Source organism: Streptomyces sp. NPDC053432, assembly GCF_055585365.1.
Map to the genome: position 1 here is coordinate 1 of NZ_JBVJKF010000019.1, position 56,708 is coordinate 56,708.

Below are 56,708 nucleotides of genomic sequence, written 5' to 3' on the forward strand. Positions count from 1 at the left end.
GGGCGTCCTTCCTACCCGCGTCGTGATGACGAGCGCGGTGGCTTCCGTGGCGGTCGTGACGACCGCGGCGGCGACCGTCCCAGCTACCCGCGCCGCGACGACCGGGGCGGCTACCCGCGTCGTGACGACCGCGGCGGCGACCGCGGTGGGTACCGCGGTGGCCGTGACGACCGTGGCGGCTACCGTGGTCGCGATGACCGTGGCGGCGACCGCGACTACCGTGGCGACCGCGACCGGGACCCGGTCAAGCGGCTTCCGATCGACGAGGACGTCACCGGCCTCGAGATCGACGCCGACGTGCGTCAGGAGCTGCTGAGCCTGCCCAAGGGCCTGGCCGAGGAAGTCTCCAAGAACCTGGTCATGGTCGCGCGCCTCATCGACGAGGACCCCGAGCAGGCGTACGCCTACTCGCGCATCGCCCTGCGGCTCGCCTCCCGTGTCGCCGCCGTCCGCGAGGCCGCCGGCTTCGCCGCGTACGCGACGCAGAAGTACAGCGAGGCCCTCGCGGAGTTCCGTGCCGCCAAGCGCATGACCGGCTCCGTCGAGCTGTGGCCCGTCATGGCCGACTGCGAGCGCGGCCTCGGCCGCCCCGAGCGCGCGCTGGCCATGGCCGGCGAGCCCGAGGTGCAGAAGCTGGACAAGGCCGGCCAGGTCGAGATGCGTCTCGTCGCTGCCGGTGCCCGGCGGGACCAGGGGCAGCTCGACGCCGCCATCGTGACCCTGCAGAGCCCGGAGCTGGCGTCCAACTCCGTCCAGCCCTGGACCGCGCGCCTGCGCTACGCCTACGCCGACGCCCTGCTGGCGGCCGGTCGTGAGGAAGAGGCGCGCGAGTGGTTCGCGAAGACCCTCGAGGCCGACAAGGACGGGGCGACGGACGCCTCCGACCGTCTCGCCGAGCTCGACGGTGTCGAGTTCGTCGACGCCGCGGTCGAGCCGGCCGACGACATCGACCTGGACGAGGACGACGAGGACGAGGTCGACGACGAGGACGAGGACGCGGCGGAGATCGCCGCGGCCGAGCGCGCCGCCGACGTCACCGAGTACTACGACGAGGACGACGAGGAGTACGAGCCGCTGGAGCAGTCCGCGGCCGACGCCGACGCCGACAAGGGCTGACGCGGGCTGATGTGACGCACGGAAGGGCGGTGCCCCGGTCGGGGTACCGCCCTTCCGCATGTCCTGGAGTCGGTCAGCCCAGGCCGCGCAGCACCAGGCCCGTCGCCGGCTTCGGGCCGAAGGAAGTGGACTTGCGGGGCATCGTGACGCCCTGGCGGGCCAGGTCCCGTACGACTTCCTCCCGTACGGGGTGCAGCAGGACCGCGGTGCCGCCGTGGCGTTCCGCCTGCTCCACGGTGGCCGCGGCGTCGTGGATGTACGTGATCTGGTCCGGGGTGTCCGGGACGTGCCACAGGGCGTCCAGGAGGGTCGCGTGCAGCACCGTGGCGTCCAGTCGGCGCCAGGCCTCGGGACGGTCGTGCCGGACCGTGCGGTCCAGGAGGTCCAGGTCGGGGTCGGTGACCAGGTGGAAGGTGCCGTCGCCGGTGAGGAGGAAGGCGTTGCCCCGCTCCGCGGCGTCCGCGAGGGCCTCCAGGGCCAGCGGGAGCGGCCCGTCGACCGGGCGGACCCGGAACCGGCCGGCGAGCGCGGCCAGGGCGTCCGCGACGGGCAGGCGGCGCAGCATCCGGTGGATGGCGCGCACCTGGAGGGGGTAGCGCGCGGTGTCCACGAGGAGGACCAGACCGAAGTCCCACGCGGTGGGGGAACCGTGCTCCTCCTGCAGGCGCAGGTAGGTGGCCCAGCGGTGGTGGCCGTCCGCGATGAGCGCCTGGCGGTGGCTGAGGTCGGACGTCATGCCGGCCAGCTCGGCCGGGTCCGTGACGGCCCAGAGGCGGTGCTGGACGCCGTCCTCCGTGGTGGTCGACAGGAGGGGGGTGCGCTGGGCGGCCCGTTCGACGGCCGCCGCCGCGCCCGCCCCCGGGTCGTCGCCCCGGTAGGTGAGGAGGAGGGGTTCGAGGTTGGCGGCGGTGGCCCGCATCAGACCGGCGCGGTCGGTGACCACGTCCGGCATGACGTCCTCGTGGGGGAGGACGATGCCCTCCTGGGCGGCGGACAGCGCGAGGGCGCCGATGATGCCGCGCTGGAGCAGACCTGCCTTGCGCTGCTCGTACACGTACAGGGCGGGCTCGGGGTCGGCGCTGAGGATGCCTTGGGCGATCCAGTCGTGCAGGGTGCGCGCCGCCTGTTCGTTGCGCGCGGCCGGGGTGCCGGCCTGGGGGAGGATCAGGCGGACGATGTTGTGCGGGTCCGCGGATTCCAGGTGGTCGACCCCGTCCGGGCGCACGACCACGTCGTACGGCGGCGAGGTGACGGCGGCGAGGCTGCCGACACGCTCCGGGACGTAGCGCAGGCCGTTGAAGGGGATCAGCCGAAGGCCCTGGCCCGCGGTACCAGAAGAGGTCATTGGTGCATGGTAAGTCGCGTCTCGCCATGCGGGATGATCGGGGGTGCAGGGAATCGGACAAGATCGATCGTGTGGGGAGCGGACAGGATGAGCCGGCAGAGCAGGACCAGTCCCGCGGCGAGTGAGCGGAGTCTGCACCAGGCGTACGACACGGCTCTGCTGGACCTCGACGGTGTGGTGTACGCGGGCGGGGAGGCCATCGCGCACGCCGTGGACTCCCTCGCGGTCGCCCGCGCGGAGGGCATGCACCTCGCCTACGTGACGAACAACGCCCTTCGCACTCCGGACGCGGTCGCGGAGCACCTGGGCGAGCTGGGCATCCCGACGGAGGCGGCCGAGGTGATCACCTCGGCGCAGGCGGTGGCCCGGCTGATCGCGGAGCAGGTGGAGCCGGGCTCGAAGGTGCTGGTGATCGGCGGGGAGGGGCTGCGGGTCGCGCTGCGCGAGCGGGGCCTGGTGCCGGTGGAGTCGGCCGAGGAGGAGGGGCTCGCGGCGGTCGTCCAGGGGTACGGCGGGCCCGACCTGGCGTGGGGCCGGTTCGCGGAGGCCTCGTACGCGATCAACCGCGGCGTGCCGTGGTACGCGTCGAACACCGACCTGACGATCCCGGGGGCGCGCGGGATCGCGCCGGGCAACGGGGCCGCGGTGGAGGTCGTACGCATCGCCACGGGCGCCGAGCCGCAGGTGGCGGGCAAGCCACTGCCCCCGATGCACCGGGAGACGGTGCTGCGCACCGGGGCGCGGCGGCCGTTGGTGGTCGGGGACCGGCTGGACACCGACATCGAGGGCGCCTTCAACGGGGAGGTGGACTCCCTGCTGGTGCTGACCGGGGTGACGGACGCGGCGCAGCTGGTGCGGGCGGAGCCGCGGCACCGTCCGACGTACGTGGACCGGGACCTGCGGGGGCTGCTGACCGGCCAGCCGGAGGTGGAGCCGGCCGGTGAGGGCTTCCGCTGCGGGGGCTGGACCGCGGTCGCGGTGGACGGCCGGGCGCTGGAATTGCGCGGGGAGGAGGGGGATCCCGTCGACGGGCTGCGGGCCCTGTGCGCGGCGGCCTGGACGGAGGCCGGGGACGGGGTCTGCACCTTGGACGCGGCGAAGGCGCTGGCCCGGTTGGGGCTGTAGGCGGACCCGGCGCCCGGGCTGGGGCGGCAACCCTGGCCGGGTCCGGGCTGCGGGCGGACGTACCCGGGGCGGGGCGGCAGGGCGCGTCCGGGGCGGCGGGGGCTGGCCGGGCGCAGCCGGGGAAGGCGGCGGGGTCCGGGCGGGTGTAGCCGGGGGAGGCGGCAGGGTCGGGCCGGGCTCCGGGTGGGCCGACCCGGGGCGTGCGGCCGGGGCGCTCCCCGGTGAGCTCCGGGCGTTCGAGTGAGAGGCCGGTTCAGGGTAGGCTAACCTAACTCGCGTGTTGGTTGAGAGTCCCCCCGAACCCGGACCGGGCACGGCGCAGTCGTCCGCCGTCGTCGCCCGGCCGCGCCGTGCCCCGCGCTTCGCCGGTCTGCTCGCCGCCCTCGTGGTGCTGGCCCTGATCGCCGTCCTGAGCATCGCCGTGGGCGCCAAGCAGATGCCCCTCGACGAGGTCTGGCACGGCCTGTTCGACTACTCGGGGACCACCTCCGACGTGGTGGTGCGGGACCTGCGGGTCCCGCGCACCCTGCTCGGGCTGATGGTCGGGCTCGCGCTCGGCCTGTCCGGGGCGGTGATGCAGGCCCTGACCCGCAACCCGCTCGCCGAACCGGGCATCCTCGGCGTCAACGCGGGCGCGGCCGCCGCCGTGGTCTCGGCGATCAGCTTCTTCGGGGCGAGCTCGCTGAGCGAGTTCGTGTGGTGGGCCTTCCTCGGTGCCGGCGTCGTCTCCGTCGTCGTCTACGTGCTCGGTGGCAGCCGCAGCGCGACGCCCGTGCGCCTCGCCCTCGCCGGTACGGCGGCCAGCGCGGCCCTCGTCGGCTACATCAACGCCGTACAGCTGATGGACAGCAAGGCGCTGGACAAGCTGCGCTTCTGGACGGTGGGTTCGCTGTCCTCGGCCACCATGGACACCGTCCGCCAGGTCGCGCCCTTCCTGCTGGCCGGCGCCGTGCTGGCGCTGGCACTGGGCCGGCCGCTCAACGCGATGGCCCTGGGCGACGACACCGCGCGGGCGCTCGGCGCCCACCTGACGCGGACCCGGATCGGTGCCATGGCCGCCATCACCCTGCTGTGCGGCGCGGCGACGGCCGCATGCGGCCCCATCGTCTTCATCGGGCTGATGATCCCGCACCTGGTACGGGTCTTCACCGGCCCCGACATGCGGTGGGTGCTCGCCTACTCGGCGGTGCTCTCGCCCGTCCTGCTGCTCGGTACCGACGTCATCGGCCGGGTCGTCACCCGTCCCGCCGAACTCCAGGTCGGCATCGTGACCGCGCTGATCGGCGGTCCCGTCTTCATCCACCTCGTCCGGCGCAAGAGGATGGCCCAGCTGTGACCGTGACCGCCAAGGCCCGCCGGCTGAACCTCCCCGGCGGGATCTCCCTGCGCGTCGAACGGCGTGCGCTGGGCGTCGGAGTGCTGCTCACCGTCGCGGCGTTCGCGCTGGCCGTGCTGCTCATCGGCACCGGCGACTTCCGGATCGCGCCGTGGGACGTCGTACGGACCCTGCTGGGCAACGGCACGCCCGCCGACGACTTCATCGTCAACGACCTGCGGCTGCCCCGGGTCCTGGTCGGGCTGCTCGTCGGCGCGGCCCTCGGGATGGCCGGGGCCGTCTTCCAGTCCGTCTCCCGCAACCCGCTCGGCTCACCGGACCTGCTCGGCTTCGGGTACGGGTCGGTGGTCGGCGCGCTCGCCGTCATCATCCTGTTCAAGGGCGACGCCACCGAGGTGGCCGTCGGAGCGCTGGTCGGCGGGGTGCTGGCGGGGATCGCCGTGTACCTGCTGGCGTACAGGCGGGGGATCCACGGCTACCGGCTCGTGCTCGTCGGCATCGGCGCCTCCGCCATGCTCATCGCGGTGATCCAGTACCTGATCACCAAGGCCCGGATGGTCGAGGCCACCCGGGCCATGGTCTGGCTGACCGGCTCGCTGGCCGGCCGGGACTGGGCGCAGGTGTGGCCGCTGCTCGGGGTGTGCGCGGTGCTCTTCCCGCTGATCCTCTCGCAGGGCCGGGCCCTGCGGATGATGGAGATGGGCGACGACGCCGCCCACGCCCTCGGCGTACGGGTGGAACGCACGCGGCTGCTGCTGATGCTCGGGGCGATCCTGCTCACGACGGCGGCGAGCGCGGCGGCCGGGCCGATCAGCTTCGTGGCGCTGGCCGCACCGCAGCTGGTACGGCGGCTGACCCGGTCGCCCGGGGCGAACCTGCTGTCCGCGGCGCTGATGGGCTCGGTGCTGCTGCTGGTGTCCGACTGGGCCTCGCAGCGGGCCTTCGGTGCCGACCAGCTCCCGGTGGGCGTGGTGACCGGACTCGTCGGCGGCGTGTATCTGCTCTGGCTGCTCGTCACCGAGCGCAAGGCGGGACGTATATGAACCTCAGGAGTGCTCAAGTGCAGCGGCTGACCGCGCAGGACGTGACCCTCGGATACGACGAGAGGGTCATCGCCGAGAACCTCTCGGTGGAGATACCCGACCACTCGTTCACGGTGATCGTCGGCCCCAACGCGTGCGGCAAGTCCACGCTGCTGCGGGCCCTTTCGCGGATGCTGAAGCCGACGCAGGGACGGGTGCTGCTCGACGGGCAGGCGATCGGGTCGATGCCGGCGAAGAAGGTCGCCAGGACGCTGGGCCTGCTGCCGCAGTCCTCCATCGCGCCGGACGGGATCACGGTCGCGGACCTCGTGTCGCGGGGACGCTACCCGCACCAGGGGCTGCTGCGGCAGTGGTCGCCCGAGGACGAGCGGATCGTGCGCGAGTCGATGGCCTCGACCGGGGTCGCCGAGCTGGCCGACCGGGCCGTGGACGAGCTGTCGGGCGGACAGCGGCAGCGGGTCTGGATCGCGATGGCGCTGGCGCAGCAGACGCCGCTGCTGCTGCTGGACGAGCCGACCACCTACCTGGACATCCAGCACCAGATCGACGTGCTGGACCTGTGCGCGGAGCTGCACGAGGAGCAGGGGCGGACGCTGGTGGCCGTGTTGCACGACCTCAATCACGCGGCCCGGTACGCGACGCACCTGATCGCGATGCGCGGCGGGTCGGTGGTGGCGGAGGGAGCGCCGGGAGAGGTGGTCACCGCGGAGCTGGTGGAGGAGGTGTTCGGGCTGCGGTGTCAGGTGATCTCCGACCCGGAGACGGGGACGCCGCTGGTCGTGCCGGCGGCGAGGGCTGCGCGGGCGCGGGCGGTCTAGCCGCGGGGTGTGGCGCCGCCGCCTGGGGCTCCGCCCCCCGGGCCCCCGCGCCTCAAACGCCGGCGGGGCTGGTTTGGTGCGGGCTCGTCCGCCGGTGCGGGTCAGGGATTCGGGGCTCCGCCCCGGGCCCCGCGCCTCAAACGCCGGCGGGGCTGGTTTGGTGCGGGTCAGGGATTCGGGGCTCCGCCCCGGGCACCGTGCCTCAGAGCAGGCTTTTCAGGCGCAGCAGGTCGCGGAAGCCGGCTTCCAGTTTTACTCGGCCCGAGGTCCAGGCCTTGGCGAACTTGAGGTCGCCCGCCACCAGGGCGACCAGGTCGTCGCCGGTCATGGCCAGGCGGATCTCGGCCTTCGTCGCCGGTGGGCCGGGGGTGACCGCGTCCACGCGGATCCGGCCGCCGTCGAGGCGGCCCGTGAAGGTCCGGTCGAGGTCCGTGATGTGGCAGCTCAGGGAGCGGTCCAGCGCGGCAGCGCCGCGGACGCCGCCGTCCGCCGCGCCGGCGAGGTTCTCGGAGAGTTGGTCGAGTGCGGCTCGGCACTCATCGATCGTAGCCATCGTGATCACGACGGTACCGCAGAGCCGTGCGTGGTCGTGGGGCGCTTCGGGGTAGCGTCTGGGCATGGACGACGAAGAGGCCGCCCCCGCCGCCCCCGCCGCGCCCGCCCCCGCCGGGGCCGCGCCGCTGGGGCTCGTACGGACGCCCACCGGGCACGACGGCGTGGACGCGCGGCTCGCGCGGCTGGCGGACGTGGACGACCTCGCGGCGGACGGGCACGTCGCGGTGTACGAGGATGTGCACAGGGGACTGCGCCACGCGCTCGACGCGCTGGACGCACCACCCGTCCCCGTACCTCACGAAAACAGGAGCTGAACCGAACGTGGCAGGAGTGGCGCGCCGCCGCCTGGACGCCGAACTGGTACGCCGCAGCATGGCCCGCTCCCGGGAGCACGCCGCGCAGCTGATCGCCGCGGGCCGGGTGACCGTCGGCGGCACCACCGCGACCAAGGCGGCCACCCAGGTCGAGACCAGTGCGGCACTGGTGGTGCGACAGGACGACAGCGATCCGGACTACGTCTCGCGCGGCGGCCACAAGCTCGCGGGCGCGCTCGCGGCCTTCCAGCCGCAGGGGCTGCGGGTGGAGGGGCGCCGGGCGCTGGACGCGGGGGCGTCGACCGGAGGCTTCACCGACGTGCTGCTGCGGGCGGGCGTGGCCCATGTCATGGCCGTCGACGTCGGTTACGGGCAGCTGGCCTGGTCGCTGCAGAGCGACGACCGGGTCACGGTCAAGGACCGGACGAACGTCCGTGAACTCACGGTGGAGATCCTCGACGGGATTCCGGTGGATCTCGTCGTCGGGGACCTGTCCTTCATCTCGATCGGGCTCGTGCTGCCCGCGCTCGTGCGGTGCTGTGCGCCGGACGCGGACCTGGTGCTGATGGTGAAGCCGCAGTTCGAGGTCGGCAAGGAGCGCCTGGGCAGCGGCGGTGTGGTGCGCAGCCCGGAGCTGCGGGCCGAGGCCGTGCGGGACGTGGCGGCGCAGGCGTGGAAGCTGGGGCTCGGAGTGCTCGGCGTGACCGCGAGTCCGCTGCCCGGTCCGTCGGGCAACGTCGAGTACTTTCTGTGGCTGCGGGCCGGGGCACCTGCACTCGACCCGTCGGATGTCGACCGTGCAGTGGCGGAGGGGCCGCAGTGACTGATTCATCGGGGGAACGGACCGTATTCCTGCTCGCGCACACCGGGCGGCCGGCGGCCATCCGCAGCGCGGAGCTGGTCGTGAAGGGCCTGCTGCGGTGCGGGCTCGGTGTACGGGTCTTCGCGCACGAGGCGGCCGACCTGCCGCTGCCGCCCGAGGTGGAGCCGGTGGCGGAGTCCGCGCCGGGCGTGCTCGACGGCTGTGAGCTCCTGATCGTGCTGGGCGGGGACGGGACCCTGCTGCGCGGCGCCGAGTTCGCCCGGGCCTCCGGGGTGCCGATGCTCGGCGTCAACCTGGGGCGCGTCGGGTTCCTGGCCGAGGCCGAGCGCGACGACCTGGACAAGGTCGTGGAGCGGGTGGTGAGCCGGGACTACGAGGTCGAGGAGCGGATGACCCTCGACGTGGTCGTCCGGACCAACGGCGACGTCGTCCACCGGGACTGGGCGCTGAACGAGGCCGCGGTCCAGAAGGTGTCGCCGGAGCGGATGCTGGAGGTGGTCCTGGAGATCGACGGGCGCCCGGTGACCGGCTTCGGCTGCGACGGGATCGTCTGCGCGACCCCGACGGGCTCGACGGCGTACGCCTTCTCCGCGGGCGGACCGGTGGTCTGGCCGGAGGTGGAGGCGCTGCTGATGGTGCCGATCAGCGCGCACGCGCTGTTCGCGAAGCCACTGGTGACCTCGCCGACCTCGGTGCTCGCGGTCGAGGTGCAGACCGGCACCCCGCACGGCGTGCTGTGGTGCGACGGCCGGCGCATGCTGGAGCTGCCGGCCGGGGCCCGTGTGGAGGTCCGGCGGGGGGAAGTGCCGGTGCGGCTCGCCCGGCTGCACCACGCGTCCTTCACGGACCGGCTGGTCGCGAAGTTCGCGCTGCCGGTGTCGGGTTGGCGTGGGGCGCCCCACTGACCGGCTCCGCACCGTGTAGCTAATAGCACATTCGTTCGGAGAACTTGGGGCGGGTGACGTCACATGGCATCCGTGAAACCTCGGTATGGTCGTCCCGTGCTTGAGGAGATGCGGATACGGTCGCTCGGGGTCATCGACGACGCGGTGGTCGAGCTGTCGCCCGGTTTCACCGCGGTGACCGGCGAGACCGGCGCGGGCAAGACGATGGTCGTCACCAGCCTCGGGCTGCTGCTCGGCGGTCGCGCCGACCCGGCCCTCGTACGGATCGGGGCCAAGGCCGCGGTGGTCGAGGGCCGTATCGTCATGCGCCCGGACGCCCCCGCCGCCGTACGCGCCGAGGAAGCCGGGGCCGAGCTCGACGAGGGTGCCCTGCTGATCAGCCGGACCGTGTCCGCCGAGGGCCGCTCGCGCGCCCACGTGGGCGGCCGCTCGGTCCCCGTCGGGCTGCTCGGAGAGCTCGCCGACGACCTCGTCGCCGTACACGGCCAGACCGACCAGCAGGGACTGCTGCGGCCCGCCCGGCAGCGGCAGGCCCTCGACCGGTACGCCGGTGACGCCGTCGCCGTCCCGCTGGAGAAGTACGCAGCCGCCTACCGGCGGCTGCGCGCGGTCGCCGTCGAGCTGGAGGAGATCACCACCCGGGCCCGGGAACGGGCCCAGGAGGCGGACCTCCTGCGCTTCGGGCTGGACGAGATCGCGGCCGTGGAGCCGGTGGCCGGCGAGGACGCCGAGCTCGCGGCGGAGGCGGAGCGGCTCGGCCACGCCGAATCGCTGGCCTCGGCGGCGCAGCTCGCGCACGGCGCCCTCGCGGGCAACCCGGAGGACCCGGAGGGCATCGACGCGAACACGCTCGTCGCGGGCGCCCACCGCGCACTGGAATCCGTACGCTCCCACGACCCGGCGCTCGGCGCGCTCGCCGAACGGATCGGGGAGCTGGGCATCCTGCTCGCCGACGTGGCCGGGGAGCTGGCGGGCTACGCCGACGACCTGGACGCCGATCCGCTGCGGCTGGCCGCGGTGGAGGAGCGGCGGGCGGCGCTCACCCAGCTCACCCGCAAGTACGGCACCACGGGGGACGTGGACGGCGTACTGGACTGGGCCGAGAAGGGCGCGGCGCGGCTCCTGGAACTCGACGGCGACGACGAGCGGATCGCCGAGCTGACCGCCGAGCGCGACGGACTGCGCTCCGAACTGTCCCTGCTGGCACAGGCGTTGACGGACGCCCGGGTGGAGGCCGCCACCCGGTTCGCCTCCGCGGTGACGGCGGAGCTGGCGTCGCTGGCGATGCCGCACGCACGGGTGACCATCGACATCCGGCAGGTGGAGGACCCCGAAGGAGTGGACGTCGACGGCCGCCCCGTCGCGTACGGGCCTTCCGGCACGGACGAGGTCGAGCTGCTGCTGGCCCCGCACCCCGGGGCCCAGCCGCGGCCGATCGCCAAGGGCGCCTCCGGCGGTGAGCTGTCGCGCGTGATGCTGGCCGTGGAGGTCGTCTTCGCGGGCTCCGACCCGGTGCCGACGTACCTCTTCGACGAGGTCGACGCGGGTGTCGGCGGCAAGGCGGCGGTCGAGGTCGGCCGGCGGCTCGCGAAGCTCGCCAAGTCGGCGCAGGTCGTGGTCGTCACCCATCTGCCGCAGGTCGCGGCCTTCGCGGACCGGCAGCTGCTGGTGGAGAAGACCAACGACGGGTCCGTGACGAGGAGCGGTGTCACGGTGCTGGAGGGCGAGGACCGGATCCGGGAGCTGTCGCGGATGCTGGCCGGTCACGAGGACTCGGTCTCGGCGCGGGCGCACGCGGAGGAACTCCTGGCGGCGGCGCGCGCGGACGCGTGACGTAGGGCGTACGGCCGAGGGGCCCGGGGCGTGCGTACGCGCCCCGGGCCCTTCGCCGTGTCCGGGCGGGCGCGGGGGTGAGGCGGGCTAGCCCGTGTGGGTGAGGCTCGGGGGTGTCCGGCGGTATCTCCTACGGGATCCGTACCCGTATGGTCCCGGAACGCGCGTGCGGACTGGCATTCTTGGCGAGTCTCTGACTCCTCCCCTCATCCTGGAGCCCCGGCCCGTGAGCAGCTCCCCGGTCTCCGCGTCCGTCCCGGCCCAGCCCTACGGGCGGCCGCCGCTGCGTACCGTCCAGGTCCTCGGCGCCGCCGCCGGGGCGGGCAGCAGCGCCCACGTGCGGTCCCTCGCGAGAGGGCTCGCCGAGCGCGGGGTCGGGGTCACGGTGTGCGCGCCCGTGCGGGCGGAGGGGGAGTACGACTTCACGGGCGCGGGTGCGGACTTCGCACCCGACGCAGTGAGCGTGCTGCGGGCGGCGTGCGCGGGGGCGGACGTGGTGCACGCCCACGGCGTGCGGGCCGGCGCGCGCGCCCTGCTGGCCCTGCGGGGGCGCCGGGTGCCGCTGGTGGTGAGCTGGCACGGGGACGGCCCGGTGGCCGACGGGGCGCTCGGGCGGCTGAGCCGGATGCTGGAACGGCACGTGGCCAGGGCGGCGGCGGTGGTGCTGGGGCCGTCCTCCGACCAGGTGGACCTCGCGCGGCTGCGGGGGGCGCGGGACGCGAGGCTGTCACCGGTCGCGGTGCCGGCCGGCTCGGCGGTGCCCGAGCCGGACAAGGTGCGGGCGGAACTGGGCGCCGTGGAGCGGCCGTTGCTCATCGCGGTCGGGAGCCTGGTGCCGCACCGGGGGTACTCCGTACTGCTCGACGCGGCGCGGGAATGGCGGGCGCTGGACCCGGCGCCGCTGCTGGTGATCGCGGGGGAGGGGCCGCTGCGGGCCGAACTCGCCCGCCGGATCGAGGCGGAGGCGCTGCCGGTGCGGCTGCTGGGGCGCCGCCGGGACGCGGCGCGGCTGCTGGCGGCGGCGGACGTGGCGGTGCTGCCGAGCCGGTGGGAGGCGCGGGCGCCGCTGGCGCAGGAGGCGCTGCGGGCCGGGGTGGCCCTGGTGGCCACGTCGGTCGGGGGCGTGCCGGAGCTGGTGGGGCAGGGGGCGGTGCTGGTCCCGCCGGGGGACGCGGGCGCGCTCGCCTCCGCCGTGACGGGTCTGCTGGCGGATCCGGAGCGCCGGGCCGTGCTGGCCGCCGCCGGGCTGGCGCAGGCCGCCACGTGGCCGTCGGAGGACGACACGGTCGCGCAGGTCCTGTCGGTGTACGACGAGCTGATGGAACGCTCCCGCCACTAGGGGGTGTTGCGGAAGTCCTGTGCGGTGCCCGCGGTGTCCGGTGCGTGCTCTCGGCGTGCCGGGCGAAGGTCCTCGTACTGGGCGTACTCGGGGCTTCGGCCGGTGCGGCGAGAGTGCGTGCCGGGCGCCGTGGGCGCCGTGCGGGACTTTCGCAACACCCCCCAGCCGCCGGCCGGCCTCCGCCCCGGGGCTCCGCCCGCACCCCGTACCCGGCGCCTCAATCGCCGGCGGGGCTGGAGTTCGGCGGCGTGGGCTGCCCGGCGCGGGCCAAGGCCCTGGGGCTCCGCCCCGCACCCCGCGCCTCAAACGCCGGCGGGGCTGGATGTGGCCGGCTGCGCTGCCACGCGCGGCACCGCTGCGGGGACTCCGCCCCCGAACCCCCGCGCCTCAAACGCCGGCGGGGCTGGATGTGCCGGCGGGGCTTTCGTCTGCGGCGCGGTTTCCCGGGGCTCCGCCCCGGACCCCGGTCCTCAAACGCCGGACGGGCTGAAATTGCCCGCTGCGGCGGATATCCAGCCTCGCCGGCGTTTGAGGCGCGGGGCCCGGGGCGGAGCCACGGGGAACGGTGGAAGGGCGGGTAGGGGACAGCTCCGCGCAGCGGCAACCGCCCGCGGCCGAGGCGCGCGGGCGGCGCGTCAAGAAGGAGAAGGGGTATGGCGGCGGGCGCGGAGGGCCAGGCTCAGGGAGAGGACCGTTTCCGGGTCGTCCAGGTCCGTGCCCAGGAGTTCCGAGATGCGGGCCAGCCGGTTGTACAGGGTCTGCCGGTTCAGGTGCAGCTCGCGCGCCGTCTCCGCCTTGCGGCCCGCGTGGGCCAGGTACGTCTCCAGGGTGGGCAGGAGAGGGGGGCGGGAGGTCGTGTCGTGGGTGCGCAGGGGGCCGATCGCGCGGTCCACGAAGGCCGCCAGGTCGGGGTGTTCGCGCAGCCGCCACAGCAGCAGGTCGATGTCCAGGCGGCGCGCGTCGTACCAGGGCCGGGCCGGCAGGCCATGGGCCGCGGTGGCGGTCTCCGCCGCGTGCCGCAGCCCCGCCGAGGCCGCCGCCCAGCCGCCCGCCACGCCCACGACCACGGCCGGCGGCGCGACGGCCCGCTCCAGCCCGGCCCGCTCCACCCCGGCCCGCAGCGCCGCCGCGACCCGGTCCGCCACCGCCGTGCGCTCCGATTCGGAACGCAGGGAGACGAGCAGCGGCACCCGCCCCTCCACCGGGCGGACGCCCAGCAGCACCGGCACGCCGACCGACGCCAGCTCCTCCAGGACCGCGCGCGCCAGCACCGCCCAGTTCCCGGACGGCCCGAGGTCCGATCCCAGCCGCATGACGACCGGGAGCAGCGGGCCCGGGCCCGGCTTGAAGCCGAGGACGCGGGCCTGAGACGGGGCGTCCTCGGCGCTGATGCGGCCCTCCGCGAGGTCCGTCAGGAAGTCGCCCCGGCCGCGCGCCGCCAGCTCCTCCTCCTGCCGCGCCTGCATCAGGACCACGGCCAGCACCCCGGCCGTGCGTTCCGCCGCCATCCGGTGCACCGGCAGCAGCGGGGCCGTGACCCCGACCAGGACCACCCGGGCCCGCACCGAGCCCGTGCCGTGGCCCCCGCCCGGTACGTCGACGACCACCGTGTTCCCGGCCGGCTCGGCCTCGCGCTGGCCCCGGAGCCCCTCCCACACCTGGAGCGGGTCCGCGCCGGTGTCCGCCGCCCCGTTGCCGGCCGCGTACAGCAGTGCGCCGTCGGGGGTCTCCAGGAAGACCGGGTTTCCGGTGAAGCCGGCCAGGATCCGCAGCACCTGCGGGATGCCCCCGCCGCCCAACAGGGCCTCGGTACAGCGCCGGTGGACCTCCTCGGCGCGCTGGAGGAGCGCGTAGTGGTGGTTGACGATCTCGGTGTGGATCTCCTCCGTCACCGCCACGAACGGGACTTCCCGGTGGAGCTGGACGAGCGGCAGGCCGGCCGTGCGGGCCGTTTCCACGATGGTCGCCGGGAGGCGGGTGAAGCGCGGGCCGAGCTCGACCACCAGCGCGGCGATGCCCCGGTCCGCGAGACGGCGTACGAAGGCGCGCTGCTCGGCCGGCCGGGTCCCGAGGCCGAGCCCCGTGGTGAGCAGCAGCTCGCCGCCCTTGAGCAGGGAGGCGATGTTCGGCACCTCGCCCGCGTGCACCCAGCGGACGGTGCGCCCCAGACGGTCGGCGCAGGCGACCACCTCCGGCAGCCCGCTGCGCAGCCCCGGCAGCTCAAGTGCCCGCTGAACTGTGATTCCGCCCTGGTCGTCCATGTGGCGGACGCTACCGGGCCGCGTGTTCCGGAGACATCACCTAGCGGTTACAAAGCCCGATCTGCCCCTCTTCCGGACCGACAACTCGTCTTCTTCACAAGGAGATTATCGGACCGCGTGCCGATTGTGGTCTGCGTCACCCGGGTGGAGAGTGGCGGCCTCCCGACACAGGAAGAGGAGCCCATGAGCACAGGCACGACCAGCGGGTCATCCCAGACGCCCGCGGCCCCACAGGTGCAGCGACTCAAGGCCAACTCGGTCGGCCTCGTCGGCGTCGTCTTCATGGCCGTCGCGACGGCCGCCCCCATCACGGCCATGACGGGCAACCTCCCCATCGCCGTCGGCTTCGGCAACGGCACCGGCGCCCCGGCCGGATACCTCTTCGCCACCCTCGTCCTGACCGTCTTCGCGGTCGGCTACGTGGCCATGGCCAAGCGGATCACCGCCGCGGGGGCCTTCTACGGATACATCTCCCACGGCCTCGGCCGGATCGCCGGCATGGCCTCCGGCATGCTCGCCGTCCTCGCCTACATCGTCTTCGAGGCCTCGATCGTCGGAGTCTTCTCCTACTTCGCGAAGACCACCGTCCACGACCAGCTGGGCGTCGACCTCCCCTGGATCGTCTACGCGGCCGCCATGCTGGCCGTCACCGCCGCCCTCGCGCACTTCGACATCAACCTCACCGCCAAGGCCCTCGGCGTGATGCTCGTCGCGGAGATCGCCGTGCTCTTCGCCGTGGCCACCGCCGTGCTGATCGCGGGCGGCGGACCGGAGGGGATCCCGCTCGAGCCCGTCAACCCGAAGAACGCCTTCACCGGCACCTCCGCCGGCCTCGGCCTCTTCTTCGCCTTCTGGTCCTGGGTCGGCTTCGAGTCCACCGCCATGTACGGCGAGGAGTCCCGCGACCCCAAGCGGGTCATCCCCAAGGCCACCCTCATCTCCGTCGTCGGCGTCGGCCTCTTCTACATCTACGTCTCCTGGATGACCATCGCGGGCAACGGCCTGGCCAAGTCCGTCGAGCTGTCCGCCTCCGCCAGCCCCCTCGACCTCTTCTTCGCCCCCACCCAGAGCTTCATCGGCGCCTGGGCCGTCGACGCCTTCCAGTGGCTGCTGCTCACCGGCTCCTTCGCCTGCGGCATGGCCTTCCACCAGTGCGCCGCCCGCTACCTCTACGCCATCGGCCGCGAGGGCTTCCTGTCGCCGAAGCTCGGCCACACCCACCCCGAGCACGGCTCTCCGTACATCGCCTCGGTCGTGCAGACCGCCATCGCCACCGCGCTCGTCGCCGGCTTCTGGCTCACCGGCCAGGACCCGTACCTGCACCTCTACACGCTGCTCGCGATCCTCGGCACGATGGCGATCCTGATCGTCCAGACGCTGTGCTCCTTCGCCGTCATCGGCTACTTCCGCAAGAACCACCCGGAGGACCGGCACTGGTTCAAGACCTTCACCGCTCCGCTGCTCGGCGGCATCGGGATGACCGCCGTCGTGGTCCTGCTCGTCCTCAACATGGAGACCGCGGCCGGCAGCGCCGCCGGATCGGTCTTCTTCAAGCTGATCCCGTGGATCGTCGGCGCCGTCTTCCTCGGCGGCCTCGGCCTCGGCCTCTGGCTCAAGGCGAAGGCCCCCGCGCGCTACGAGATCATCGGCCGGATCGTCCTGGAGGACGCCGCCGAGCGGCCCGCCGACACCGAGGGCCAGCCGGCCCCGACCGTCCTTCCCGGGCAGGGCGCCGCCCCGTCCGGCTCCACCGCCGCGAACCTCTGAGGAGCCGCCGCCATGGCCCGTACACCCCTCATGCACGCCCTGCGCCGGCTCGCCGCCGAGCACGCCGCGGCCACCCGCCTCGGCATGCCCGCCGCCGAGGTCCGCGGGTCCACCCGCCGCGAACTCCTCGGCCGGGCGGCCGCCCTCGGCCTCGGCACCGCCCTCGCCGGCTCCGTGGCCGGTGCCGCGCACGCCGCCGAGACCGTCCCCGCCAAGAAGCCCGTAGGCCCGGCCCGCGTCGCCGTCGTCGGCGCCGGCATCTCCGGTCTGACCGCCGCCCTCACCCTCAAGGACGCGGGCGTCGACTGCACCCTGTACGAGGCCAACCCGAGCCGCGTCGGGGGCCGGATGTGGACCCAGCGCGGCCACTGGGCCTACGGGCAGACCTCCGAGATCGGCGGCGAGCTGATCGACACCAGCCACAAGAAGATCCTCGAGCTCTGTCGCCGCTTCAACCTGGCCACCGAGGACTTCCTGGGCGGCGGCCCGAACGGGGCCGAGGAGGTCCTCTGGTTCAACGGCGAGTACTACTCCCGCACCCAGGCCGACGAGGACTTCAAGGCCGTCTACCAGGCCCTGCACCGGGACCTCTCGGAAGCCGGCGAGGTCTCCTGGAACACCACCACCGCCGCCGGCACCGCCCTCGACAACATGACCCTGTACGAGTGGATCGAGACCCGTGTCCCCGGCGGCCACGGCTCGCAGCTCGGCCGCTTCATCGACGTGGCCTACAACGTCGAGTACGGCGCCGACACCACCGCCCAGTCCGCCCTCGCCCTCGTCCTGCTGATGGGCTACCAGCCCAACCCGGGCAACTTCAACGTCTGGGGCCTGTCCAACGAGCGGTACCACATCACCGGCGGCAACGACCGGCTGCCGAACGCCATCGCCGCCGCCCTGCCCGCCGGGTCGATCGTGATGGGCCGCGAACTGGTCGCCGTACGGGCCAACGCCGACGGCACCCAGACGCTGACCTTCAACGACTCCGGGGCCGTGCGCACCGCCGTCGCCGACCACACCATCCTGTGCGTGCCGCTGCCGATCCTCCAGCGCATCGACACCTCGCAGGCCGGCTTCGACCCGCTCATGCGCAACCTGCTGCGCGACGCGCGCATGGGCTACTGCACCAAGCTCAACATGCAGTTCACCGCCCGCCCCTGGCGCGGCACCGGCCCCTGGCCCGGAGTCTCCGCGGGCGACTGCTTCACCGACTCCGAGGTCCAGCAGACCTGGGACACCACCAAGGTGCAGCCCGGCACCGGAGGCATCCTGCTCCAGTACGGCGGCGGCAGCCTCGCCGGGTCGCTCACCCCCGCGAGCCCCTTCGCCACCGAGGCCGACCCCTACGTGAAGGCGCTCGCCGGGCGCATGCTGACCGGCATCGACGCCTTCTACCCGGGCACCAAGGCCGTCTGGACCGGCAAGGCGCAGCTCTCAGCCTGGCACCGCAACCCGTACTCGCTCGGCGCGTACTCCTACTGGCCCACCGGCTACCTGCACCGCTACGCCAAGTACGAGGGCACCGCGCAGGGCAACATCCACATCGGCGGCGAGCACTGCAGCTACGACTTCCAGGGCTTCATGGAAGGCGGCGCCACCGAGGGCGAGCGGGCGGCGCGGGAGGTGATCGCCGCCCTGAGCTGACCCCGGGCGCGGGCCTCAGGCCGGCCGGATGTTGTGGTTGAAGCGGAAGACGTTGTCCGGGTCGTAGCGCCGCTTCAACTCCGCCAGCCGCGCCAGGTTCTTCTCGCCGAGGCCCGCGACCACCCGGTCCGAGCCCTCGTCGCCCGTGAAGTTGAGGTAGACCGCGCCGGTGCTCCACGGCTGGGCATCGGCGCGGACGTCCTTCACCCACTGCCGGCACCGCTCGTCGTCGGCCTCGTCCTCCCAGACACCGAACGGGTGCACCGCCCAGGGCGCGCTCCGGAAGGGCAGCGGGTAGTCGTCCGGCGCCTCCGCGATCGCACCGCCCTGCGGCCAGACCACGTGCTGGGTGCCCGTCGGCACCGGCATCGAGTCGGCGCGCGCGCAGAACACGTCCACGAACACGTCGGGCAGGCCCGTGAGGTACTCGGCCGACCAGTAGTTCCGCATCCCCGGCGGGTCGTCCAGCATGCACTGCAGCTCGGCGTAGGGGATGTCCATGACCATCTCCACCTCGTGCGGGATCCCCAGCAGCGGCGCGGCCAGCTCGCGCAGCTCCTCCTCGGGACCCGTGTACGTCACCAGCGCGCCGCACAGCAGCAGCCCCACCAGGTGCGGCGGCACGAACTCCTCGGGCGGGCCGGTCAGGTAGATCACCCCCCCGCCCGCGTCGGGCGGTCCGGCCTCGATGACGTCCCGGAACGTACGGACCACCTCGGGCCCGCGTTCCGGCAGGAACAGCAGGAACGCGATCGACATGCGGGGCAGCTCGTGCAGCCGCAGGGTCAGCGAGGTCGCGATGCCGAAGTTCCCGCCGCCGCCGTGCAGCCCCCAGAACAGCTCCGGGTGCTCCTGCGCGGTCGCGTGGACGAGCTCGCCGTCGGCGGTGACCAGCTCCGCGCCCAGCAGGTTGTCAGCCGCCAGCCCGAACTTCCGGTCCAGCCAGCCGGTGCCGCCGCCCAGGACGAAGCCGCCGACCCCCGTGGTGGAGACCCGGCCGCCGGTGGTCGCCAGCGCGAACGGCTCGCAGGCCCGGTCCAGGTGGCTCATCGTGGCCCCGCCGCCGATGTGCGCCGCCCGCGCCGCCGGATGGACCGTCACCCCGTGCATCCGGCGCAGGTCCACGACCAGCCCGCCGTCGTTCAGGGCCGTCCCGGCCACGCTGTGACCGCCACCGCGCACCGCGATCTTCAGGTCCAGGTCCCTGGCGAACCGCACGGCCGTCACGACGTCCGCCGTGCTCTCGCACTGGGCGATCACGGCGGGCCTGCGGTCGATCATCGCGTTGAAGACCGTACGGACCTCGTCGTACCCCGGATCGTCCTGGGTGAACACGTCGCCGGACAGGTCCTCGCGGAGCGCGGCCAGGGCCGCCCCCGCCTTCGAGAGGGGAGCCATGGCTGCCCCCTTCCTTCCCCGGAGGGCGGGCATGGGACCCCTCCAGCGTAGGCGGGGACGATCACCCCGGCACGGCGGGAAACCGGCCGGCCCGGTCACGGCACTAGCCCCCGTACGCCCCGCTCGCCGTCAGGCGCAGCGCGGTGTCGATCAGCGGGACGTGGCTGAAGGCCTGCGGGAAGTTGCCGACCTGCCGCTGGAGCCGCGGGTCCCACTCCTCCGCCAGCAGGCCCAGGTCGTTGCGGAGCGACAGCAGCTTCTCGAAGAGCCGGCGCGCCTCGTCCACCCGCCCGATCATCGCCAGGTCGTCGGCCATCCAGAACGAGCACGCCAGGAAGGCCCCTTCGTCGCCCTCCAGGCCGTCCACGCCGGCCTCCTCGCCCGCCGTCGGGTAGCGCAGGATGAAACCGTCGGGCGTGGACAGCTCGCGCTGGATCGCCTCGATGGTCCCGATGACCCGCTTGTCGTCCGGCGGGAGGAAGCCCATCTGCGGGATCAGCAGCAGCGAGGCGTCCAGCTCCTGCGAGCCGTACGACTGGGTGAAGGTGTTGCGCTCCTTGTCGTAGCCCTTCTCGCACACGTCCTGGTGGATCTCGTCGCGCAGCTCGCGCCAGCGCTCCAGCGGACCGTCCGCGTCCCCGCTCTCGATCAGCTTGATCGTCCGGTCGACGGCCACCCAGGCCATCACCTTCGAGTGCACGAAGTGCCGGCGCGGGCCGCGCACCTCCCAGATGCCCTCGTCCGGCTGGTCCCAGTGGGTCTCCAGGTAGCGGATCAGCTTCAGCTGGAGCAGCGAGGCGTAGTCGCTGCGCGCCAGCCCGGTCATGTGGCCCAGGTGCAGGGCCTCGGTGACCTCGCCGTACACGTCGAGCTGGAGCTGCCCGGCGGCGCCGTTGCCGACGCGGACCGGGCGCGAGCCCTCGTAACCGGGAAGCCAGTCCAGCTCGGTCTCGCCGAGCTCCCGCTCGCCCGCGATCCCGTACATGATCTGCAGGTTCTCCGGGTCCCCGGCGACCGCGCGCAGCAGCCACTCGCGCCAGGCGCGGGCCTCCTCGCGGTAGCCGGTGCGCAGCAGCGAGGAGAGGGTGATGGCCGCGTCGCGCAGCCAGGTGTAGCGGTAGTCCCAGTTGCGGACGCCGCCGATCTCCTCCGGCAGCGAGGTGGTCGGCGCGGCCACGATGCCGCCCGTGGGGCCGTAGGTGAGGGCCTTGAGGGTGATCAGGGAACGGACCACCGCTTCCCGGTAGGGCCCGTGGTACGTGCACTGGTCGACCCAGTCGCGCCAGAACTCGATGGTCGACTCCAGCGCCGCCCCGGGGTCCGGGAGCTCGGGCGCGCCCTTGTGCGAGGGCTGCCAGCTGATGCTGAACGCCACCCGCTCGCCGGGCCGCACCGTGAAGTCGGAGTAGGTCGTCAGGTCCTTGCCGTAGGTCTGCGTGTCGGTGTCCAGCCAGACCGAGTCGGGGCCGGCCACGGCCACGGTGCGCCCGTCGACCTTGTGCACCCAGGGCACGACCCGCCCGTAGCTGAAACGCATGCGCAGCGCGGAGCGCATCGGGACGCGCCCGGTGACCCCCTCGACGATGCGGATCAGCTGGGGCGCGTGGTCCTCGCGGGGCGGCATGAAGTCGGTCACCCGGACCGTGCCGCGCGGCGTGTCCCACTCCGACTCCAGGACGAGCGACTCACCGCGGTAGCGGCGGCGGGTGGCCCGCGGGGCCTCGGCGCCGGGCGGGACGGCCGGGCCGATGCGCCAGAAGCCGTGATCCTCGGTGCCGAGAATGCTCGCGAACACGGCGTGGGAGTCGAACCGGGGCAGGCACAGCCAATCCACTGCCCCGTCCCGGCAGACCAGCGCCGCGGTCTGCATGTCCCCGATCAGTGCGTAATCCTCGATGCGCCCGGACACGTTGCATCTCCAGTCGAACGGCCACGTCCGCCCCGAAGGGCGCTTGCATTGCGCGGTTGCGCGGTCTCCTGTGTGCAGGGATCCCCGCATTGAGCCCATGATTCCGCATAGCGGCTCGGTTAGGCCGTCTGACGGACTGCTCGGCGGCGATGTTGTGCGATATCCGAGCAGGATATGACGGCACCCTAGTGATCCCCTTAAGCGGCCGAAGAATGGCGCTCGGCCAAACGGGTGAGCTGCGGATATGTCCCCCGGCCGGTTCCAGGGGAGCGGTCGGACCGTGTGGCCGGAGGCGGACCGCCCACGGCGCTGATAGGCTGGTACCCCGTGGACCGGTGGTCTGCCTGTGCGAATCAGGAGCCCCGAAACCGCAGCTTCGGCGCCCCCTGAGACCCTCCGGATCGACGGTGGCCGGCGCCGGACGCACCTCACTTCGCGACCACGGGAGCCCCCTCTTGGCGATGCCGCCCAAATCTCTGACGACCAAGCACATCTTCGTCACCGGGGGTGTCGCTTCCTCCCTCGGCAAGGGCCTCACGGCCTCCAGCCTGGGTGCGCTGCTCAAGGCGCGGGGTCTTCGGGTCACGATGCAGAAGCTCGACCCGTACCTGAACGTCGACCCGGGCACGATGAACCCGTTCCAGCACGGCGAGGTGTTCGTCACCAACGACGGCGCCGAGACCGACCTGGACATCGGCCACTACGAGCGCTTCCTCGACGTCGACCTCGACGGCTCGGCCAACGTCACCACCGGCCAGGTCTACAACACGGTCATCGCCAAGGAGCGCCGCGGCGAGTACCTCGGTGACACCGTGCAGGTCATCCCGCACATCACCAACGAGATCAAGCACCGCATCCGCCGCATGGCGACCGAGGACGTCGACGTCGTCATCACCGAGGTCGGCGGCACCGTCGGCGACATCGAGTCGCTGCCGTTCCTGGAGACCGTCCGCCAGGTCCGCCACGAGGTCGGCCGCGACAACGTCTTCGTCGTGCACATCTCGCTGCTGCCCTACATCGGCCCCTCCGGCGAGCTGAAGACCAAGCCGACCCAGCACTCGGTCGCGGCCCTGCGCAACATCGGCATCCAGCCCGACGCGATCGTGCTGCGCGCCGACCGCGACGTCCCCACCTCCATCAAGCGCAAGATCTCGCTGATGTGCGACGTGGACGAGGCGGCCGTCGTCGCGGCCATCGACGCCAAGTCGATCTACGACATCCCGAAGGTCCTGCACACCGAGGGCCTCGACGCCTACGTCGTGCGCAAGCTCGACCTGCCCTTCCGCGACGTCGACTGGACGGTGTGGGAGGACCTGCTGGACCGCGTCCACAACCCTGACCACGAGGTCAAGGTCGCGCTCGTCGGCAAGTACATCGACCTGCCCGACGCCTACCTGTCGGTGACCGAGGCGCTGCGCGCCGGCGGCTTCGCCAACAAGGCCCGCGTCCAGATCAAGTGGGTCACCTCCGACGACTGCAAGACCCCGGCGGGCGCCGCCGAGGTCCTCGCCGACGTGGACGCCATCTGCGTGCCCGGCGGCTTCGGCGACCGCGGTGTCAACGGCAAGGTCGGCGCGATCACCTACGCCCGCGAGAACAAGGTCCCGCTGCTCGGCCTGTGCCTGGGCCTGCAGTGCGTGGTCATCGAGGCGGCGCGGAACCTGGCGGGCATCGAGGACGCGAACTCCACCGAGTTCGACCCCTCCACCGCCAACCCGGTCATCTCCACGATGGAGGAGCAGCTGGCCTTCGTCGAGGGCGCGGGCGACCTGGGCGGCACCATGCGTCTGGGCATGTACCCGGCGAAGCTCGCCGAGGGCTCCATCGTGCGCGAGGTCTACGGCGACCAGGCGTACGTGGACGAGCGCCACCGCCACCGCTACGAGGTGAACAACGCCTACCGCGGCGAGCTGGAGAAGAAGGCGGGCATCGTCTTCTCCGGCACCTCCCCGGACAACAAGCTCGTCGAGTACGTCGAGTACCCGCGCGAGGTGCACCCCTACCTGGTGGCCACCCAGGCCCACCCGGAGCTGCGCTCGCGCCCGACCCGCCCCCACCCGCTGTTCGCGGGCCTGGTCAAGGCGGCCGTGGAGCGCCAGCAGGCCGCGAAGTAGGTCCGGCGACCGCATAACGTAGACAGCCGGGGTACGGATCTTCCGTACCCCGGCTGTCGCGTGTTGTGGAGGGCTTCGGGGAATGAACATCAAGGACACGTCGGAATCCTGGGAGACGGTGTCGAGCACGCGGCCCTTCCAGGGCGCCAAGACGGCCGTCGACTCCGACGAGGTGCGGATGCCGGACGGGTCGGTCGCCCGCCGCGACTACCAGGTGCACCCCGGATCGGTGTGCGTGCTGGCCCTGGACGAGGACGGGCGGGTCCTCGTCCTGAGCCAGTACCGGCACCCGGTGCGGCGGCGGCTGTGGGAGCTGCCGGCCGGGCTGCTCGACGTACAGGGGGAGAACCCGCTGCACGGGGCGCAGCGCGAGCTCCGCGAGGAGGCCCACGTCAAGGCGGGGGACTGGCGGGTGCTCGCCGACTTCTACGCCTCCCCGGGCGGCTCCGACGAGGCCGTCCGGGTCTTCCTGGCGCGGGACGTCTCCGAGGCGGAGGGGGAGCGGTACGCGGAGGCGGGGTCGGAGGAGGCCGACATGGTGGTGACCTGGGTCCCCCTGACCGACCTGGTCCGGGGCGTCCTGGCGGGCGAGCTGGGCAACCCCGGGCTGGTCACGGGAGTCCTGGCCCTCTCCGCCGCGCTCGCCGCGGGGAGCGGCCTGGACGCCCTCCGCCCGGCCGACGCCCCCTGGCCGGCCCGCCCGTACGAGGCGTAGCCCGCCGGGCGCGGCGCCGTTGCCGGGGGCACTGCCCCCGGACCCCCGGTCCTCAAACGCCGGACGGGCTGGTTTGCCTCCGCCGTCGTTCGAGGCGCGGGCGCGGCAGCGCACGTACGGGGTCCGGGGCGGAGCCCCGGGGAACGGTGGAAGGGCGGGTAGGGGACGGCTCCGCGCAGCGGCACCCGCCCGGCGGCGCGCACCCGGCCCGCCATGAGGCAGCCGGCACCGGCATGCGGCCCCAGGCGCGGGCTCGTGGCGCGGCCGCGCGAAGGCCCGGGCCGCGAAAAGAAGAACATCGGCTGATCCGATCAGGCGATATGACCGCCGCGCTCCACACGAGTCGTCGCTCTGCGTGAACTACGCTCGGGATCCCCGAAGGCAGGGGCAGGGAGAGGAGCGGATCCGTGGCGGATTTCGTCGGGCGGCGGCGCGAGCTCAAGGAGCTGCGCGAGGACATCGCACGGACCGGGCTCGACACACTGTCCGGCCGCAAGGCGAAGGCCCCCCGCGCCCGGGTGCTGCTCGTCGCCGGGCGCCCCGGATCCGGGCGGACCGCGCTCGCCGAGGCGTTCGTGCGCGAGGTGGCCGAGGAGTACCCCGACGGGGTCCTGCGCACCCGGCTCACCGCACCCGGAGGCGAGACCGTGGCCACCGAGCGCGCCGTACGGGGCCTCCTGGAGGCGCTGGGCCACCGCACTCCCCCCGGCGCCGGGGAGGACGAACTCAGCTCCGCCCTGCGCACCGCGCTCGACGGCCGCCGCGTGATCATCCTGGTCGACGACGCCGCGGACCCGCACCAGGTCGACGCCCTGCTCCCGGACACCCCCGAGTGCCTCGTCGTCGTCACCGCGGAGGGCCCGCTCACCGGGATCCCCGATGTGCGGCCCTGCACCCTCGGCGGGCTCGACACGCCCTCCGCCGTGCGGATGCTCGTCCACCGCATCGGCGACACCCGGGTCACCGCCGACCCCCGCGCCGCCGAATCCCTCGCCGAGGAGTGCGGGGGCCAGCCCGCCGCGCTCGTCCTCGTCGGCGGCTGGCTCGCCGCGCGCCCCAAGGCCTCCGTCGCCGACGTGGCCAAGCAGCTCCACGACATGCCGGCCAGCACGGGCGGGCCGCTCGCCCGGTGCTTCCGCCTCGTCTACGAGAGCCTGCCGCAGCCCGCGCAGCGGACCCTGCGGCTGCTGCCGCTGGCCCCCGCCGGGATCATCGACTCGCACACCGCCTCCGCCCTCGCCGGATGCTCCGTGGCCGCCGCCCAGTCGACGCTCGACGACTTCGCCGCGCTGGGTCTCGTACGCCCGGCCGCCGACGGGCTGTTCCTCCTGCCCGGCTGCCTCGCGCCGCTGCTCCAGGCCCTGCTTGAGGCCAAGGAGCGCCCGGCGGAGGTGCAGCTGGCCCGGGCGCGGATGCTGGAGCGGACCGTACGGCTGCTGCACTCCTGCCGGGCCATGGCGGGAGGGGAGGAGGAGGACGGGCTGCGGGAGGCGCTGGAAGGGCTGCCGCGCGCGCTGCGGTTCCCCGACCGGCGGGCCGCCGCCACCTGGCTGGACACCCGGCTGCCCGCGCTGTCCGCCGCCGCGTCCCTGGCGGTGGCCGACGGGGAGCTGGACACCCTGGCGCGGCGGCTGGTCGCGGGCCTCGTACGGGCGCTCGCGGAGCACCGGGGGACCGCCGAGGCCGCCCCCGAGCTGTACGGGCTGCACCGCCTGGTCCTGGACGTGGCGGAGCGCCGCGGTCTGCACCGGGAGCAGGCCGCCGCCCTGCTGAACCTGGCCGATCTGGACGCCGGCACCGGCCGGACCCGGGAGGCCCTGGAGCGCTACCGGGCCGCCCTGGACGCGGGAAAGGCGGCGAACGACCCCTACGCGACCGGCCGCGCGATGGAATCCGTAGGCGGCGCCCATCAGGAGCTGGCGGACTGGCACCGGGCCGCCGACTGGTTCGGCCGGGCCCTGTCCCACGCCCTCGCGCGGGGGGAGCGGGCGGACGAGGCGCGGCTGTACGGGCGGCTCGGGAACGTGCACACCTACGCGGGCCGCTACGGGGAGGCACTGCGCAGCTGGCGGGCGGCCGCCGCCGGGTACCGGAAGCTGGCCGATGTGCCGGGCCAGGCAAAGGCGTTGAGCGAGATGGCGCGGGTCCAGGAGTACGCCGGCCGGCCCGAGGAATCGCTGCACACCTGCCGCGAGGCGGTGGAGCTCGCGCGCCGTGCCGGGGACCAGCGGCTTCAGGCCGCGCTGCAGGTCAGACTGGCCGACACGCTGGACAGGCTGGGCGACCCGGCAGCTGCCAGGCTGCACCGGGCCGCGGCCGACAGATTGCTGGGCGACGACCCCGCAGCCTGCGAAATCCGCAGTGGATCCGACTGAGATTATTTGTTTGCAAGGCTAGACACGCGACAATCCTTCAATAAACTGGGTTCACCACGTCATCCGTGGTGCATCCCGTTGCGCGTTCTTGTGGGCGGGTATGTATGGAAGTGCCCCGTTCAATCCCCCTGAGTCAAGGACCGTGATCGACGATGAAGGTCGGCATCCCCCGCGAGGTCAAGAACAACGAGTTCCGCGTGGCCATCACCCCCGCCGGTGTCCACGAGCTCGTCCGTAACGGCCACCAGGTCTTCGTCGAGCAGAACGCCGGTGTGGGCTCCTCGATCACGGACGCCGAGTACGTCGCCGCCGGCGCCGAGATCCTCGGCACCGCCGACGAGGTCTGGGCCACGGCCGACCTGCTGCTGAAGGTCAAGGAGCCCATTGCGGAGGAGTACCACCGCCTCCGCAAGGACCAGACCCTCTTCACCTACCTGCACCTGGCGGCCTCCCGCGAGTGCACGGACGCCCTGCTGCAGTCCGGCACCACCGCCATCGCGTACGAGACGGTCGAGCTCGCCAACCGCGCGCTGCCGCTGCTCGCCCCGATGTCCGAGGTCGCGGGCCGCCTGGCCCCGCAGGTCGGCGCCTACCACCTGATGCGCTCGGCCGGCGGCCGCGGCGTGCTCCCCGGCGGCGTCCCCGGCACCCACGCCGGCGAGTGCGTGGTCATCGGCGGCGGCGTCTCCGGCTGGAACGCCGCGCAGATCGCCATCGGCATGGGCTTCCACGTGACCCTGCTCGACAAGGACATCAACAAGCTCCGCGAGGCCGACAAGATCTTCGGCACGAAGATCAAGACGATCGTCTCCAACGCCTACGAGCTGGAGAAGGCCGTCGTCGAGGCCGACCTCGTCATCGGCGCGGTGCTGATCCCGGGTGCGAAGGCCCCGAAGCTGGTCACCAACGAGCTCGTCGCCAAGATGAAGCCCGGAAGTGTCCTTGTCGACATTGCGATCGACCAGGGCGGCTGCTTCGAGGACTCCCGTCCGACCACCCACGCCGAGCCGACCTTCCAGGTCCACAACTCGGTCTTCTACTGTGTCGCGAACATGCCGGGTGCGGTCCCGAACACCTCCACCTACGCGCTGACGAACGCCACGCTGCCCTACATCGTGCAGCTCGCGAACCTCGGCTGGGCCGAGGCGCTGCGCCGTGACCCCGCGCTCGCGCTGGGCCTCAACACCCATGACGGCCAGGTCGTTTACGGCCCCGTCGCCGAGGCCCACGGTCTCGAGACCCTTGAGCTGAGCACGCTGCTCGGCTGAGCCGTCAACGACTGACGTCAATCTCACGTATCCGGCCGGACCTTGCCCGCAAGGTCCGGCCGGACGCGTTTGCGAGGAACCCGCGCGCCCGGCTCAACTCGCCTCGAACGTAACCCTTTAACCCTTTCGCACACCCGCGAAACTTCGCGGCGACAGTCCGTGCGCCCTTGACAGAGTGGTGTTCGGTTGCCGACACATCGTGCCGGGTCCGACGGATTGTGTTGCCGCTGAGCGGTGACACGCCATAGAGTCGCCAACCGTCGGCATGGTGCCACGCTGACCTATCGATAAGTGTCCTGGTCACGTCCGAGGAGGTAAGACGACTTGTGAATGAGTCGACATTTGCTCCTGGGGGTGGTCGAGCGGGTATGCCCGCGCGGGGCGAAGGCCCTGCCGGTCTCGAGGCTGTCGGCTCCGTCGCAGTACGCACCTTCGCAAACCACCAGCACCTGACGACGCCCCAAAAGAGCATGGACGGCCTAGACGTGAACTCCACGGCCGGCGACCACGGTGGCGATACGCCCATTGGTTTCGCCGACTACGACCAGGTGCCCGAGGGGCACTTCTACGACCCCGACGCGGAGTACGAACCGGACCCCGAGTACGCGGCCACCCTCGCCCCCGACGCTGCCCGTCAGCGCCGTGAGCGGATCGGCCCGACCGGACGCCCCCTGCCGTACTTCCCGATCCCGGGTCCGCTGACCGACCACGGTCCGGCGAAGATCATCGCGATGTGCAACCAGAAGGGCGGCGTGGGCAAGACCACGTCGACCATCAACCTGGGTGCGGCGCTCGCCGAGTACGGGCGCCGTGTGCTGCTGGTCGACTTCGACCCGCAGGGCGCGCTGTCGGTGGGCCTCGGCGTGAACCCGATGGAACTCGACCTGACGGTCTACAACCTGCTCATGGAGCGGGGCATGTCGGCCGACGAGGTGCTGCTCAAGACGGCGGTCCCCAACATGGACCTGCTGCCGAGCAACATCGACCTGTCCGCTGCGGAAGTGCAGTTGGTCAGCGAGGTCGCGCGCGAGTCGACCCTCCAGCGGGCCCTGAAGCCCCTGATGGCCGACTACGACTACATCGTGATCGACTGTCAGCCCTCGCTCGGCCTGCTGACCGTGAACGCCCTGACGGCGGCTCACAAGGTCATCGTCCCGCTGGAATGCGAGTTCTTCGCGCTGCGAGGTGTCGCGCTCCTCACGGAGACCATCGAGAAGGTGCAGGAGCGGCTCAACCCGGAGCTGGAGCTCGACGGCATCCTCGCCACGATGTACGACTCCCGTACGGTGCACAGCCGCGAGGTGCTCGCGCGCGTGGTCGAGGCCTTCGACGACCACGTCTACCACACGGTCATCGGCCGGACGGTGCGCTTCCCGGAGACCACGGTCGCCGGTGAGCCGATCACCACCTACGCCTCCAACTCCGTCGGCGCCGCCGCCTACCGCCAGCTGGCCAGGGAGGTGCTCGCCCGGTGTCACGCCGAGTGAGTCTGCCCGGAGCCGACGAACTGTTCCGCACGACGGGAGGGATGGCCCTCCAGTCGTCCTCGCCGAGGCGGGGGGCCGACGAGGCGTCGGGCGCGGCGGGCGAACACTCGGCCGCCTCGGTGGAGGGCGGCTCGTCGGGGGAGGGCCGCAGCCGGGAGGCTGAGGCCGGTACGGAACCGGTGGTGGGCGCGCCGCGGCGGTCGCAGGAAGGTTCTGTCACCAGGACCGGCCCCGCGGGGGCGACGACCGCCGGCCGCGGCAAGGGCCAGGGCCGGGGTGCGAACCGGCGGCCCAGCGGGCGGGAGCGGCACGACGAGAAGATCACGGTCTACGTCTCCGCCGAGGAACTCATGGACCTGGAGCACGCCCGTCTGGTGCTCCGCGGGGAGCACGGCCTGGCGGTCGACCGCGGCCGCATCGTCCGCGAGGCGGTGGCGGTGGTCCTGGCGGACCTCGAATCCCGCGGCGACGCGAGCATCCTGGTCCGCCGCCTCCGAGGCCGCTGACCCGCCTGCGGCGCGCCCATCCGCCGTCGTGATGCACCGGGAGGCCCGGCACCCCTGTGGGTGCCGGGCCTCCCGGCTTCCCGGGGCCGGACGGTGGCGCCGGCCGGGGCCGGAGGGGGCCGCCCGGCGGACTGGAACGTGGCGCGGCGTCCGGGATCCGGTGGGCGACTAGGCTGCTCGTGGCCGCGGGGGCGCCCCCCGGCCGTACGCCGTTCCTCCGCGCCACCCCTGGACCCCGATGCCCCTCCCCGCCGAACCCGGCCGCCCGACCCGCCGTGCGCTGGGCCGGGGGCCCGGTGTGCCGGGAGAGGCCCAGGAGGGCCCTGAAGGGGGCACTGAGCGGCCGGCGGCGTCCGACGGGGCGGCGGAGCAGCAGCCCGTCCCCGAGGCCCCTGCGGGGCGTGGGGCGGGTCTGCCGCCGGCGGACGGCGTCCCGGACGCCGAACGCGTAGCGGCCCCCGACGGCGGGGCTTCCGCGGGGCACGGGGCCGGCCGGTCCGTACCGCCGCGAGGGGGCGAGACCGGGGAGGAGGGCCGGTCCGGTGTTCCGTCGCCCGACGGCGAGGCCGCCGCGGGGCCGGAGGCCGGGGGGCCGGCTCGGGACGCCGACCGGCCCGCGGCGCCGCCCGACGGCGAGGCGTCCGGGGTGTCCGCCACGGGCGACGGCCGGTTCACCCTGCGGCTCGACAACTTCGAGGGGCCGTTCGATCTGCTGCTGCAGTTGATCTCCCGGCACAAGCTCGACGTCACCGAGGTCGCCCTCTCCCAGGTCACCGACGAGTTCATGGCCCACATCCGGGCCATGGGGCCCGACTGGGACCTCGACCAGACCACCGAGTTCCTCGTCGTCGCCGCCACCCTCCTCGACCTCAAGGCCGCCCGGCTGCTGCCCGTCGCCGAAGTGGAGGACGAGGCCGACCTCGCCCTCCTGGAGGCGCGGGACCTGCTCTTCGCGCGGCTGCTCCAGTACCGGGCGTACAAGAAGATCGCCGAGATCTTCGAGGGCCGCGCCGAGGCCGAGGGCAAGCGCTACCCGCGGACCGTCGGGCTGGAGGCCCACCACGCCGACCTCCTCCCCGAGGTCGTCATCTCCATCGGCGCGGACGGGCTCGCCCGGCTCGCCGTCAAGGCCATGCAGCCGAGGGCCAGGCCCCAGGTCTACGTGGACCACATCCACGCCCCGCTCGTCAGCGTGCGCGAGCAGGCCGGGCTCGTGGTGCGGATGCTGAAGGCGCGGGGCGAGGCCACCTTCCAGGAGCTCACCGAGGACACCGACGACACCCTCACCGTCGTCGCCCGCTTCCTGGCCCTCCTGGAGCTCTACCGGGAGAAGGCGGTGGTCCTCGACCAGGAGGAGGCCCTGGACACCCTCACCGTGCGCTGGAGCGGCGGGGACGGCGCGGGCGTGCCGGCCGTGACCGACGAGTTCGACCGGATCATCGAGGAGGCGAAGGATTGAGCAGCGAGACGAGTGCCGTGGCCGGGCTGGAGATCAAGCCCGCGCTGGAGGCCGTCCTCATGGTCGTGGACGAGCCCGCGACCGAGGCGCACCTCGCCAAAGTGCTGGAGCGCACCCCCCGCGAGGTGGCGGACGCGCTGCGTGAGCTCGCCGACGAGTACACCGTGCAACGGCGCGGCTTCGAGCTGAGGCTGGTGGCCGGCGGGTGGCGGTTCTACAGCCGGGCGGAGTACGCGCCGGCCGTCGAGGGCTTCGTACTGGAGGGCCAGACGGCCCGGCTCACCCAGGCGGCACTGGAGACCCTGGCGGTCGTCGCGTACCGCCAGCCGGTGAGCCGCTCGCGGGTCTCGGCGGTCCGCGGAGTCAACTGCGACGGCGTCATGCGGACCCTCCTCCAGCGCGGTCTGGTGGAGGAGGCGGGCACGGAACCCGAAACAGGTGCGATCCTGTACAGGACGACGAACTACTTTCTGGAGCGGATGGGCCTGCGCGGCCTGGACGAGCTCCCGGAGCTCGCGCCCTTCCTCCCCGAGGCGGACGCGATCGAAGCCGAGACGCAAGAAGGTGTGCCGTCGTTCGATCCGGACGCACCGGACACCGATGAAGACGACAAGACGACGGAACTTTGATGCGAAGCAGCGGCAACGGCAACGGTGGCGGCAACAGGAACAGCGGCGGCGGCGCCGGAGGCGGGCGCGGTAACTCCCGCGGCGGCTCCTCCAGCGGCGGCGGTGGCTTCCGCGGGAGCGGCTCCGGCGGTGGCGGCCGGGGCGGCAGCTCCGGCGGATCCCGCGGCGGATCCTCCGGCGGTGGCTACCGCGGTGGCAGCTCGGGCGGCTCCCGCGGTGGCAGCTCGGGCGGCTCGCGCGGTGGCTACCAGGGCGGTGGCTACCAGGGCGGCGGCTCCGACTCCCGTGACCGCGACCAGCCGGCCCCCCGCATCCGCAACCCGCGCCCCGAGGAGCGCCGCTACGACGTGGGCCCCGAGGGCGAGCGCAGCGGCCGCAGCGGCCCGAAGGCCGGTGGCGGCGGCGCCCGTGGTGCGGCCGCGCGCGGTGGCGCCAAGGGCGGTCCCCGCACCGGTTCCAGGACCCCCGGCATCGGCGGGGCGGGCGGCCCGCGCAGCGGTCCCGGCAGCCGCAGCGGCCAGTCCCGCCCGCGCGAGCTGGACGCGCGGATCGAGGAGCGCGTGCGCGACCGGTACGCCGACAAGCCCGTGATCAGGACCCCGAAGACCTTCCCGGGTGCCGAGCAGGAGGGTGAGCGTCTCCAGAAGGTCCTCGCGCGCGCCGGCATGGGTTCGCGCCGCGCCTGCGAGGAGCTCATCGAGCAGGCCCGCGTCGAGGTCAACGGCGAGATCGTCACCGAGCAGGGCAAGCGCGTCCAGCCGAAGGACGAGATCAAGGTGGACGGCCTGACCGTCGCCACCCAGTCGTACCTGTTCTTCGCGCTGAACAAGCCCGCCGGCGTCGTCTCCACGATGGAGGACCCGGACGGCCGCCAGTGCCTCGGCGACTACGTCACCAACCGTGAGACGCGTCTCTTCCACGTCGGCCGGCTCGACACCGAGACCGAGGGCATCATCCTGCTCACCAACCACGGCGAGCTGGCCCACCGCCTGACGCACCCGAAGTACGGCGTGCAGAAGACGTACGTGGCCGCGATCACCGGCAACCTGCCGCGTGACATCGGCAAGCGCCTCAAGGACGGCATCGAGCTGGAGGACGGGTACGCCCGCGCCGACAACTTCCGCGTCGTCGACCAGGTCGGCAAGAACTACCTGGTCGAGGTGACCCTCCACGAGGGCCGCAAGCACATCGTGCGCCGCATGCTGTCCGAGGCGGGCTTCCCCGTCGACAAGCTCGTCCGGACCGCCTTCGGGCCGATCGAGCTCGGCGACCAGAAGTCCGGCTGGCTGCGCCGCCTGACCAACACCGAGGTCGGCATGCTGATGCGCGAGGTCGGTCTGTAGTCCCGCTCCTCCCGGCAGATCCTGAAAAGCCCGCGGTGCCCTTCGGCGCCGCGGGCTTTTCCCTTGTCCCGGACCGCCCTCCCTGTTTATAGTCAACCTGACTATTAAAGGGAGTGAGGGATCGTCATGAGCTGGACCGAGGTACTCGGGTTCGCCACTGGTGCCCTGTGCGTCTGGCTCGTGGCCCGCCAGCACGTCGCCAACTGGCCCATCGGCATCGCCAACAACGTCTTCTTCATCGTCCTGTTCGCCCAGGCCGGCCTCTACGCCGACGCCGGGCTGCAGGTCGTCTTCATCGCCCTCGCCGCGTACGGCTGGTGGTCCTGGACCCACGGGGGTGGACCAGGAACCGCCGAGGCCCTGCCGGTGCGCCGCACCACGCGCACCGAATGGGTCTGGCTGGCCGCGGCGGGGGCGGTGGGGGTCCTCGCCCTCACCCTCCTGCTGAGCCGGGTCACGGACTCCACCGTGCCCTTCTGGGACGCCCTGACCACCGGGCTCTCGCTCGCGGCCACCTACGGCCAGTGCCGCAAGCTCGTCGAGTCCTGGTGGCTGTGGATCGCCGCCGACCTCGTCTACATCCCGCTCTACGCCTACAAGGGGCTCTACCTCACCGCGGGCCTCTACGTCGGCTTCCTCGCGCTCTGCGTGGCCGGCCTGGCCGGCTGGCGGCGGGACCTCCCCGGGCGGGAGCCCCGTACGGCCCTGGGGGCGACGGCATGAGGCGCTACGCCCACGGCCTGGTGCTCGGCAAGTTCTACCCGCCGCACGCCGGCCACCACCACCTGGTGCGCACCGCCCAGGACCGCTGCGACCGGCTGACCGTCCTGGTGTGCGCGGCCTCCGTGGAATCCGTCCCGCTCGCCGACCGGGTCGCCTGGATGCGCGAGGAGCACCCCGGCGCGGACGTCGTCGGCGCCGTCGACGACATCCCTGTCGACCTGACGGACCCCGCGGTCTGGGAGGCGCACATGGCGATCTTCCGGGAAGCGGTCGGCCGGCCCGTCGACGCCGTCTTCACCTCCGAGGAGTACGGGACCGAACTCGCGCGCCGGTTCGGCGCCGAGGAGGTCTGCGTGGACCCCGCCCGGACCCTGTTCCCGGTCTCCGGGACGGCCGTCCGGGCCGACCCCGCGGGCTGCTGGGACTTCCTCGGCCCGGCCGTACGGGCCGCCCTGGCCCGGCGGGTCGTCGTCCTGGGCGCCGAGTCCACGGGCACGACGACCCTGTCCCGGGCGCTCGCGGCGCACTACCGGGCGCGCGGCGGGGTATGGGCCGCGACGGGCTGGGTCGCCGAGTACGGGCGCCGGTACAGCGAGGAGAAACTGGCGGCGGCCCGCGCCGCCGACCCGGCGGCCACCTGGGAGGACATCACCTTCGCCTCGCGGGAGTTCCCGGTCATCGCCCGGCGGCAGGACGCGGAGGAGGAGAGGGCGGCCCGGCAGGGCTCGCCGGTGCTGATCTGCGACACCGACTCCTTCGCCACCGGCATCTGGCACGAGCGCTACGTCGGCGGACGCAACGAGGAGGTCGAGAAGACCGCCGCCCTCACCCGGCGCGACCTGTACCTGCTGACGGACGACGCGGACGTGCCCTTCGAGGACGACGGGCTGCGCGACGGCCCGCACCTTCGGCCCTGGATGACCGGACGGTTCCGGGAGGAACTGGAGCGCACCGGCAGGCGCTTCCTCGTCGTGCGGGGCAGCCGCGAGGAACGGCTGGCAGCCGCGGTGGCGGCCGTCGACGAGCTGCTCGCCGAGGGCTGGCACTTCGCCGACCCCCTGCCGGAGAACCGATGAGTGGCGCGCCGCCCGCGGGCTACGACCCGTACGCCTTCTCGCCGTTCGCGGTGACCGTCGACCTCGCGGTGTTCACCGTACGGGCCGGGCTCCTGCACGTGCTGCTCATCCGGCGCGGCCAGGAGCCCTACGAGGGGGCCTGGGCGCTGCCCGGCGGTTTCGTCCTGCCCCGGGAGTCCGCCGAGACCGCCGCCCGCCGCGAACTGGCCGAGGAGACCGGCCTCGCGGAGCCCCTGGTCGCCGCCCTCCACCTGGAACAGCTGCGCACCTACAGCGAACCGGACCGCGATCCCCGGATGCGGGTCGTCTCGGTGGCCTTCACGGCCCTGGTCCCGGACCTGCCCGAGCCGGCACCGGAGGGCGGCGGCGACGCGGCACACGCCCGCTGGGTGCCCGTGGGAGAGGTCGAGGAACCGGCCTTCGACCACGCGGTGATCCTCGGTGACGCCTGCGAGCGGATCCGCTCGAAGCTGGAGTACACCTGCCTGGCCACCGCCTTCTGCCCGCCCGAATTCACCCTCGGGGAGCTCCAGGCCGTCTACGAGACGGTCTGGGACACCACCCTCGACCGCCCCAACTTCCGCCGCAAGGTGCTCGCCACGCCCGGGTTCGTCGAGGCGGTGCCCGGCGCCGCCCGGCTGACCGGCGGGCGCGGGAAACCGGCCGCCCTCTACAAGGCCGGCCCCGCCACCGCCCTCCACCCCCCGCTGCTCCGACCCGAAGGAACCACGCGATGACCGAACGAGCCGCGACCGGCGCCCTGCTCGGGCTGGCCCTGGGCGACGCCCTCGGCTTCCCCACCGAGTTCAACGACGTGCCGTCGATCCTCGCCAAGACCGGCCCCTGGCGGGAGATGGCGCTGCCCCGCCCGGCGATCGTCACGGACGACACCCAGATGACCCTCGCCCTGGCCCGCGGCATACGCACCGCCGCCGAGCGGGGCCGGGTCGGCCCGCTGCGCCTCGCCCGCCCGGTCCGCGAGGAGTTCGTCGACTGGTACCACTCGCCGGAGAACAGCCGCGCCCCCGGCCGCACCTGCATGGTGGCCTGCTCGCTGCTGAACGACCCGGAGCGGGACTGGCGGGACGCCAGCCAGACCGGCTCCAAGGGCTGCGGCGCGAACATGAGGGTGGCGCCGGTCGGGCTGGTGCCCGGCTGGACGGAGGAGGAACGGGCCGGCGCGGCCCAGCTCCAGTCGGCCCTCACCCACGGCCACCCGACCGCGCTCGCCGCCTCCGACCTCACGGCCCGTGCGGTCCACCTGCTGGCCGCCGGCACCGAGGTGACGGGCCTGGTCGGGCTGCTGCGCTCGTACGCCCTGGAGAACCGCACCCGCTACCACGAGCGCTGGCTCGGCGACCTGTGGATGCGGACCGCCTCCGACGCCTCGCCGGAGTCCTTCATCGCCCGCGGCTGGGACGAGTGCCTCACGGTCCTGGACCGGCTGGCCGCCGCCCTGCGCAGCCCGTCGCCGGAAACGGACCCCTGCCTGACCACGGGCGACGGCTGGATCGCCGAGGAGGCCCTCGCGACCGCCCTCCAGTGCTTCCTGCTCTTCCCCGACGAGCCCCTCCTGGCCCTGCGCCGCGCGGCCTGCACCAAGGGCGACTCGGACTCCCTCGCCTGCCTCGCCGGGGCCTTCGCGGGAGCCCACCTCGGCGCGGACGTCTGGCCCCGCGACTGGGAGGGCCGCATCGAGTACCGGGACGAACTCCTGGCCTTCGGCGCCCTCTGGGATGCTTGATCCATGCTCGACGCACTGAGTCTCGACCTCGCCCCCGTCGTGGCGGAGCAGCCCGACCCGTTGCTCTTCGCCACGGTGTCGGGCGCCCACCTGTACGGATTCCCCTCCCGGGACTCCGACGTCGACCTGCGCGGCGCGCACCTGCTGCCGGCGGGGGCCCTGCTGGGGCTGCGCGATCCGGAGGAGACCCGCACCCGGATGTGGGACCGGGACGACGTGGAGATGGACCTGGTCACGCACGACCTGCGCAAGTTCGTCCGGCTGATGCTGAACCGCAACGGCTACGTCCTGGAGCAGCTGCTGTCCCCGCTCGTGGTCCACACGACGCCGACGCACGAGGAGCTGATCGCGCTGGCCCCGGGGGTACTGACCTCCCACCACGCCCACCACTACCGGGGCTTCGCGAACACCCAGTGGCGGCTCTTCGACAAGGCCCGCGAACTCAAGCCGGTGCTCTACGCGTTCCGGGCCCTGCTCACCGGCATCCACCTGATGCGCTCGGGCGAGGTGCAGGCGCACCTGCCGACCCTGATCGGCGAGGTGGCCGAGGCGCCCGCGTACCTCGGGGCCCTGATCGAGGCCAAGGTGGCCGCCGAGCACGGCGGTTACGAGGGGCCGGACACCGCACGGGTCCGCGGCGACTTCGAGGCGCTGCACGCCGTGCTGGACGCCGCGCAGGCCGCGTCGGCACTGCCGGACCAGGCCTCCGCGTACGACGCGCTCGACGAGCTCGTCATACGGCGCCGGACTCCGGACCGCTGACGCCGCACGGGGTCAGGAGGCCGCCGCGCGGCGCGTGCGCAGGAGGAAGTCCTCGACCCGGGCCAGGTCGGGCTCCTGGGGCAGGGGCGTCGTGGAGAGGGCCGCCTCGGTCTCCTCCTGCAGCCGCGCCATCCAGGCGTCGACCTCCTCCCAGGAGGTCTCGCCACGGCGGACGGCGAGCAGGCGCTCGCGGTACGGGCCCGCGTCGATGGTCAGACGGCCCGTGCGCAGCAGGTCGCGGCAGGACAGGAGCAGCCGCAGCAGGTGCATGGCGTGCTTCCAGCGCGGGGCGCCGTGGACGCGGACGTCGGCGAGCAGTTTGCCGCGCTGGGAAGCCGCGTACCGGCTGAAGCTGGTGTGGGCCCGGCGGGAGAGGAACGCCTCGCGCAGCGAGAGGAGTTCCTCTCCGACCGGGGTGGCCTCCTCCACGAGCGGGGAGTGCAGGCACTCCAGGATGTTCGGATTGGCGCGGAGCGCGAGCTCGCAGAAGCGCTCCAGCTCCCAGGAGAACTCCTCGTCCCGAGGGCCCTCCACGTGCGTGGGGGGCTTCTCGAACCGCCAGAACAGCGGCGTCGGGGCGAGGTAGACACCGCGCCGGTCGGTGTCGCTCGCCTCCGTCGCCAGCCCGAACGCCCGGGACCCCATCACGCACCGGTAGACCATGTGGTCCCGTACCAGTGTCAGATCGTCCATCCGGAGAGGTTAGGCGCCACGGCCCGCGCTACGCGAGCGAGATGTTTCCGTCCGGAGCCACGGTGATCTTCTTCTCGGGCAGGGGCTTCGTGGCCGGGCCGTGGGCCACCGCACCGTCCGCGACCTGGAACTTGCTGCCGTGGCAGGGGCAGTCGATGGTGCCGTTCTCCACCTTGTTCACCAGGCAGCCCTGGTGCGTGCAGACCGCGCTGAAGCAGCGGAAGGACCCCGCGGTCGGCTGGGTGACCACCAGCTTCTCCTCCTTGAGGACCGTGCCGCCGCCCACCGGGACGTCCGCCGCCTTGGCGATGGCCTTCCCGCCCGCCGCCGGGGCGGACGAGTCGCCGCCCGGGGAGGGGGTGGCCGCGCTGCCCGACTCGCTCTTGGGCTGTTCCTTCTCGCCGCTGCCGCACGCGGCGAGGGTGCCGCCCGCGAGGGCGGCCGCTCCCACCGCCAGGACGGTGCGGCGGGCGGTGGTCGTGGGGTCGCTCATGGGTGTCTCCTCAGCTGTGTGGCGTTCGGCGAGCAGCATCCTGGCCTGTGCCGGCCCCCAGGTGAAGCCCGCCGCGCCGTCTCAACGGCCGGTCGGCTCCCACGGGGACAGCGAGGCAGGGCTGCCGGGTGTGCGTACCACCTCCCACACGCGCCCCACGGCTTCCCGGTTCAGCGGACCGAAGACGTGCGGGTAGCGGCCGTCGGAGCCGCCCTCCCGGCGGACCTCCGCCGTCAGGGCGGCCTCGTCGAGCTCCACCGCGAGCAGGGTCCCCGGCAGGTCCCGGTAGTACGCCTCGACGACCGCGAGGGCCGTCGCCCGGTCCGCCGAACAGTGCACGAAGCCGTCGGAGTCGAGGGAGGGCGGGGCGTACGGGAGTTCGGGCGCGGCGGTCCAGTCGGCGAGCGGGACGATGTGGAAGATCATGCCGATCGTTCTACCCCAGTGGTGGGGGAGCGGTGCGCCAGGTGGCGGTGTCGACCGGTATCGGGGAGATTGTCGGTGTCTCGAAGCCGGGTACGACGCCGTCCGCGCGGCCCGGTCCCCCTTCGAAAGGCATCACCATGGCGGGTAACGACCTCGGCTCCCTTCTGGGCGGCCTCCTCGGCGGTTCGGGCGGCTCCGGCGGCTCCGACAGTGGCCAGGGCGGTGGCGACATCCTCGGCTCGCTGCTCGGCGCGCTCATGGGCGGCGGCTCCGGTGGCGGTGCGCACACCGGCGGGAACGGCAACCCGCTCGGCGGGCTCCTGGACATGCTGACCAGATCCGGGCTCGCGGACCAGGCGCAGTCCTGGATCGGCACGGGGGACAACCAGCCCGTCAGCGGCGCACAGGTCAGGGAGGCGCTGCCCGCCGACACCCTGCGGCAGGTCGCCCAGGAGGCCGGAGTCAGCCAGGACGAGGCCGCCGACCAGATCGCACGGACCCTGCCCCAGGCGGTCGACAAGCTGACCCCGAGCGGCCGGATGCCGTCCGGGTCGCTGGAGGACATCATCAGGGAACAGGCCCTCTGACCCCGCCGTACAGGAGATTTCCGGCGGGGGCCCGGCGGCCCGTCCCACGGGATGGGCGGCCGGGCCCTCGCGCTGCCCTCTCTGGCTACTCTGGCCACGCAGAGCTCTTGATCCCTTACGCACCCCCTGGAGCGCCCCGTGAGAACCGCCGTCGTCATCGGAACCGGACTGATCGGCACCTCCGCAGCACTCGCCCTGTCGGGCCGGGGCATCACCGTCCACCTTGTCGACCACGACCCGGCCCAGGCCCGTACGGCGGCCGCCCTCGGCGCCGGCACCGACGAGCCCTTCGACGGCCAGGTCGACCTCGCGATCGTCGCCGTGCCGCCGAACCACGTGGCGGCGACCCTGGCGGACGTGATCGGGCGCGGCGTGGCGCGGGCGTACGTGGACGTGGCCAGCGTCAAGGGCGGGCCGCGGCGGGAGCTCGCGGAGCTGGGGGTGGACCTCACCGCGTACATCGGCACGCACCCGATGGCCGGCAAGGAGCGGTCGGGGCCGCTCGCGGGCTCGGCGGACCTCTTCGAGGGCCGCCCGTGGGTGCTGACCCCGACCCGGGACACGGAGCACGAGGTCCTGAACCTCGCCCTCGAACTGGTGGCCCTGTGCCGGGCCGTCCCGGTCGTGATGGACGCGGACGCCCACGACCGGGCGGTGGCGCTGGTCTCCCACACGCCGCAGCTGGTGTCGAGCATGGTCGCGGCCCGGCTGGAGGAGGCGGACGAGACCGCCGTCCGGCTGTGCGGGCAGGGGATAAGGGACGTGACGCGGATCGCGGCCTCCGACCCCCGGATGTGGGTGGAGATCCTGTCGGCGAACCCGGGGCCGGTGGCGGACGTCCTCGCGGGGATCGCGGCCGACCTGGAGGAGACCGTCGAGGCGCTGCGGGGCCTGCAGTCGGGCGACGAGGACAAGCGGCGGAGCGGCGCCGCCGGGATCGAGGACGTGCTGCGGCGCGGGAACGCCGGGCGGGTGCGGGTGCCGGGCAAGCACGGCGCGGCGCCGACGGTCTACGAGACGGTGGCCGTGCTCATCTCCGACCAGCCGGGCGAGCTGGCGCGGATCTTCGCCGACGCGGGCCGGGCGGGGGTCAACATCGAGGACGTGCGGATCGAGCACGCGACGGGGCAGCAGGCGGGTCTGGTGCAGCTGATGGTGGAGCCGCGCGCGGTAGCCGGCCTGACGGCCGAACTCCGCGACCGCGGCTGGGCCCTGCGACAGCAGTAGCCCCGCGGGGCGGCGGCCGGGCGGACCGGGTGCGGCGCCGCTGCCGGGGCGCTGCCCCCGACCCCGCGCCTCGAACGCCGGCGGGGCTGGTTTCGGCCCGGCGGGGCCGGAAGCGTGAGGGCGCGGCACCGCTGCCGGGGCTCTGCCCCCGGGCCCCCGCTCCTCGAACGCCGGAACTCCAGCCCCTCCGGCGTTCGAGGAGCGGGGTACGGGGCGGAGCCACGGGGCTTTGAGCCGCCCGGGACCGGGGGCTTCCCGGGGCCGGTAACCTGGAGCAGGGGCGTTTTTGCGCGCCCTCGTACCTACGCGCTAACCAGGAAGGTGCCCGCACCGTGGAAACCGCAGCTCCGGCAGCCGTGATCGTCGCCATCGACGGTCCCTCCGGCACGGGCAAGTCCAGCACCTCCAAGGCCGTGGCCGCCAAGCTCGGGCTGCGCTACCTGGACACCGGTGCCCAGTACCGGGCCATCACCTGGTGGATGATCGCCAACGGCGTGGACACCGAGGACGCGGAGGCGATCGCCCTCGCCGCCGGCAAGCCCGCCATCGTCTCCGGTACGGACCCGGCCGCGCCCACCATCACCGTGGACGGCCTCGACGCCTCCGGCCCCATCCGCACCCAGGAGGTCACCTCCAAGGTCAGCGCCGTCAGCGCCGTCCCCGAGGTGCGCGCCCTGATCACCGAGCTGCAGCGCTCGATCGCCGCCGACGCGGCCCAGGAGGCCGACGGGATCGTCGTCGAGGGCCGGGACATCGGTACCACCGTGCTGCCCGACGCCGACCTGAAGGTCTTCCTCACCGCTTCCCCGGAGGCCCGCGCGGCCCGCCGCAGCGGCGAGCTGCGCGGCAAGGAGGCCGCCGACCTCGCGGCCACCAAGGCGGCGCTGATCAAGCGCGACGCCGCCGACTCCGGCCGCAAGACCTCCCCCCTCGCCAAGGCCGGCGACGCCGTCGAGGTCGACACCACCGAGCTCACCCTCGACCAGGTCATCGAGTGCGTCGTGACCCTGGTCGAGGAGAAGCGGGCGGGACGCAAGTGAGCGATACGCCCTCCCTCAAGGGCGCGGCGGTCGGCAGGCGCATCGGCATCGGGCTCATGTACGGGCTGTGGAAGCCCCGCGTGCTCGGCGCCTGGAAGGTGCCCGCCTCCGGCCCCGTCATCCTCGCCGTGAACCACTCGCACAACATCGACGGCCCCATGGTCATGGGCACCGCGCCCAGGCCGCTGCACTTCCTGATCAAGAAGGAGGCGTACGTCGGCCCGCTCGGCCCCTTCCTCGAAGGGATCGGGCAGGTCAAGGTCGACCGCAGCGGCCCCGACCGGACGGCCATAGGCCGCGCCCTCGGCGTGCTCGACAACGGCGGCGCCCTGGGCATCTTCCCCGAGGGCACCCGGGGCGAAGGCGACTTCGCCTCGCTGCGCGCCGGGCTCGCCTACTTCGCGGTCCGCAGCGGCGCGCCCATCGTGCCGGTGGCCGTGCTCGGCAGCGGCGACACCCCGGGGCGGCTCGTAAAGGGGCTGCCCGCCCTCAAGAGCCGGGTCGACGTCGTCTTCGGCTCGGCCTTCGACGCCGGGGACGGCAGTGGCCGCCGTACCCGTACCGCGCTGGACCAGGCCACCGTACGCATCCAGGACCGGCTGACCGCCCACCTGGCCGACGCCAAGCGCCTCACCGGGCGCTGAGCGAGACTTGACCTAGTAGTGGAACCGCGCTGCGCGGGTGCCACCGATCACCACGAACGACGAGGAACGGACTTCATGAACGACCAGCACGACCACGGAGCACTTGGCGACGCCGAGTACGCGGAGTTCATGGAGCTCGCCGCGGAAGAGGGCTTCGACATCGAGGACGTCGAAGGTGCCCTCCAGGAGGCCGCTGCCGGCCCCCTCCCCGTCCTCGCCGTCGTGGGCCGGCCGAACGTCGGCAAGTCGACCCTGGTGAACCGCATCATCGGCCGCCGCGAGGCGGTCGTGGAGGACAAGCCCGGCGTCACCCGCGACCGCGTCATGTACGAGGCCGAGTGGGCGGGCCGCCGCTTCACGGTCGTCGACACCGGCGGCTGGGAGCAGGACGTCCTCGGCATCGACGCCTCCGTCGCCGCCCAGGCCGAGTACGCCATCGAGTCCGCCGACGCCGTGGTCTTCGTCGTCGACGCCAAGGTCGGCGCCACCGACACCGACGAGGCCGTCGTCCGGCTGCTGCGCAAGTCCAAGAAGCCCGTCGTGCTGTGCGCCAACAAGGTCGACGGCCAGAGCGGCGAGTCCGACGCGGCCGCCCTGTGGTCCCTGGGCCTCGGCATGCCGCACCCGGTCTCCTCGCTGCACGGCCGCGGCACCGGCGACATGCTGGACGCCGTCCTCGAGGCCCTGCCGGAGGCCCCCGAGCAGACCTTCGGCAGCGGCACCGCCATCGGCGGCCCGCGCCGCATCGCGCTGATCGGCCGCCCGAACGTGGGCAAGTCCTCGCTGCTCAACAAGGTCGCGAAGGAGGAGCGGGTCGTCGTCAACGAGCTGGCCGGCACCACCCGCGACCCGGTCGACGAGCTGATCGAGCTCGGCGGCGTCACCTGGAAGTTCGTCGACACCGCCGGCATCCGCAAGAAGGTCCACCTCCAGCAGGGCGCCGACTACTACGCCTCCCTGCGCACGGCCGCGGCCGTGGAGAAGGCGGAGGTCGCGGTCATCCTGATCGACACGACCGAGCAGATCAGCGTCCAGGACCAGCGCATCATCACCATGGCCGTCGAGTCCGGTCGCGCGATCGTGATCGCCTACAACAAGTGGGACGAGCTCGACGAGGAGCGCCGCTACTACCTCGAGCGCGAGATCGAGACCGAGATGCAGCAGGTCTCCTGGGCGCCCCGGGTGAACGTCTCGGCGCTCACCGGCCGCCACATGGAGAAGCTGGTCCCGGCGATCGAGACCGCCCTCGCGGGCTGGGAGACGCGCGTCCCCACCGGCCGGCTGAACGCCTTCCTCGGTGAGGTCGTCGCCGCCCACCCGCACCCGATCCGCGGCGGCAAGCAGCCCCGCATCCTGTTCGGTACCCAGGCCGGCAGCAAGCCGCCACGGTTCGTCCTCTTCGCCTCCGGCTTCCTGGAGCACGGCTACCGGCGCTTCATCGAGCGCCGGCTGCGCGAGGAGTTCGGCTTCGAGGGCACCCCGATCCACATCTCGGTGCGGGTGCGCGAGAAGCGCGGCGCCCAGTACAAGAAGAAGAAGTAGTACGGGGCGGGAACAGCGGTTCCGGGGTCAGTAGCCCCGGCGCGGTGCGGGCGGCAGGGCCGCCGGGATGTGCGTCATCCCGGTCTGGTGCTGCCGCCCGCCGCTGTATGCGGGGGCGGGCTCGGAAGCGGTGCCCGCGTACGAGTAGGCGGGCGGCACAGGGGCGTAGGAGGGCTGCCAGTCGTCGACGCGCTGCCACGCGGAACCGCTCCAGCCGCTGCCGTACGAGCTGCCGCCGGTGTAGGAGCCCCCGTACGAGAACGCCGTGAACCCCAGGTCCTCCTCGCCCGTGCGGTCGCCGGGCAGCGCGCGGAAGGCGCGCAGGTACTCCGAGTACAGGGTGTCGTAGATCGGGGTGTGCGAGACGGTGCTCGTACGGGCGGGGGCGCGGGAGGAGTCGTATGAGTGCACGTACCAGCCAACGAACGCGGTGGCCTGCGGATGCGGGGTGAGCGGGGCGAAAACGCAAGAGGCCGGGGGTGCGCGGGACGGACCGCGCACCCCCGGCGCACACCGCCGGACCCCCGGGGTGGAGGGGGCCGGCGGCCGTTCGGGAACCGGGGGCGTCAGGCCCCCGGGGTACCCGCGAGGGGCATCGAGGCCGCCACGAGCTTGCCCGCGGCGGCGGCCTTGTCGAGGGCGTCGCGCAGCAGGTCCTCGCGGGGCTGCTGGCCGATGGAGCCGACCGGGGCGGCGTAGATGAGCACGCGCTGGGTCTTGTTGACGGCCGTCCGCCAGCCGTCCGTGACCGACAGCGCCTGGTGTGCCTGCCACCAGGCGACCTGGCCGCCGTCGGTGCCGGGCTGCAGCACGGCGTGCAGCTGCCCGCCCGCGAGCAGCACCGACCAGCCGCCGAGGGCGGTCGGGAGCTCCGCGGTGTCCGTGACCGGGATGAAGCCCTGCTCGATGAGGAGCGGCAGGAAGTCGTCCCCGGGGCCGGTGGTGCCGGGGCGGGCGATCGGCGCGGTCGGCTCGACGACCAGCGCGGGGTGCAGCTCGCCGCCGATCAGGACCAGGCCGCTGGTGATGCCGAGGACGGCCTGCCCGCCGGGCACGTTCTGCGGGCCGTCACCGTCGAGCGGCAGGACGGGCACGGCGGGGGCGGGGCTGTCGCCGGTGATGCTGCGGACGGCGCCCTGCAGCTGCTCCTCGGACACGGTGACGACCTGGGAGGGGATGCAGGTGGCGTGGGCGAAGGCGAGGACGGCGGTCTCCTCGCCGACGAACAGCACCGTGCTGGTGCGGTCGCTCTCGGGGTCGCCGGGGGTGCGGCAGGAGGTGCAGTCGTAACTGCGCGGTGCGTCGTCGCCGACGAGCAGCCTCTCGGCTTCTTCGTCACCGATCTCGGCACGTACCTCATCACTGACGTCGAGCATGCGCGGCACGGGGTGGCTCCTCGGGCATAGGTGCGGGCCGGCGGATCCCGGCTCGCCGGGCTCAACGGGGGACCGGCGGCCGGGGTCACGCCATTGGAGGGAACGGAATCGAACCGGGCCCCCGGAAGAGTGAACCGTGCGACCGGGACTTTGTTTTCTTGCCAACTCTTTTCTGGTTGTGCGCAGTTGCTGTGCGGAGATGGCCGTTCGGGGGAGGCGGTGCGTCGGCCGACCGGGTGGGCTGCGGGAGCGCGCGGCGCGGCGCGGCCGGAGGGCGGCGGGGCCGCGCGTAGCGTGACGCGATGCCCAACCCCGGGATCCGGCCGCGCGCCGTCGGCGCCGCCGTCACCGTCACCGCTGCCGCCGTGCTGGCGCTCGTACTCCCCTCCGGTGCGGCGGCAGCGGCCCCGCCCCCGCCCGCGCCGGGGCCCCCCGGGGTCGCGCACCCCGGTTCGCCCGGACTGATCGGGAAGGGGCCCGGTGACTGCGGGCCGGGCGGGGAGTGGCCCTGGGACTGCGTGGCCGACTGCGAGAGCAGCGGGCGCTGGGCGGTCAACACCGGCAACGGCTTCTACGGCGGGCTGCAGTTCTGGCAGCCGACGTGGGAGGAGTACGGCGGGCTGGCGTTCGCGAAGCGGGCCGACCTCGCGAGCCGCGGGCAGCAGATCCGGGTCGCCCAGGACGTCCTCGCGCGGCAGGGGTGGGACGCCTGGCCGGTGTGCTCGAAGCGGTACGGGCTGGCGGGCCGGATGCACACGGTACGGGCCGGGGACACGCTGTACGGGATCGCCCGGCGGTACCGGGTGCCCGGGGGGTGGCAGGCCCTGTACGCGGCGAACCGGGCGGCGGTCGGGGCGCGGCCGGAGGCGATCGGGATCGGGCTGCTGCTGGCGATCCCGGCCGCGGCCCCGGTCCCGGGTCCCGGGGCTGCCGCCCCGTCGCCCCGCCGCTGACGGCTGCGGTGGGTGCCCCGGCTGCGGCGCCGACGCCGGGGCTCCGCCCCGGACCCCGCGCCTCAAACGCCGGCGGGGCTGGATCTGCCCCCGGCCGCACCGAGGCGCCCGGCGGGGTGCGCTGGGGTTTGGGCGGCGGGGCTGGATCTGCCCTCGGCAGCACCGAGGCGCCCGGCGGGGTGCGCTGGGGTTTGGGCGGCGGGGCTGGATCTGCCCCCGGCCGCAGTGAGGCGCCCGGCGGGGCTGGATCTGCCCCCCGGCAGCACTGAGGCGCCCGGCGGGGTGGGGGTGGTGCGCGTTGCGGGATGGTGTGGGGGCGCCGACGCTGGAAGGGCTGATTCGTGCGGCTTGGACGGTGGTGAGCCAGATGGGCCTGAGAAGACATCCGCGCGCCGCGGGGCTGGCGGTGGCAGCGGTACTGCTGGCCGTACCGGCCCTTGCCGGGGCTTCCTCGGCGGCGGACCTCGCAGCGGCGGTGCCGACGTCCGCCGGGGCCGCGGCCCTGCCCGCCGCGGACGGACCGGCCGATCCCGCGGCGGCCAAGGCGCAGATCGAGAAGAACTGGGCCGCCTTCTTCGACCCGAAGACCTCCACCGAGGAGAAGGCCGCGCTGCTGGAGCACGGCGACTTCCTGGAGCCACTGCTGGGCGTCTTCGCGAAACTCCCCCAGGCGGACAAGGCCTCCGCGAAGGTCACGAACGTCACCTTCACCTCGCCGACCCAGGCGACCGTGACCTACGACCTGCTGGTCTCCGGCTCCCCGGCGCTGGCCGGCAGCAAGGGGATCTCGGTGCTCGACGACGGGGTCTGGAAGGTCTCGCTGAAGAGCCTGTGCGGGCTGATCGGGCTCAGCGGCAAGCCGGCGCCGGCGCCGCCCTGCTGACGCCTGCAGAAGCCCGCGGCCCACGGCCCTCGGGGCCCGCTGGCAGACTCGGGGCATGCTCGAGACCTCCGCACGACTGCTGCGCCTGCTCTCCCTGTTGCAGGCCCACCGCGAATGGACCGGCGCCGACCTCGCGGACCGGCTCGGGGTGACGCCGCGGACGCTCCGGCGGGACGTGGACCGGCTGCGGGAGCTCGGGTACCCGGTGAACGCCAGCCCCGGCACCGGCGGCGGCTACCAGCTGGGCGCGGGGGCCGAGCTGCCGCCGCTGCTGCTCGACGACGACGAGGCCGTGGCGGTGGCCGTCGGGCTGCGGACCGCCGCCGGGAACGGGGTCGAGGGCATCGGGGAGGCATCCGTACGGGCCCTGGCGAAGCTGGAGCAGGTGCTGCCCTCGCGGCTGCGGCGGCGGGTCTCGGCGCTGAACGAGTTCACCGTGCCGATGCTGCGCGGCGCCGAGCGCTCCACCGTGGACCCCTCGGTGCTGGCCGAGCTCGCCGCCGTCTGCCGGGATGCCGAGCGGCTGCGCTTCGAGTACCGGGACCACGGCGGCAACGCCACCCGCCGTACGGTCGAGCCGCACCGGCTGGTGTGCACCGAACGCCGCTGGTACCTGGTCGCCTGGGACGTGGAGCGGGAGGACTGGCGGACCTTCCGCGCCGACCGCATCGAGCCCAGGCCCCCGCACGGACCGAGGTTCGCCCCGCGCCGTCCGCCTTCCGAGGACCTGGCCGCGTACGTCTCCCAGGGCGTGGCCCAGCGCGCGTACGCGGCCCGCGCGGTGGTGCGGCTGAAGGTGCCGGCGCAGGACGCGGCCCGGATCGTCGGGCCGAGCGACGGGGCCCTGGAACCGGTCGACGGGAACAGCTGTCTGCTGCGCACCGGGGCCGTGAGCCTGGACGTTCTTGTGATTCACATCATGCTGCTCGGCTGTGAGTTCGAAGTGGTCGAGCCGCCGGAGCTGACCGACCGGATCAGGGCCGCGCGGGATCTCCTCGCACGGGCCGTGGGGGCGGGAGAAGTGAAGGAAATGTAGCGGTTCTGAGGGGCATTCGGTTGGTCCGGTCCAGGGCCGGGGCCGGGGGAGTGAAGGCAATGCCCGGAGGAAATGCGCGGGCTCTCGGGGGGAATTCCGGAGGGCCCGCGCGGCGGGCGTGTCGCGGACCGCAAAACAATTGGGAGTTGTAGATATTCTGTGACACAAGCGTGACCCGGGACGGACGAACGTCCGGGCGCGGCGCTGACGAACGGCGAAGGCGGGCCGGGTCCAGGACCCGGCCCGCCTTCGTGCCGCGCGGGTGAGGTGGTGCGTACCGGCCCGCGCGGGGGTGCTCAGCCGCCGGCGACCGGACGCGCCGCGGCCGCGGCCGTCCCCCGGGCGGGAGCCCGCTCGCCGTGGGGCGGCCGGCGGCTGCCGACCGGGGTGACCGGGGTCCGCTCGGACCGGATCACGTGCTGGCGTCCGGACACGTGCGCGGCCGGCCGGGGCGCCGGGGAGTGTGCGGCGACCGCCGCGGCCGCGGGCTGCGGGACGGGTCCCGCGGCCGGCTCCGGGGCCGCGTCGCCGACGGGCCGCAGCTGCCACTTGCCGCCCGCGGAGAGGAGCGGGGTGAGCGCGGTGACGACCGGGGCGGGCATACGTCCGGTCTCGGCACGGCGGCGCAGCAGCTCGCGCAGCTCGAAGACGTACGCCTCGGACCGGGCGATCAGCGGCTCGAACCAGGGGAGGGCCAGCAGGATCAGCAGGCCGGCGGACCAGCCGAGCAGCACGTCGCTGACCCAGTGCGTGCCGAGGTACACGGTGGTGGCGCCCACGCTCAGCGAGACGACCGCGGAGACCACGGACAGCACCCGCCGGGTGACCACGGTGGAGGCCAGGTAGGCCAGGATTCCCCAGGTCACAACGGCGTTGGCGGTGTGGCCGGAAGGAAATATATCGCCGCCCGCGAAGAGCTCGGCCGAGCCGATCTCCGTGGCGTAGTGCGGACCGAGCCGGCCGAGGCCGAGCTTCACGGCCCCGACGGTGATGTTGAGGAGGAGCAGGGCCACGCCGAGGGCGATCAGGGGGCGGAGGGTGTGCTGCCGCCAGGAGCGCCAGCCGAGCCAGGCGGCGACCATGACCGCGGTGGGCCCGCGCTGGCCGAGCACGACGAGGTAGTCGAGGAACGCGTGCACCTGCGGCCACTGCTCGTAGGGCCGGAAGAACATGACCTGCCAGTCCAGGCGGACGAGCCAGGACGTGGTCAGCACGGCCACCACGATCGCGAGGTAGAAGGCGAGGGTCGATCCCAGGAGTACGACGCGGTGCCGGCTCATCTGCGGGGTTTGCAGATGAGCCGGTCGCTCCGGTTCCCGGTCCAGCCGGGCGAAGACCCGCTCCAGACGGGTCAGGATTTGATCGGTACGCACTCAATCGACGTTACCGCGCGCCGCTGCTCAAGCCGGGCGAATCGCGGGCTTTGTGATGACCATGTGATGTGGAGTTGGTCTCACGCGAGACTTAATTCCGGTTATTTCGGCAGGGGTTGAGCAGGCCTTGATCGGCCGTTCCGGTAATTGTTTCCCGTGCTTATCCGAGCTTTATGCCGTTGTGCCGTTTCCATTTCTACGGAGGCCCCGAGCCGTTCAGCCAGAACGCCCCGTACACCGCCGAGGCCAGCGCCGCCGCGCCCAGGACCGCGCCCGCCCGCACGGTCCGCCACCGGGCCAGCGCCAGCGCCACGGGCAGCAGCAGCGGGAAGGCGGGGATCAGCAGCCGGGGCTTGGAGCCGAAGTACCCGGAGGCGCACAGCGCCAGCGCCACGACGATCCCGCAGTACACGAGCAGCGGCGCCGGCTGCCGCTGCCGTACGCACGTCGCGTACAGCCACAGCACGAGCAGCACCCCCGCGATCAGCGCCACCCCGGCGGGGAAGGCGGGGGAGGCCAGCTTCCCGCCGATGAACCGGGCGAAGGCCCGGCCGCCGTCGAAGCCGTTGCCCCAGCCGCCCTGCACGTCCAGGTATCCGAACAGGCCGCCCCCGGTGCGCGCCCCGACCCACAGCACGTACGCCGCCGCGCCCGCCGGAGCGAGCAGCGCACCCGCCGCCATCCGCCACGACCGCTCCCCGTGACGCACGGCCAGTACGACGGCCACCCACACCGCCGCGACCACCGCGGCCCCGACCGGGCGGGTCAGCCCGGCCGCCGCGGCGAGCAGTCCCGCCGTCAGCCACCGCCCGCGCAGGGCCCCGTACAGGGACCAGGCCGCCAGCGCCGTGAAGAGCGACTCGCTGTACGCCATCGACTGCACGATCCCGACGGGCAGCGCCGCCCAGACCCCGGCGGCGAACACCCCGGCGCGCCGGCCGTGCACGAGCTCGGCCACCGCGAAGATCCCCCAGGCCGCGGCCGGCCCGGCGACCACCGACACCACCAGCCCCGCGGAGCCGTACGACAGCCCGGTCGGCGCCGACACCAGCCGCTCCAGCCAGGGCAGCAGCGGGAAGAACGCCAGGTTCGAGTGGACGTCCCCGTTGGGGAGGGCCACCTCGTACCCGTATCCCTCCGCGGCGATGCGGGCGTACCAGAGCGAGTCCCAGCGGGCCGACAGCAGCGTGTGCGGGCTGCTGCCGGCCGCCGCGCACCACACCGCGAGCACCGCCACCCCGAGCAGCCGGACGGCGGCGAAGACGGCGAGCGCGGGCGCGGCCCGGCGAAATCCAAGATCCTTCACGGGCATGATTATCGGTGGCGGCGACCGCCGACCCGGGCCGCGGCCCGGGCGGGGAAGGCGGCGGGAACTGCGCACCGTGATCGCGCGTGTACGCGGGGGAGACGGGGGGTGGAGGGGAGTGGCGCACACCACACGCGGGGCGCCGCCGGGATGAGAGCTTGGCCACGTGCCCGGCAGACGAACTCGCGTACGCTGATCGTTCACTCGCGTGTCGATGCCGGACCCCGTTGGACGCCGCACAGCGCACCACCCCCCGTGGCTCCACAAGACGCTGGTCCGCCGAGCCCGAGGGATCACCTGGGAGGTACATGCATGTCGGGGACGAACGCGGCCGGGGTCAAGGCCCCTTCCCCCTGGCAGCGGCTCTGCGCGGCCTCCGGCGGAACCAACCGCTGGGTCGTCCTGGCCGTCCTCTGCGTCAGCCTGGTCCTCGTCGCGCTCGACGCGACGATCCTGCACGTGGCCGTGCCGTCCGTCACCGAGGACCTGCGCCCCGGCTCCATCGAGCTCCTCTGGATCGTCGACGCCTACCCGCTGGTCTGCGCCGCGCTCCTGATCCTCTTCGGCACCCTCGGCGACCGGGTCGGCCGCCGCCGGATCCTCCTCCTCGGATACGGGCTCTTCGGCGTGGCCTCGGCCATAGCCGCCCTCGCGGACAACGCCCAGGTCCTCATCGCCGCGCGTGCCCTGCTCGGCATCGGCGGGGCGATGATCATGCCCGCCACGCTGTCCATCCTCCGCCAGGTCTTCCCCGACCGGCGCGAGCGGGCGCTGGCCATCGGCATCTGGACCGCCGTCGCCGCGATAGGCGCTGCCAGCGGGCCCGTGCTCGGAGGGTTCCTCGTCCAGCACTACTGGTGGGGTTCCGTCTTCCTCATCAACATCCCGCTGATGGCGCTGATCCTGCCGCTCGGACGGTGGCTGCTGCCGGAGTCGCGCGGCGCGGCGGACGGGCCCTGGGACGTGCTGGGCGCGCTGATGGCCGCCGCCGGAGTGCTCGGCACGGTCCTCGGGATCAAGCGGCTCGGCGCGGAGCGCCACCTGCTCGACCCGCAGGCACTGGTACCGCTCGCGCTCGGCGTGGTGCTGCTCGTGCTCTTCGTGCGGCGCCAGAAGCAGCGCGAGCACCCGCTGATCGACATGCGGATGTTCTCCCGGGCGGCCTTCTCGACCTCCGTCGGCTGCATCGTCCTGGCCATGCTGGCGCTGGTCGGCCTGGAGCTGATCGCCGTGCAGTACCTCCAGCTGGTGCTGCGCCTGAGCCCGCTGGAGACCGGCCTGCGGCTGCTGCCGCTCACCTTCGCCGCCATGGCCGCGGGCGCCACCGGCTCGTACACGCTGTCCCGGGTCGGGCCGCGCACGATGGTGTCCCTGGGCTTCGTGCTCACCGCCTTCGCGGTGCTGCTGCTGACGCTGATGGGGCAGAACGACCGGCCCGTGCTGCTGACGGTGGGCTTCGTGCTCCTCGGCTTCGGGCTGCAGACCACGCTGTTCGCGGCGTACGAGTCGATGCTCAGCGAAGCCCCGGCGGCGACGGCCGGCGGCGCGGCCTCGATCGGCGAGACCTCGTACCAGCTGGGCGCGGGCATGGGCATCGCGCTGCTGGGCAGCGTGATGAACGCCGCGTACCGGCCGGGGCTGGCGGACGTGCCGGGGGTCGCGGCGGCGGACTCGGCGGGCGCCGCCAATTCCCTGGGCGAGGCCTACCAGATCGCCGCGCACCTCGGCGGGCCGGCCGGGGCCGCGCTGTACGCCGCGGCGCGCCACTCGTTCGTGCACGGGCTGCACGTCACTCTCGTGGTGAGTGCGGGGCTGTTGTTCGCGGGGGCGGTGATGGCGCTGAAGCTGCCGAAGGTCATGGAGTGCGGTGTGCCGTCCGGCGGTGAGGCGGAGGCGGAGGCCGGGCTGCCGGCGCAGGGGTCGGCCCCCGGCCCCCGGGTCGCCGTGCCGGCGCAGGTGAAGGCCGAGCCGTGCCCTTCCCCGGTGGAGCAGGCGGGCTGAGCCTTCGGCTGCGGCTCCGCCGCCGGGGCGCTGCCCCGGACGCCGCGCCTCAATCGCCGGCGGGGCTGGATTTCGGCTGATGCCGGCTGACCGGTGCGGCTCAGAGACGGGGGCTCCGCCTCGGACCCCGCTCCTCAAACGCCGGAGGGGCTGGATGTGGTCGGAGCCGGGAAGGTGGGGCTGGATTTCGTACGGCCGAGGTCGGTAGCGTCAGCGGCGCGGCGTGAAAACTTGCGCTGCTAGGTTCTGTCGGCCGGGCCGGCCGCGACGCGGCCCCCGGCAAAAACGCGGCCCTCGGGGCCGCCCAGGCCGCCGGGAGGCCCCGTGTCCTTCGTCCCCACCGATCCGCTCGGGCTCGACGAGCTCCTCGGGCCCGAGGACCTCGCCATCCGGGACACCGTCCGCGACTGGGCCGCCGACCGGGTGCTGCCCCACGTCGCCCAGTGGTACGAGAGCGGCGAGCTGCCCGTGATCCGGGAGCTGGCCCGGGAGCTGGGTTCCATCGGGGCGCTCGGCATGTCCCTCACCGGCTACGGGTGCGCCGGGGCCAGTGCCGTGCAGTACGGGCTCGCCTGCCTGGAGCTGGAGGCCGCCGACTCCGGGATCCGCTCGCTGGTCTCCGTGCAGGGCTCGCTGGCCATGTACGCGATCTGGAAGTACGGCTCCGAGGAGCAGAAGCAGCGCTGGCTGCCCGGGATGGCGGCCGGTGAGCTGATCGGCTGCTTCGGGCTGACCGAGCCCGACGTGGGCTCCGATCCCGCCGCGATGCGGACGTACGCGAAGCGCGACGGCGGCGACTGGGTGCTGAACGGGCGCAAGATGTGGATCACCAACGGTTCCGTGGCCGCGGTCGCGGTGGTGTGGGCGCAGACCGACGAGGGGATCCGCGGATTCGCCGTCCCGACGGACGCTCCCGGTTTCTCCGCACCGGAGATCAAGCACAAGTGGTCCCTGCGGGCGTCCGTGACGAGCGAGCTGGTCATGGACGACGTACGGCTGCCCGCCGACGCGGTGCTGCCGGGAGTGACCGGGCTCAAGGGCCCGCTCGGCTGCCTCAGCCACGCGCGGTACGGAATCGTCTGGGGATCCATGGGCGCGGCGCGCGCCAGCTTCGAGGCCGCGCTCGACTACGCGAGGACGCGGGAGCAGTTCGGGAAGCCGATCGGGGGCTTCCAGCTCACCCAGGCCAAGCTCGCGGACATGGCCCTCGAACTCCACAAGGGCATCCTGCTCGCCCACCACTTGGGCCGGCGGATGGACGCGGGCACCCTGCGGCCGGAGCAGATCAGCTTCGGCAAGCTCAACAACGTCCGCGAGGCCATCGATATCTGTCGCACCGCGCGGACCATCCTCGGTGCCAACGGGATCTCCCTCGAATACCCCGTCATGCGGCACGCCACCAACCTCGAATCGGTCCTCACCTACGAGGGCACCGTCGAGATGCACCAACTGGTGCTGGGCAAGGCGCTCACCGGGCTCGACGCGTTCCGGTGAGGGCCCTGCCTAGCTCTGGTTGAAGAAGTCGCGCGAGCGGCCGGCGGGCTCGCCGCTGACGATCTGGGTGTCGGCCGGGGTCAGGAGGAAGACCCTGGTCGCCACCCGCTCGATGGATCCGCGCAGCCCGAAGGTCAGTCCGGCCGCGAAGTCGACGACGCGCTTCGCGTCGCTCGGGTCCATCGAGGACAGGTTCACGATGACCGGGACGCCGTCGCGGAACAGTTCGCCGATGCCCCGCGCGTCACGGAAGCCGTCCGGGGTGACCGTCGCGATCCGCCGGCCGTGCTCCACCGCCGACTCGGAGGCCACCTTGACCCGGGGGTCGGTGACCCACGCGTCGCCGGGGCCGGACACCGCTCCGTGCTGGCGCTCCACCGCCTCCGCGTAGTCGTCGTCGTAGTAACGCTCGTCGTCACTGTCCTCCACGAGACCCAGCCAGGCACTCGCCTTGCGCACCGAACCCATGGACTGCCTCCTTTCATCGCGGTCAGTCTGTCTTCTTCACCGCTGCCCCTATGCTCGTCCATGATGCTGACAACGCGCCAAGTGGATAGTCGCCGCGCAGGGGTTTCGTGACGGTACTGGTGCAGAACATCCGTTGCACGGTCAAGGATCCTGGCAGCTACCACTGCTGTCTGAGTGAAAATACGACTGCTACCTCCGAATGGGTGAGCGATTGCGGCGTCCGGGTGACGGCGCGGGCTCGGTACGATGCCCCGCAGGCACGCGTACGACTCACGGGGGAAGCGGTTTGTTCGGCATAGTCAGACCTTGCACGCACCGGCTCGGCGAACGGTTCAAGGCGGAGTGGATGGCCCATCTCTGCGGCCTCTGCCTGGCACTTCGGGGTGACCACGGCCAGTTCGCGAGGATCGTCACCAACTACGACGGTCTGCTCGTCTCCGTTCTGACGGATGCTCAGTCGGGCCCGGCCGCCGGCTCCCGGCGCACCGCGGGCCCCTGCCCCCTGCGCGGGATGCGCACCGCCTCCGTGGCCAACGGCGAGGGCGCGCGGCTCGCCGCGGCCGTCTCGCTCGTACTGGCCTCGGCGAAGGTGCGGGACCACGTGGCGGACCGCGACGGGCTGTTGGCCCGCGCCCCCATCGCCATGGCCGCCCGCAAGGTCGCCCGTGGCTGGGACCGCGCCGGCGCCCGCACCGGCGCCTCGCTCGGCTTCGACACGGCCGTGCTCGTCGACGCCGTGGACCGGCAGGCGGGCATCGAGACGCTCGCCGGCCCCGGCACCTCCGTGCTCGTCGTGACCGAGCCGACGGAGACCGCGACGGCCGCCGCCTTCGCCCATACCGCCCAGCTCGCCGGACGGCCAGGCAACGCCCCCGCGCTCGCGGAGGCGGGCCGGTACTTCGGGCGGCTCGCCCACCTCCTCGACGCGGTCGAGGACCAGGCCGCGGACGCCGCGGCGGGCGCCTGGAACCCGCTCACGGCCACCGGCACCTCCCTCACCGAGGCCCGCCGGCTGTGCGACGACGCGCTGCACGGCATCCGGCTCGCGCTGCGCGAGGTGGAGTTCTCGGACGCGGGACTCGCCCACCGGCTGCTGGTGCACGAGCTGCGCACCTCGGTGGACCGGGCCTTCGGCACGAGCAGCTGCGGCCACGGGCACGCAGCGACGAACTCCGCCGGGCAGGGCGGCGGCGGACCGTACGTCGCGAACCCGTACGCGGGCAGCCCCCAGTCCGGCGGTGCCCCGTACGGTTCGAACCCGTACGGCTCGAACCCGTACGCCCCCGGCGGCCCCGGTGCGGCCCCGCCCATGGGCCCCGGCGGGCCGGGCTGGGGTGGCGGCGGTGGTGGCGGCGGTCTGCCCCCGCAGCGGCCGCGGCGCGGGCTGCTCGCGGGCTGCGCGGTGGCCATCGGGCTGTTCTGCACGTGCCAGCT

50 protein-coding genes (1 of these 50 running past the window's edge) are annotated in these 56,708 nt (G+C 73.4%); 37 read left to right on the forward strand and 13 right to left on the reverse strand.

Annotation, left to right across the window (positions count from 1 at the left end; translation table 11 throughout):
• Positions 1-297 precede the first annotated feature (297 nt).
• On the forward strand, positions 298-1,116 hold the full coding sequence (locus ACZ6Y1_RS27210; RefSeq protein WP_469635589.1) for a tetratricopeptide repeat protein: 819 nt from the start codon (positions 298-300) through the stop codon (positions 1,114-1,116).
• A gap of 73 nt (positions 1,117-1,189) precedes the next feature.
• Here the strand turns inward: ACZ6Y1_RS27210 and ACZ6Y1_RS27215 are convergent, their stop codons facing one another.
• Complete coding sequence (locus tag ACZ6Y1_RS27215; RefSeq protein ID WP_469635120.1) at positions 1,190-2,461, reverse strand: DUF1015 family protein; 1,272 nt, start codon at positions 2,459-2,461, stop codon at positions 1,190-1,192.
• An 87-nt stretch (positions 2,462-2,548) separates the two neighbouring features.
• Between ACZ6Y1_RS27215 and ACZ6Y1_RS27220 the strand changes: the two genes are divergently transcribed.
• From ACZ6Y1_RS27220 to ACZ6Y1_RS27235, 4 genes are all read left to right on the forward strand, one after another.
• On the forward strand, positions 2,549-3,586 hold the full coding sequence (locus tag ACZ6Y1_RS27220; protein ID WP_469635123.1) for an HAD-IIA family hydrolase: 1,038 nt from the start codon (positions 2,549-2,551) through the stop codon (positions 3,584-3,586).
• Positions 3,587-3,863: 277 nt separating this feature from the next.
• A complete protein-coding gene (locus ACZ6Y1_RS27225; RefSeq protein WP_469635127.1) occupies positions 3,864-4,922 on the forward strand; it encodes a FecCD family ABC transporter permease in 1,059 nt (352 codons plus the stop codon).
• Positions 4,919-5,965 (forward strand): FecCD family ABC transporter permease, encoded by a 1,047-nt coding sequence (locus tag ACZ6Y1_RS27230; RefSeq protein ID WP_469635130.1) that lies wholly within the window; start codon positions 4,919-4,921, stop codon positions 5,963-5,965. Before ACZ6Y1_RS27225 ends, ACZ6Y1_RS27230 begins: the two co-directional genes overlap by 4 nt.
• A complete protein-coding gene (locus ACZ6Y1_RS27235) occupies positions 5,962-6,783 on the forward strand; it encodes an ABC transporter ATP-binding protein (protein WP_469635133.1) in 822 nt (273 codons plus the stop codon). The genes ACZ6Y1_RS27230 and ACZ6Y1_RS27235 overlap by 4 nt, the downstream gene beginning before the upstream one ends.
• A 202-nt stretch (positions 6,784-6,985) precedes the next feature.
• Here the strand turns inward: ACZ6Y1_RS27235 and ACZ6Y1_RS27240 are convergent, their stop codons facing one another.
• Positions 6,986-7,336, reverse strand: a complete 351-nt coding sequence (locus tag ACZ6Y1_RS27240; protein ID WP_469635136.1) for an SCP2 sterol-binding domain-containing protein — start codon at positions 7,334-7,336, stop codon at positions 6,986-6,988.
• 64 nt (positions 7,337-7,400) lie between these two features.
• On the opposite strand from ACZ6Y1_RS27240, the gene ACZ6Y1_RS27245 reads away from it, so the two are divergent.
• The 5 genes from ACZ6Y1_RS27245 (at position 7,401) to ACZ6Y1_RS27265 (ending at position 12,552) form a co-directional block, all read left to right on the forward strand.
• Positions 7,401-7,652, forward strand: coding sequence for a hypothetical protein (locus tag ACZ6Y1_RS27245; protein WP_469635139.1), 252 nt, complete (start codon positions 7,401-7,403; stop codon positions 7,650-7,652).
• 7 nt (positions 7,653-7,659) lie between these two features.
• Positions 7,660-8,475 carry a TlyA family RNA methyltransferase gene (locus ACZ6Y1_RS27250; protein WP_469635142.1) on the forward strand — a complete coding sequence of 272 codons (816 nt, stop codon included), beginning with the start codon at positions 7,660-7,662 and terminating at the stop codon, positions 8,473-8,475.
• Positions 8,472-9,380: an NAD kinase gene (locus ACZ6Y1_RS27255; RefSeq protein ID WP_469635146.1), complete on the forward strand. Its 909-nt coding sequence runs from the start codon at positions 8,472-8,474 to the stop codon at positions 9,378-9,380. The genes ACZ6Y1_RS27250 and ACZ6Y1_RS27255 overlap by 4 nt, the downstream gene beginning before the upstream one ends.
• Before the next feature lie 108 nt (positions 9,381-9,488).
• Positions 9,489-11,213 (forward strand): DNA repair protein RecN, encoded by a 1,725-nt coding sequence (recN, locus tag ACZ6Y1_RS27260; protein WP_469635592.1) that lies wholly within the window; start codon positions 9,489-9,491, stop codon positions 11,211-11,213.
• 226 nt (positions 11,214-11,439) lie between these two features.
• On the forward strand, positions 11,440-12,552 hold the full coding sequence (locus tag ACZ6Y1_RS27265; protein WP_469635149.1) for a glycosyltransferase family 4 protein: 1,113 nt from the start codon (positions 11,440-11,442) through the stop codon (positions 12,550-12,552).
• A 635-nt stretch (positions 12,553-13,187) separates the two neighbouring features.
• On the opposite strand, the gene ACZ6Y1_RS27270 is transcribed toward ACZ6Y1_RS27265, so the two are convergent.
• Positions 13,188-14,813 carry a PucR family transcriptional regulator gene (locus ACZ6Y1_RS27270; protein ID WP_469635152.1) on the reverse strand — a complete coding sequence of 542 codons (1,626 nt, stop codon included), beginning with the start codon at positions 14,811-14,813 and terminating at the stop codon, positions 13,188-13,190.
• A 183-nt stretch (positions 14,814-14,996) separates the two neighbouring features.
• Here ACZ6Y1_RS27270 and ACZ6Y1_RS27275 point away from each other — a divergent pair, with 183 nt between their 5' ends.
• Complete coding sequence (locus ACZ6Y1_RS27275) at positions 14,997-16,580, forward strand: APC family permease (protein ID WP_469635155.1); 1,584 nt, start codon at positions 14,997-14,999, stop codon at positions 16,578-16,580.
• Between the two features lie 12 nt (positions 16,581-16,592).
• The gene (locus ACZ6Y1_RS27280) at positions 16,593-18,224 is read left to right on the forward strand and encodes a flavin monoamine oxidase family protein (RefSeq protein WP_469635158.1); all 1,632 of its coding nucleotides are present in this window, start codon (positions 16,593-16,595) and stop codon (positions 18,222-18,224) included.
• A gap of 15 nt (positions 18,225-18,239) precedes the next feature.
• Here the strand turns inward: ACZ6Y1_RS27280 and ACZ6Y1_RS27285 are convergent, their stop codons facing one another.
• Both ACZ6Y1_RS27285 and ACZ6Y1_RS27290 read right to left on the reverse strand, forming a co-directional pair.
• Complete coding sequence (locus ACZ6Y1_RS27285) at positions 18,240-19,622, reverse strand: FAD-binding oxidoreductase (protein ID WP_469635161.1); 1,383 nt, start codon at positions 19,620-19,622, stop codon at positions 18,240-18,242.
• A 103-nt stretch (positions 19,623-19,725) separates the two neighbouring features.
• Positions 19,726-21,531, reverse strand: coding sequence for a glycoside hydrolase family 15 protein (locus ACZ6Y1_RS27290; RefSeq protein ID WP_469635164.1), 1,806 nt, complete (start codon positions 21,529-21,531; stop codon positions 19,726-19,728).
• A 461-nt stretch (positions 21,532-21,992) separates the two neighbouring features.
• Here ACZ6Y1_RS27290 and ACZ6Y1_RS27295 point away from each other — a divergent pair, with 461 nt between their 5' ends.
• The 14 genes from ACZ6Y1_RS27295 to ACZ6Y1_RS27360 all read left to right on the forward strand — a co-directional run bounded on the left by ACZ6Y1_RS27295 (position 21,993) and on the right by ACZ6Y1_RS27360 (position 37,732).
• A complete protein-coding gene (locus ACZ6Y1_RS27295; protein WP_469635169.1) occupies positions 21,993-23,645 on the forward strand; it encodes a CTP synthase in 1,653 nt (550 codons plus the stop codon).
• 82 nt (positions 23,646-23,727) lie between these two features.
• A complete protein-coding gene (locus ACZ6Y1_RS27300; protein WP_469635174.1) occupies positions 23,728-24,360 on the forward strand; it encodes an NUDIX domain-containing protein in 633 nt (210 codons plus the stop codon).
• Between the two features lie 407 nt (positions 24,361-24,767).
• On the forward strand, positions 24,768-26,735 hold the full coding sequence (locus ACZ6Y1_RS27305) for a tetratricopeptide repeat protein (RefSeq protein WP_469635177.1): 1,968 nt from the start codon (positions 24,768-24,770) through the stop codon (positions 26,733-26,735).
• Positions 26,736-26,887: 152 nt separating this feature from the next.
• Positions 26,888-28,003, forward strand: coding sequence for an alanine dehydrogenase (ald, locus tag ACZ6Y1_RS27310; protein WP_469635180.1), 1,116 nt, complete (start codon positions 26,888-26,890; stop codon positions 28,001-28,003).
• A 368-nt stretch (positions 28,004-28,371) separates the two neighbouring features.
• Entirely contained in the window at positions 28,372-29,490 is a 1,119-nt protein-coding gene (locus ACZ6Y1_RS27315) for a ParA family protein (RefSeq protein ID WP_469635183.1), read from the forward strand.
• On the forward strand, positions 29,475-29,996 hold the full coding sequence (locus ACZ6Y1_RS27320; protein WP_469635189.1) for a hypothetical protein: 522 nt from the start codon (positions 29,475-29,477) through the stop codon (positions 29,994-29,996). The genes ACZ6Y1_RS27315 and ACZ6Y1_RS27320 overlap by 16 nt, the downstream gene beginning before the upstream one ends.
• A 238-nt stretch (positions 29,997-30,234) precedes the next feature.
• On the forward strand, positions 30,235-31,455 hold the full coding sequence (locus tag ACZ6Y1_RS27325) for a segregation and condensation protein A (RefSeq protein ID WP_469635192.1): 1,221 nt from the start codon (positions 30,235-30,237) through the stop codon (positions 31,453-31,455).
• Positions 31,452-32,084 (forward strand): SMC-Scp complex subunit ScpB, encoded by a 633-nt coding sequence (scpB, locus tag ACZ6Y1_RS27330; RefSeq protein ID WP_469635195.1) that lies wholly within the window; start codon positions 31,452-31,454, stop codon positions 32,082-32,084. The genes ACZ6Y1_RS27325 and scpB overlap by 4 nt, the downstream gene beginning before the upstream one ends.
• Complete coding sequence (locus tag ACZ6Y1_RS27335; RefSeq protein ID WP_469635198.1) at positions 32,084-33,427, forward strand: pseudouridine synthase; 1,344 nt, start codon at positions 32,084-32,086, stop codon at positions 33,425-33,427. Before scpB ends, ACZ6Y1_RS27335 begins: the two co-directional genes overlap by 1 nt.
• A 126-nt stretch (positions 33,428-33,553) precedes the next feature.
• Positions 33,554-34,150 carry a nicotinamide riboside transporter PnuC gene (gene pnuC / locus ACZ6Y1_RS27340; protein ID WP_469635201.1) on the forward strand — a complete coding sequence of 199 codons (597 nt, stop codon included), beginning with the start codon at positions 33,554-33,556 and terminating at the stop codon, positions 34,148-34,150.
• Entirely contained in the window at positions 34,147-35,226 is a 1,080-nt protein-coding gene (locus tag ACZ6Y1_RS27345) for an AAA family ATPase (protein WP_469635204.1), read from the forward strand. The genes pnuC and ACZ6Y1_RS27345 overlap by 4 nt, the downstream gene beginning before the upstream one ends.
• Positions 35,223-35,963, forward strand: a complete 741-nt coding sequence (locus ACZ6Y1_RS27350; RefSeq protein WP_469635208.1) for an NUDIX hydrolase — start codon at positions 35,223-35,225, stop codon at positions 35,961-35,963. The genes ACZ6Y1_RS27345 and ACZ6Y1_RS27350 overlap by 4 nt, the downstream gene beginning before the upstream one ends.
• Positions 35,960-36,970, forward strand: coding sequence for an ADP-ribosylglycohydrolase family protein (locus ACZ6Y1_RS27355; protein WP_469635211.1), 1,011 nt, complete (start codon positions 35,960-35,962; stop codon positions 36,968-36,970). The genes ACZ6Y1_RS27350 and ACZ6Y1_RS27355 overlap by 4 nt, the downstream gene beginning before the upstream one ends.
• A gap of 3 nt (positions 36,971-36,973) precedes the next feature.
• On the forward strand, positions 36,974-37,732 hold the full coding sequence (locus tag ACZ6Y1_RS27360; protein WP_469635214.1) for a nucleotidyltransferase domain-containing protein: 759 nt from the start codon (positions 36,974-36,976) through the stop codon (positions 37,730-37,732).
• Between the two features lie 12 nt (positions 37,733-37,744).
• Here ACZ6Y1_RS27360 and ACZ6Y1_RS27365 read toward each other — a convergent pair whose 3' ends face one another.
• The 3 genes from ACZ6Y1_RS27365 to ACZ6Y1_RS27375 all read right to left on the reverse strand — a co-directional run bounded on the left by ACZ6Y1_RS27365 (position 37,745) and on the right by ACZ6Y1_RS27375 (position 39,344).
• Complete coding sequence (locus tag ACZ6Y1_RS27365) at positions 37,745-38,425, reverse strand: nucleotidyltransferase domain-containing protein (RefSeq protein WP_469635217.1); 681 nt, start codon at positions 38,423-38,425, stop codon at positions 37,745-37,747.
• A gap of 28 nt (positions 38,426-38,453) precedes the next feature.
• Positions 38,454-38,918: a Rieske (2Fe-2S) protein gene (locus tag ACZ6Y1_RS27370; protein ID WP_469635220.1), complete on the reverse strand. Its 465-nt coding sequence runs from the start codon at positions 38,916-38,918 to the stop codon at positions 38,454-38,456.
• 81 nt (positions 38,919-38,999) lie between these two features.
• Positions 39,000-39,344, reverse strand: a complete 345-nt coding sequence (locus tag ACZ6Y1_RS27375; RefSeq protein WP_469635223.1) for a DUF952 domain-containing protein — start codon at positions 39,342-39,344, stop codon at positions 39,000-39,002.
• A 47-nt stretch (positions 39,345-39,391) separates the two neighbouring features.
• Between ACZ6Y1_RS27375 and ACZ6Y1_RS27380 the strand changes: the two genes are divergently transcribed.
• The 5 genes from ACZ6Y1_RS27380 (at position 39,392) to der (ending at position 44,384) form a co-directional block, all read left to right on the forward strand.
• On the forward strand, positions 39,392-39,931 hold the full coding sequence (locus ACZ6Y1_RS27380) for a YidB family protein (protein WP_469635595.1): 540 nt from the start codon (positions 39,392-39,394) through the stop codon (positions 39,929-39,931).
• A gap of 138 nt (positions 39,932-40,069) precedes the next feature.
• The gene (locus ACZ6Y1_RS27385; RefSeq protein ID WP_469635226.1) at positions 40,070-41,158 is read left to right on the forward strand and encodes a prephenate dehydrogenase; all 1,089 of its coding nucleotides are present in this window, start codon (positions 40,070-40,072) and stop codon (positions 41,156-41,158) included.
• Between the two features lie 332 nt (positions 41,159-41,490).
• On the forward strand, positions 41,491-42,198 hold the full coding sequence (gene cmk / locus ACZ6Y1_RS27390) for a (d)CMP kinase (RefSeq protein WP_469635229.1): 708 nt from the start codon (positions 41,491-41,493) through the stop codon (positions 42,196-42,198).
• Positions 42,195-42,842 carry a lysophospholipid acyltransferase family protein gene (locus ACZ6Y1_RS27395; RefSeq protein ID WP_469635233.1) on the forward strand — a complete coding sequence of 216 codons (648 nt, stop codon included), beginning with the start codon at positions 42,195-42,197 and terminating at the stop codon, positions 42,840-42,842. Before cmk ends, ACZ6Y1_RS27395 begins: the two co-directional genes overlap by 4 nt.
• A gap of 75 nt (positions 42,843-42,917) precedes the next feature.
• Complete coding sequence (gene der / locus ACZ6Y1_RS27400; protein WP_469635237.1) at positions 42,918-44,384, forward strand: ribosome biogenesis GTPase Der; 1,467 nt, start codon at positions 42,918-42,920, stop codon at positions 44,382-44,384.
• Between the two features lie 27 nt (positions 44,385-44,411).
• Here der and ACZ6Y1_RS27405 read toward each other — a convergent pair whose 3' ends face one another.
• Together ACZ6Y1_RS27405 and ACZ6Y1_RS27410 are read right to left on the reverse strand one after the other, a co-directional pair.
• Positions 44,412-44,795 (reverse strand): hypothetical protein, encoded by a 384-nt coding sequence (locus ACZ6Y1_RS27405; RefSeq protein ID WP_469635242.1) that lies wholly within the window; start codon positions 44,793-44,795, stop codon positions 44,412-44,414.
• Positions 44,796-44,950: 155 nt separating this feature from the next.
• Positions 44,951-45,769 carry a hypothetical protein gene (locus ACZ6Y1_RS27410; protein WP_469635246.1) on the reverse strand — a complete coding sequence of 273 codons (819 nt, stop codon included), beginning with the start codon at positions 45,767-45,769 and terminating at the stop codon, positions 44,951-44,953.
• 293 nt (positions 45,770-46,062) lie between these two features.
• On the opposite strand from ACZ6Y1_RS27410, the gene ACZ6Y1_RS27415 reads away from it, so the two are divergent.
• From ACZ6Y1_RS27415 to ACZ6Y1_RS27425, 3 genes are all read left to right on the forward strand, one after another.
• Positions 46,063-46,713, forward strand: coding sequence for a LysM peptidoglycan-binding domain-containing protein (locus ACZ6Y1_RS27415; protein WP_469635251.1), 651 nt, complete (start codon positions 46,063-46,065; stop codon positions 46,711-46,713).
• Between the two features lie 367 nt (positions 46,714-47,080).
• Positions 47,081-47,596: an MTB12 C-terminal domain-containing protein gene (locus tag ACZ6Y1_RS27420; RefSeq protein ID WP_469635254.1), complete on the forward strand. Its 516-nt coding sequence runs from the start codon at positions 47,081-47,083 to the stop codon at positions 47,594-47,596.
• Positions 47,597-47,651: 55 nt separating this feature from the next.
• Positions 47,652-48,632, forward strand: coding sequence for a helix-turn-helix transcriptional regulator (locus tag ACZ6Y1_RS27425; protein WP_469635260.1), 981 nt, complete (start codon positions 47,652-47,654; stop codon positions 48,630-48,632).
• Positions 48,633-48,928: 296 nt separating this feature from the next.
• Here the strand turns inward: ACZ6Y1_RS27425 and ACZ6Y1_RS27430 are convergent, their stop codons facing one another.
• Together ACZ6Y1_RS27430 and ACZ6Y1_RS27435 are read right to left on the reverse strand one after the other, a co-directional pair.
• Complete coding sequence (locus ACZ6Y1_RS27430; protein ID WP_469635263.1) at positions 48,929-50,005, reverse strand: phosphatase PAP2 family protein; 1,077 nt, start codon at positions 50,003-50,005, stop codon at positions 48,929-48,931.
• Between the two features lie 196 nt (positions 50,006-50,201).
• Entirely contained in the window at positions 50,202-51,317 is a 1,116-nt protein-coding gene (locus tag ACZ6Y1_RS27435) for a hypothetical protein (protein WP_469635266.1), read from the reverse strand.
• A gap of 306 nt (positions 51,318-51,623) precedes the next feature.
• Here ACZ6Y1_RS27435 and ACZ6Y1_RS27440 point away from each other — a divergent pair, with 306 nt between their 5' ends.
• The gene (locus ACZ6Y1_RS27440; RefSeq protein WP_469635271.1) at positions 51,624-53,312 is read left to right on the forward strand and encodes an MFS transporter; all 1,689 of its coding nucleotides are present in this window, start codon (positions 51,624-51,626) and stop codon (positions 53,310-53,312) included.
• 324 nt (positions 53,313-53,636) lie between these two features.
• Entirely contained in the window at positions 53,637-54,806 is a 1,170-nt protein-coding gene (locus tag ACZ6Y1_RS27445; RefSeq protein WP_469635276.1) for an acyl-CoA dehydrogenase family protein, read from the forward strand.
• A 9-nt stretch (positions 54,807-54,815) separates the two neighbouring features.
• Here ACZ6Y1_RS27445 and ACZ6Y1_RS27450 read toward each other — a convergent pair whose 3' ends face one another.
• Positions 54,816-55,274, reverse strand: a complete 459-nt coding sequence (locus ACZ6Y1_RS27450; RefSeq protein ID WP_469635279.1) for a cell division protein SepF — start codon at positions 55,272-55,274, stop codon at positions 54,816-54,818.
• A gap of 286 nt (positions 55,275-55,560) precedes the next feature.
• Here ACZ6Y1_RS27450 and ACZ6Y1_RS27455 point away from each other — a divergent pair, with 286 nt between their 5' ends.
• On the forward strand, positions 55,561-56,708 hold the 5' portion of the coding sequence (locus tag ACZ6Y1_RS27455) for a DUF5685 family protein (protein ID WP_469635282.1). It continues 142 nt past the right edge of the window; only the first 1,148 of its 1,290 coding nucleotides appear in the window; it begins with the start codon at positions 55,561-55,563; the stop codon falls past the right edge of the window.

Excerpts from the sequence above, each read along its gene's own strand:
- ACZ6Y1_RS27215 (WP_469635120.1), bottom strand. The coding sequence starts at position 2,461 with ATGACCTCTTCTGGTACCGCGGGCCAGGGCCTTCGGCTGATCCCCTTC.
- ACZ6Y1_RS27220 (WP_469635123.1), top strand. The coding sequence starts at position 2,549 with ATGAGCCGGCAGAGCAGGACCAGTCCCGCGGCGAGTGAGCGGAGTCTG.
- ACZ6Y1_RS27235 (WP_469635133.1), top strand. The coding sequence starts at position 5,962 with ATGAACCTCAGGAGTGCTCAAGTGCAGCGGCTGACCGCGCAGGACGTG.
- ACZ6Y1_RS27240 (WP_469635136.1), bottom strand. The coding sequence starts at position 7,336 with ATGGCTACGATCGATGAGTGCCGAGCCGCACTCGACCAACTCTCCGAG.
- ACZ6Y1_RS27245 (WP_469635139.1), top strand. The coding sequence starts at position 7,401 with ATGGACGACGAAGAGGCCGCCCCCGCCGCCCCCGCCGCGCCCGCCCCC.
- recN (WP_469635592.1), top strand. The coding sequence starts at position 9,489 with ATGCGGATACGGTCGCTCGGGGTCATCGACGACGCGGTGGTCGAGCTG.
- ACZ6Y1_RS27270 (WP_469635152.1), bottom strand. The coding sequence starts at position 14,813 with ATGGACGACCAGGGCGGAATCACAGTTCAGCGGGCACTTGAGCTGCCG.
- ACZ6Y1_RS27275 (WP_469635155.1), top strand. The coding sequence starts at position 14,997 with ATGAGCACAGGCACGACCAGCGGGTCATCCCAGACGCCCGCGGCCCCA.
- ACZ6Y1_RS27280 (WP_469635158.1), top strand. The coding sequence starts at position 16,593 with ATGGCCCGTACACCCCTCATGCACGCCCTGCGCCGGCTCGCCGCCGAG.
- ACZ6Y1_RS27285 (WP_469635161.1), bottom strand. The coding sequence starts at position 19,622 with ATGGCTCCCCTCTCGAAGGCGGGGGCGGCCCTGGCCGCGCTCCGCGAG.
- ACZ6Y1_RS27295 (WP_469635169.1), top strand. The coding sequence starts at position 21,993 with ATGCCGCCCAAATCTCTGACGACCAAGCACATCTTCGTCACCGGGGGT.
- ACZ6Y1_RS27300 (WP_469635174.1), top strand. The coding sequence starts at position 23,728 with ATGAACATCAAGGACACGTCGGAATCCTGGGAGACGGTGTCGAGCACG.
- ald (WP_469635180.1), top strand. The coding sequence starts at position 26,888 with ATGAAGGTCGGCATCCCCCGCGAGGTCAAGAACAACGAGTTCCGCGTG.
- ACZ6Y1_RS27315 (WP_469635183.1), top strand. The coding sequence starts at position 28,372 with ATGCCCGCGCGGGGCGAAGGCCCTGCCGGTCTCGAGGCTGTCGGCTCC.
- ACZ6Y1_RS27325 (WP_469635192.1), top strand. The coding sequence starts at position 30,235 with ATGCCCCTCCCCGCCGAACCCGGCCGCCCGACCCGCCGTGCGCTGGGC.
- ACZ6Y1_RS27335 (WP_469635198.1), top strand. The coding sequence starts at position 32,084 with ATGCGAAGCAGCGGCAACGGCAACGGTGGCGGCAACAGGAACAGCGGC.
- pnuC (WP_469635201.1), top strand. The coding sequence starts at position 33,554 with ATGAGCTGGACCGAGGTACTCGGGTTCGCCACTGGTGCCCTGTGCGTC.
- ACZ6Y1_RS27345 (WP_469635204.1), top strand. The coding sequence starts at position 34,147 with ATGAGGCGCTACGCCCACGGCCTGGTGCTCGGCAAGTTCTACCCGCCG.
- ACZ6Y1_RS27350 (WP_469635208.1), top strand. The coding sequence starts at position 35,223 with ATGAGTGGCGCGCCGCCCGCGGGCTACGACCCGTACGCCTTCTCGCCG.
- ACZ6Y1_RS27355 (WP_469635211.1), top strand. The coding sequence starts at position 35,960 with ATGACCGAACGAGCCGCGACCGGCGCCCTGCTCGGGCTGGCCCTGGGC.
- ACZ6Y1_RS27360 (WP_469635214.1), top strand. The coding sequence starts at position 36,974 with ATGCTCGACGCACTGAGTCTCGACCTCGCCCCCGTCGTGGCGGAGCAG.
- ACZ6Y1_RS27365 (WP_469635217.1), bottom strand. The coding sequence starts at position 38,425 with ATGGACGATCTGACACTGGTACGGGACCACATGGTCTACCGGTGCGTG.
- ACZ6Y1_RS27370 (WP_469635220.1), bottom strand. The coding sequence starts at position 38,918 with ATGAGCGACCCCACGACCACCGCCCGCCGCACCGTCCTGGCGGTGGGA.
- ACZ6Y1_RS27375 (WP_469635223.1), bottom strand. The coding sequence starts at position 39,344 with ATGATCTTCCACATCGTCCCGCTCGCCGACTGGACCGCCGCGCCCGAA.
- der (WP_469635237.1), top strand. The coding sequence starts at position 42,918 with ATGAACGACCAGCACGACCACGGAGCACTTGGCGACGCCGAGTACGCG.
- ACZ6Y1_RS27415 (WP_469635251.1), top strand. The coding sequence starts at position 46,063 with ATGCCCAACCCCGGGATCCGGCCGCGCGCCGTCGGCGCCGCCGTCACC.
- ACZ6Y1_RS27420 (WP_469635254.1), top strand. The coding sequence starts at position 47,081 with ATGGGCCTGAGAAGACATCCGCGCGCCGCGGGGCTGGCGGTGGCAGCG.
- ACZ6Y1_RS27425 (WP_469635260.1), top strand. The coding sequence starts at position 47,652 with ATGCTCGAGACCTCCGCACGACTGCTGCGCCTGCTCTCCCTGTTGCAG.
- ACZ6Y1_RS27435 (WP_469635266.1), bottom strand. The coding sequence starts at position 51,317 with ATGCCCGTGAAGGATCTTGGATTTCGCCGGGCCGCGCCCGCGCTCGCC.
- ACZ6Y1_RS27440 (WP_469635271.1), top strand. The coding sequence starts at position 51,624 with ATGTCGGGGACGAACGCGGCCGGGGTCAAGGCCCCTTCCCCCTGGCAG.
- ACZ6Y1_RS27450 (WP_469635279.1), bottom strand. The coding sequence starts at position 55,274 with ATGGGTTCGGTGCGCAAGGCGAGTGCCTGGCTGGGTCTCGTGGAGGAC.